This is a genomic window from Lysobacter arseniciresistens ZS79 (genome assembly GCF_000768335.1).
Taxonomy (GTDB): domain Bacteria; phylum Pseudomonadota; class Gammaproteobacteria; order Xanthomonadales; family Xanthomonadaceae; genus Novilysobacter; species Novilysobacter arseniciresistens.
In genome coordinates, this window is record NZ_AVPT01000007.1 from 56733 (window position 1) to 112161 (window position 55429).

54 protein-coding genes (1 of these 54 running past the window's edge) are annotated in these 55429 nt (G+C 69.8%); 44 read left to right on the forward strand and 10 right to left on the reverse strand.

The annotated features are described in order from the left end of the window. On the reverse strand, positions 1–137 hold the beginning of the coding sequence (locus tag N799_RS05670; RefSeq protein ID WP_036209320.1) for an SET domain-containing protein. Its footprint begins 343 nt before the window's first position; 137 of the gene's 480 nt are visible here — the first part of the coding sequence; its start codon is at positions 135–137; its stop codon lies off the left edge, out of view. A gap of 135 nt (positions 138–272) precedes the next feature. On the opposite strand from N799_RS05670, the gene N799_RS05675 reads away from it, so the two are divergent. The 11 genes from N799_RS05675 to N799_RS05725 all read left to right on the forward strand — a co-directional run bounded on the left by N799_RS05675 (position 273) and on the right by N799_RS05725 (position 14668). Beyond that, positions 273–743: an SUF system Fe-S cluster assembly regulator gene (locus tag N799_RS05675; protein WP_036209196.1), complete on the forward strand. Its 471-nt coding sequence runs from the start codon at positions 273–275 to the stop codon at positions 741–743. Between the two features lie 18 nt (positions 744–761). After that, entirely contained in the window at positions 762–2249 is a 1488-nt protein-coding gene (sufB, locus tag N799_RS05680; protein ID WP_036209198.1) for a Fe-S cluster assembly protein SufB, read from the forward strand. A 133-nt stretch (positions 2250–2382) separates the two neighbouring features. Then, positions 2383–3147, forward strand: a complete 765-nt coding sequence (gene sufC / locus N799_RS05685) for a Fe-S cluster assembly ATPase SufC (protein WP_036209200.1) — start codon at positions 2383–2385, stop codon at positions 3145–3147. Further along, positions 3147–4454 carry a Fe-S cluster assembly protein SufD gene (sufD, locus tag N799_RS05690; RefSeq protein ID WP_036209202.1) on the forward strand — a complete coding sequence of 436 codons (1308 nt, stop codon included), beginning with the start codon at positions 3147–3149 and terminating at the stop codon, positions 4452–4454. Before sufC ends, sufD begins: the two co-directional genes overlap by 1 nt. Beyond that, positions 4451–5695 carry a cysteine desulfurase gene (locus N799_RS05695; RefSeq protein WP_036209204.1) on the forward strand — a complete coding sequence of 415 codons (1245 nt, stop codon included), beginning with the start codon at positions 4451–4453 and terminating at the stop codon, positions 5693–5695. Before sufD ends, N799_RS05695 begins: the two co-directional genes overlap by 4 nt. 11 nt (positions 5696–5706) lie before the next feature. Next, the gene (locus N799_RS05700) at positions 5707–6234 is read left to right on the forward strand and encodes a GNAT family N-acetyltransferase (RefSeq protein WP_036209206.1); all 528 of its coding nucleotides are present in this window, start codon (positions 5707–5709) and stop codon (positions 6232–6234) included. After that, positions 6231–6551 (forward strand): non-heme iron oxygenase ferredoxin subunit, encoded by a 321-nt coding sequence (locus N799_RS05705; RefSeq protein ID WP_036209208.1) that lies wholly within the window; start codon positions 6231–6233, stop codon positions 6549–6551. Before N799_RS05700 ends, N799_RS05705 begins: the two co-directional genes overlap by 4 nt. 177 nt (positions 6552–6728) lie before the next feature. Beyond that, positions 6729–9065 (forward strand): catecholate siderophore receptor Fiu, encoded by a 2337-nt coding sequence (locus tag N799_RS05710; protein ID WP_036209323.1) that lies wholly within the window; start codon positions 6729–6731, stop codon positions 9063–9065. Positions 9066–9152: 87 nt separating this feature from the next. Beyond that, a complete protein-coding gene (locus tag N799_RS05715) occupies positions 9153–9845 on the forward strand; it encodes a Fe2+-dependent dioxygenase (protein ID WP_036209210.1) in 693 nt (230 codons plus the stop codon). 74 nt (positions 9846–9919) lie between these two features. Continuing rightward, a complete protein-coding gene (locus tag N799_RS05720) occupies positions 9920–12124 on the forward strand; it encodes a TonB-dependent receptor domain-containing protein (RefSeq protein ID WP_081974711.1) in 2205 nt (734 codons plus the stop codon). Between the two features lie 3 nt (positions 12125–12127). Beyond that, positions 12128–14668 (forward strand): PepSY domain-containing protein, encoded by a 2541-nt coding sequence (locus N799_RS05725; protein ID WP_036209211.1) that lies wholly within the window; start codon positions 12128–12130, stop codon positions 14666–14668. On the opposite strand, the gene N799_RS05730 is transcribed toward N799_RS05725, so the two are convergent. Then, the gene (locus N799_RS05730) at positions 14662–15294 is read right to left on the reverse strand and encodes a HutD/Ves family protein (protein ID WP_036209212.1); all 633 of its coding nucleotides are present in this window, start codon (positions 15292–15294) and stop codon (positions 14662–14664) included. The genes N799_RS05725 and N799_RS05730 overlap by 7 nt on opposite strands. Positions 15295–15463: 169 nt before the next feature. Further along, a complete protein-coding gene (locus N799_RS05735; RefSeq protein ID WP_036209216.1) occupies positions 15464–15769 on the reverse strand; it encodes a ComEA family DNA-binding protein in 306 nt (101 codons plus the stop codon). Positions 15770–15982: 213 nt separating this feature from the next. On the opposite strand from N799_RS05735, the gene N799_RS05740 reads away from it, so the two are divergent. The 4 genes from N799_RS05740 to N799_RS05755 all read left to right on the forward strand — a co-directional run bounded on the left by N799_RS05740 (position 15983) and on the right by N799_RS05755 (position 21918). Further along, a complete protein-coding gene (locus N799_RS05740) occupies positions 15983–17473 on the forward strand; it encodes a M20 family metallopeptidase (RefSeq protein ID WP_036209329.1) in 1491 nt (496 codons plus the stop codon). A 148-nt stretch (positions 17474–17621) separates the two neighbouring features. Continuing rightward, positions 17622–19448 (forward strand): assimilatory sulfite reductase (NADPH) flavoprotein subunit, encoded by a 1827-nt coding sequence (locus N799_RS05745; protein ID WP_036209218.1) that lies wholly within the window; start codon positions 17622–17624, stop codon positions 19446–19448. Further along, positions 19448–21160, forward strand: coding sequence for an assimilatory sulfite reductase (NADPH) hemoprotein subunit (gene cysI / locus N799_RS05750; protein ID WP_036209221.1), 1713 nt, complete (start codon positions 19448–19450; stop codon positions 21158–21160). The genes N799_RS05745 and cysI overlap by 1 nt, the downstream gene beginning before the upstream one ends. After that, a complete protein-coding gene (locus N799_RS05755; RefSeq protein WP_036209224.1) occupies positions 21157–21918 on the forward strand; it encodes a phosphoadenylyl-sulfate reductase in 762 nt (253 codons plus the stop codon). The genes cysI and N799_RS05755 overlap by 4 nt, the downstream gene beginning before the upstream one ends. Positions 21919–21948: 30 nt before the next feature. Here N799_RS05755 and N799_RS05760 read toward each other — a convergent pair whose 3' ends face one another. Beyond that, positions 21949–22935, reverse strand: coding sequence for a LysR family transcriptional regulator (locus N799_RS05760; RefSeq protein ID WP_036209227.1), 987 nt, complete (start codon positions 22933–22935; stop codon positions 21949–21951). Positions 22936–23185: 250 nt separating this feature from the next. On the opposite strand from N799_RS05760, the gene cysG reads away from it, so the two are divergent. The 4 genes from cysG (at position 23186) to murU (ending at position 27465) form a co-directional block, all read left to right on the forward strand. After that, positions 23186–24622 (forward strand): siroheme synthase CysG, encoded by a 1437-nt coding sequence (cysG, locus tag N799_RS05765; protein ID WP_052101271.1) that lies wholly within the window; start codon positions 23186–23188, stop codon positions 24620–24622. A gap of 32 nt (positions 24623–24654) precedes the next feature. Then, positions 24655–25632: a cysteine synthase A gene (cysK, locus tag N799_RS05770; protein WP_036209230.1), complete on the forward strand. Its 978-nt coding sequence runs from the start codon at positions 24655–24657 to the stop codon at positions 25630–25632. Between the two features lie 88 nt (positions 25633–25720). After that, positions 25721–26746, forward strand: a complete 1026-nt coding sequence (locus N799_RS05775; protein ID WP_036209233.1) for an aminoglycoside phosphotransferase family protein — start codon at positions 25721–25723, stop codon at positions 26744–26746. After that, a complete protein-coding gene (gene murU, locus N799_RS05780) occupies positions 26743–27465 on the forward strand; it encodes an N-acetylmuramate alpha-1-phosphate uridylyltransferase MurU (protein ID WP_036209236.1) in 723 nt (240 codons plus the stop codon). The genes N799_RS05775 and murU overlap by 4 nt, the downstream gene beginning before the upstream one ends. Before the next feature lie 7 nt (positions 27466–27472). Here the strand turns inward: murU and hda are convergent, their stop codons facing one another. From hda to N799_RS05795, 3 genes are read right to left on the reverse strand one after another with little or no spacing between them, the layout of a single operon-like run. Beyond that, complete coding sequence (hda, locus tag N799_RS05785; RefSeq protein ID WP_238978783.1) at positions 27473–28216, reverse strand: DnaA regulatory inactivator Hda; 744 nt, start codon at positions 28214–28216, stop codon at positions 27473–27475. Further along, complete coding sequence (locus tag N799_RS05790; protein WP_036209238.1) at positions 28213–29367, reverse strand: AI-2E family transporter; 1155 nt, start codon at positions 29365–29367, stop codon at positions 28213–28215. Before N799_RS05790 ends, hda begins: the two co-directional genes overlap by 4 nt. Then, entirely contained in the window at positions 29367–30428 is a 1062-nt protein-coding gene (locus N799_RS05795; protein WP_052101272.1) for a DUF2066 domain-containing protein, read from the reverse strand. The genes N799_RS05790 and N799_RS05795 overlap by 1 nt, the downstream gene beginning before the upstream one ends. 247 nt (positions 30429–30675) lie before the next feature. Between N799_RS05795 and purM the strand changes: the two genes are divergently transcribed. The 4 genes from purM to N799_RS05815 are packed head-to-tail and all read left to right on the forward strand — an operon-like array spanning position 30676 to position 33923. Next, positions 30676–31701, forward strand: coding sequence for a phosphoribosylformylglycinamidine cyclo-ligase (gene purM / locus N799_RS05800; protein WP_162473323.1), 1026 nt, complete (start codon positions 30676–30678; stop codon positions 31699–31701). Positions 31702–31730: 29 nt separating this feature from the next. Continuing rightward, entirely contained in the window at positions 31731–32429 is a 699-nt protein-coding gene (gene purN / locus N799_RS05805) for a phosphoribosylglycinamide formyltransferase (protein ID WP_052101273.1), read from the forward strand. Between the two features lie 3 nt (positions 32430–32432). After that, on the forward strand, positions 32433–33200 hold the full coding sequence (locus N799_RS05810) for a DUF3108 domain-containing protein (RefSeq protein ID WP_052101274.1): 768 nt from the start codon (positions 32433–32435) through the stop codon (positions 33198–33200). After that, a complete protein-coding gene (locus tag N799_RS05815) occupies positions 33201–33923 on the forward strand; it encodes a DUF3108 domain-containing protein (RefSeq protein ID WP_052101275.1) in 723 nt (240 codons plus the stop codon). 65 nt (positions 33924–33988) lie between these two features. Here N799_RS05815 and murA read toward each other — a convergent pair whose 3' ends face one another. Together murA and N799_RS05825 are read right to left on the reverse strand one after the other, a co-directional pair. Then, a complete protein-coding gene (gene murA / locus N799_RS05820; RefSeq protein WP_036209244.1) occupies positions 33989–35245 on the reverse strand; it encodes a UDP-N-acetylglucosamine 1-carboxyvinyltransferase in 1257 nt (418 codons plus the stop codon). A gap of 5 nt (positions 35246–35250) precedes the next feature. Further along, the gene (locus tag N799_RS05825) at positions 35251–35487 is read right to left on the reverse strand and encodes a BolA family protein (RefSeq protein WP_036209247.1); all 237 of its coding nucleotides are present in this window, start codon (positions 35485–35487) and stop codon (positions 35251–35253) included. Positions 35488–35572: 85 nt separating this feature from the next. Between N799_RS05825 and N799_RS05830 the strand changes: the two genes are divergently transcribed. The 14 genes from N799_RS05830 (at position 35573) to mgtE (ending at position 47352) form a co-directional block, all read left to right on the forward strand. Beyond that, complete coding sequence (locus N799_RS05830; protein WP_036209250.1) at positions 35573–36577, forward strand: KpsF/GutQ family sugar-phosphate isomerase; 1005 nt, start codon at positions 35573–35575, stop codon at positions 36575–36577. A gap of 48 nt (positions 36578–36625) precedes the next feature. After that, positions 36626–37222 carry a KdsC family phosphatase gene (locus N799_RS05835; RefSeq protein ID WP_052101276.1) on the forward strand — a complete coding sequence of 199 codons (597 nt, stop codon included), beginning with the start codon at positions 36626–36628 and terminating at the stop codon, positions 37220–37222. After that, positions 37219–37779, forward strand: coding sequence for an LPS export ABC transporter periplasmic protein LptC (gene lptC / locus N799_RS05840; RefSeq protein ID WP_036209252.1), 561 nt, complete (start codon positions 37219–37221; stop codon positions 37777–37779). Before N799_RS05835 ends, lptC begins: the two co-directional genes overlap by 4 nt. Beyond that, positions 37769–38332, forward strand: a complete 564-nt coding sequence (gene lptA / locus N799_RS05845; RefSeq protein ID WP_052101277.1) for a lipopolysaccharide transport periplasmic protein LptA — start codon at positions 37769–37771, stop codon at positions 38330–38332. The genes lptC and lptA overlap by 11 nt, the downstream gene beginning before the upstream one ends. After that, entirely contained in the window at positions 38332–39051 is a 720-nt protein-coding gene (gene lptB, locus N799_RS05850) for an LPS export ABC transporter ATP-binding protein (protein ID WP_036209255.1), read from the forward strand. The genes lptA and lptB overlap by 1 nt, the downstream gene beginning before the upstream one ends. An 82-nt stretch (positions 39052–39133) precedes the next feature. Next, on the forward strand, positions 39134–40570 hold the full coding sequence (locus N799_RS05855; protein WP_036209258.1) for an RNA polymerase factor sigma-54: 1437 nt from the start codon (positions 39134–39136) through the stop codon (positions 40568–40570). Between the two features lie 65 nt (positions 40571–40635). After that, positions 40636–40962 (forward strand): ribosome hibernation-promoting factor, HPF/YfiA family, encoded by a 327-nt coding sequence (gene hpf, locus N799_RS05860; protein WP_052101278.1) that lies wholly within the window; start codon positions 40636–40638, stop codon positions 40960–40962. 2 nt (positions 40963–40964) lie between these two features. Next, on the forward strand, positions 40965–41441 hold the full coding sequence (locus tag N799_RS05865; protein WP_036209261.1) for a PTS sugar transporter subunit IIA: 477 nt from the start codon (positions 40965–40967) through the stop codon (positions 41439–41441). 8 nt (positions 41442–41449) lie between these two features. Further along, complete coding sequence (gene hprK, locus N799_RS05870; RefSeq protein WP_036209264.1) at positions 41450–42415, forward strand: HPr(Ser) kinase/phosphatase; 966 nt, start codon at positions 41450–41452, stop codon at positions 42413–42415. Position 42416: 1 nt separating this feature from the next. After that, positions 42417–43295 (forward strand): RNase adapter RapZ, encoded by an 879-nt coding sequence (gene rapZ, locus N799_RS05875; protein WP_036209267.1) that lies wholly within the window; start codon positions 42417–42419, stop codon positions 43293–43295. 63 nt (positions 43296–43358) lie between these two features. Next, positions 43359–43751: a PTS sugar transporter subunit IIA gene (locus tag N799_RS05880; protein WP_036209270.1), complete on the forward strand. Its 393-nt coding sequence runs from the start codon at positions 43359–43361 to the stop codon at positions 43749–43751. A 121-nt stretch (positions 43752–43872) separates the two neighbouring features. After that, complete coding sequence (locus N799_RS05885) at positions 43873–44142, forward strand: HPr family phosphocarrier protein (protein WP_036209273.1); 270 nt, start codon at positions 43873–43875, stop codon at positions 44140–44142. A gap of 7 nt (positions 44143–44149) precedes the next feature. Then, a complete protein-coding gene (gene ptsP / locus N799_RS05890; protein WP_036209275.1) occupies positions 44150–45871 on the forward strand; it encodes a phosphoenolpyruvate--protein phosphotransferase in 1722 nt (573 codons plus the stop codon). 119 nt (positions 45872–45990) lie between these two features. Next, positions 45991–47352, forward strand: coding sequence for a magnesium transporter (gene mgtE / locus N799_RS05895; RefSeq protein WP_036209278.1), 1362 nt, complete (start codon positions 45991–45993; stop codon positions 47350–47352). Positions 47353–47385: 33 nt separating this feature from the next. On the opposite strand, the gene N799_RS05900 is transcribed toward mgtE, so the two are convergent. Further along, positions 47386–48423, reverse strand: coding sequence for an integron integrase (locus N799_RS05900; RefSeq protein WP_081974713.1), 1038 nt, complete (start codon positions 48421–48423; stop codon positions 47386–47388). 1630 nt (positions 48424–50053) lie between these two features. On the opposite strand from N799_RS05900, the gene N799_RS15190 reads away from it, so the two are divergent. From N799_RS15190 to N799_RS15205, 7 genes are all read left to right on the forward strand, one after another. Continuing rightward, positions 50054–50689 carry a hypothetical protein gene (locus tag N799_RS15190; RefSeq protein ID WP_152597824.1) on the forward strand — a complete coding sequence of 212 codons (636 nt, stop codon included), beginning with the start codon at positions 50054–50056 and terminating at the stop codon, positions 50687–50689. 475 nt (positions 50690–51164) lie between these two features. Further along, the gene (locus N799_RS05910) at positions 51165–51395 is read left to right on the forward strand and encodes a hypothetical protein (RefSeq protein ID WP_152597825.1); all 231 of its coding nucleotides are present in this window, start codon (positions 51165–51167) and stop codon (positions 51393–51395) included. A 470-nt stretch (positions 51396–51865) separates the two neighbouring features. Beyond that, positions 51866–52270 carry a hypothetical protein gene (locus N799_RS15195; protein WP_152597826.1) on the forward strand — a complete coding sequence of 135 codons (405 nt, stop codon included), beginning with the start codon at positions 51866–51868 and terminating at the stop codon, positions 52268–52270. 116 nt (positions 52271–52386) lie between these two features. Next, positions 52387–52989: a hypothetical protein gene (locus N799_RS05915; RefSeq protein WP_152597827.1), complete on the forward strand. Its 603-nt coding sequence runs from the start codon at positions 52387–52389 to the stop codon at positions 52987–52989. A gap of 81 nt (positions 52990–53070) precedes the next feature. Beyond that, complete coding sequence (locus N799_RS15200) at positions 53071–53466, forward strand: hypothetical protein (protein WP_152597828.1); 396 nt, start codon at positions 53071–53073, stop codon at positions 53464–53466. A 133-nt stretch (positions 53467–53599) separates the two neighbouring features. Further along, positions 53600–54091, forward strand: coding sequence for a hypothetical protein (locus tag N799_RS05920; RefSeq protein WP_152597829.1), 492 nt, complete (start codon positions 53600–53602; stop codon positions 54089–54091). An 840-nt stretch (positions 54092–54931) separates the two neighbouring features. Further along, positions 54932–55324, forward strand: a complete 393-nt coding sequence (locus N799_RS15205; RefSeq protein WP_152597830.1) for a hypothetical protein — start codon at positions 54932–54934, stop codon at positions 55322–55324. Positions 55325–55429 lie beyond the last annotated feature (105 nt).

The following is a 55429-nucleotide window of genomic DNA, read 5'->3' on the forward strand; positions in this document are numbered from 1 at the left end:
TCGCCGGCATCGACTTCCTCGTGGGTGCGTCGCCGGCCCTTGTACTCGATGATGCGCTCGCCCTTGCTGATGGGCTGCAGGGCGAACACGCCGTTGCCATGGATGGCGGAGCGGCGGGCGACGATCTTGCTCGGCATGCTGGGGTTCCGGCTGGACGGATCGGCCATTGTGCCCGAAGCCGCGCGCGGCCCTTCTTGAACGCTCCCGCGGCCGCCCTCTTGGCTGCGGCCGGATCAATCCGTACAATTCCGGTACGAATTGAGGTCCCCGCGATGCTCCGCGTCACCAAGCTCACCGATTACGCCACCGTCGTGCTGACCGTGCTCGCGGCCGATCCCGAGGCGGTGATGAGTGCGTCGGAGCTGGCCGAGCGCGCCGGCCTGGAGCCGCCGACGGTCAGCAAGCTGCTCAAGCCGCTGGCCCAGGCCGGCCTGGTCGAGGGCTTCCGGGGCGCCAACGGCGGCTACCGGCTGTCGCGTCCGCCCGCGTCGATCAGCCTGGTCGAGGTGGTCGAGGCGATGGAGGGCCCGCTGGCCATGACCGAATGCAGCATCCACGCAGGCAACTGCACGATCGAGGACCAGTGCGGCGTGCGCGCCAACTGGCGCCGGATCAACGACGTGGTGGTCGAGGCGCTGCGCAACGTCAGCCTCGCCCAGATGATCGACGGCGTGCCGCCCGCACCGCCGGACTCCCCCGCCCTTCCGTCCCGGCGCATCGACCTGCGCCTGGCGAACGCTTAACGAATGACAGGCAGCCAGATGGCCACCCAGCTCACCGAAACCCGTCCCGATACCTCCGTCGCCGAAGACGGGGCCAACCGGGAAATCCACGCCCAGCTCGGACGCAAGTACGAGGCCGGCTTCATCACGGACATCGAATCCGACAGCCTGCCACCCGGCCTGGACGAGGACACCATCCGCGCGCTCTCGGCCAAGAAGGAGGAGCCGGAGTGGATGACCGAATGGCGGCTGGCGGCGTACCGGCACTTCCTCACGATGCCGATGCCCGACTGGGCCAAGCTGAGGATCGGCCCGATCGACCTGCAGGCACTGAGCTACTACTCCGCGCCCAAGGGCCCGAAGTACAAGTCGCTCGACGAGGTGCCGCAGGAACTGATCGACACCTACGACAAGCTCGGCGTGCCGCTGCACGAGCGCGCCAAGCTGGCCGGCGTCGCCGTGGACGCGGTGTTCGACTCGGTGTCGGTCGGCACCACCTTCCGCAAGGAACTGGCCGACAAGGGCATCATCTTCTGCTCGATGTCCGAGGCCATCAAGGAGCATCCGGAGCTGGTGAAGAAGTACCTCGGCACGGTGGTTCCGGTCGGCGACAACTACTTCGCGGCGCTCAACTCGGCGGTGTTCTCCGACGGCAGCTTCGTGTTCATCCCCGAGGGCGTGCGCTGCCCGATGGAGCTCTCCACCTACTTCCGCATCAACGCCGGCCATACCGGCCAGTTCGAGCGCACCCTGATCATCTGCGAGGACCGCGCCCAGGTCTCCTACCTGGAGGGCTGCACCGCGCCGATGCGCGACGAGAACCAGTTGCACGCGGCGGTGGTCGAACTGGTCGCGCTGGAAGAGGCCGACATCAAGTACTCGACCGTGCAGAACTGGTATCCCGGCGACGAGAACGGCGTCGGCGGCATCTATAACTTCGTGACCAAGCGCGGCGAGTGCCGCGGCGCACGCAGCAGGATCCACTGGACCCAGGTCGAGACCGGTTCGGCGATCACCTGGAAGTACCCGAGCTGCGTGCTGGTCGGCGACGACTCCACCGGCGAGTTCCACTCGGTCGCGCTGACGCATCACCGCCAGCAGGCCGACACCGGCACCAAGATGATCCACATCGGCAAGCGCACCAAGAGCAAGATCATCAGCAAGGGCATCAGCGCCGGCCGCGGCCAGAACACCTACCGCGGGCTGGTCAAGGTGGCCGCCGGTGCCGAGGGCGCGCGCAACTACACCCAGTGCGACTCGCTGCTGATCGGCAAGAAGTGCGGCGCCCACACCTTCCCCTACATCGAGGTGAAGAATCCGAGCGCGACCGTCGAGCACGAGGCGACCACCTCGAAGATCAGCGACGACCAGCTGTTCTATTGCCGTTCGCGCGGCATCGGCGAGGAGGACGCGGTGTCGATGATCGTGGACGGCTTCTGCAAGCAGGTGTTCCGCGAGCTGCCGATGGAGTTCGCGGTCGAAGCCAAGAAGCTGCTGGAAGTGTCGCTGGAAGGCTCAGTCGGTTAAGGCCGGCCAGTCCATGTAGGAGCGACGTAAGTCGCGACCTGTACATCGACACCAACGTTCGGCGGGTCGCGACTCACGTCGCTCCTACAAAGAATCCAATATTCCACCCGTCCGCGGGATGCGAGAACAAAACATGCTGAAGATCGAAAACCTCCACGCCAGCGTCGCCGGCAAGGAAATCCTCAAGGGCCTGTCGCTCGAGCTGCAGCCCGGCCAAGTGCACGCGATCATGGGCCCTAACGGTGCCGGCAAGTCGACGCTGGGCAACATCATCGCCGGCCGCGAAGGCTACGAGGTCACCGAAGGCTCGGTCACCTTCAACGGCCAGGACCTGCTGGCGCTGGAGCCGGAGGAGCGCGCCGCGACCGGCGTGTTCCTCGCGTTCCAGTACCCGGTCGAGATCCCGGGCGTGAACAACACCTACTTCCTGCGCACCGCGCTCAACGCCCAGCGCAAGGCGCGCGGCGAGGCGGAGCTCGACTCGATGCAGTTCCTCAAGCTGGTGCGCGAGAAGCTCGCGGTGCTGCACCTGAAGGACGAACTGCTCCACCGCGGCGTCAACGAGGGCTTCAGCGGCGGCGAGAAGAAGCGCAACGAAATCTTCCAGCTGGCGTTGCTGGAACCGAAGCTGGCGATCCTCGACGAGACCGACTCGGGCCTCGACATCGACGCCCTGCGGACCGTCGCCGAAGGCGTCAACACGCTGCGCTCGGACGGCCGCGCCTTCCTCGTGATCACCCACTACCAGCGCCTGCTCGACTACATCAGGCCCGACGTGGTGCACGTGCTGGCCGACGGCCGCATCGTCGAGACCGGCGGTCCGGAGCTGGCGCTGCAGTTGGAAGAGCACGGCTACGCGTGGATCAAGGACCGCGTCGCGCCGGAGGCCGCCGCCTGATGAGCGCCCTGCTCGACTCGCTGGCTTCCACCCTGGACACGATCGAGGTCCGCGACGCCGCCGGGCTCGGCGACGCGCGCCGCGAGGCACTCGACGCCGCCCTGCGCGACGGCCTGCCGCACACCCGCGTGGAGGCGTGGAAGTACACCCCGCTGCGTTCGCTTGAACGCCGCAGCTTTGCCCGTCCCGAAACCGTCCCCGCGTTCGATAACGCCGCGCTGGCCGGCATCCCGGCACCGCGGATCGTGTTCGCCAACGGCCGTTTCGACGCCGCCCGTTCCGACCTCGCCGGCCTGCCCGACGGCGTCACCCTGCGGCCGCTGTCGCAGGTGTTGCGCGAGGGCGACGAGCGCGGCGCGAACTTCCTCGCCCGCCGCTTCGAGCGCGCCGACGAGGTGTTCGCCCGGATCAACGCCGCGCTCGCCGACGAAGGCGTGGTACTGCGCGTCGAGGCCGACGTCCGCACCACCACCGCCGTCCACCTGGTGTTCATCGGCGTGCCGGCGGACGGCGACCAGGCCTGGCACCTGCGCCACCGGCTCGAACTCAAGGGCGGCGCCGAGCTGCGCGTGGTCGAGCACCAGCTGTCGACCGGCGAACACCGCCACCTCGGCAACTCGCTGATGCACGTGCATCTGGGCCGCGGTGCGCGCCTGCTGCACGCGCGCGTGCAGGACGAGTCGGCCGGGGCCACCCTGCTCCACCGCACCGACGCCGTGCTCGCGCGCGACGCCGAGTACCGCCGGCTCGACCTCGAACTCGGCGCCGCCCTGTCGCGGCACGAGCTCAACGTCACCCTGCAGGGCGACAACGCCCGCCTGCATGCCAACGGCGTGCTGCTGGCCGACGGCAAGCGCCACCTCGACACCCGCCTGGGCATCGACCACGCCGCGCGCGACACCGCGTGCGAGCTCACCTGGCGCGGCATCGGCGCCGACCGCGCCAAGGCGGTGTTCCACGGCGGCATCCTGATCCGAGAGGGCGCCGACGGCACCAACGCCAACCTGTCCAACAAGAACCTGCTGCTGGGCGCGGGCGCCGAGATCGACACCCAGCCGGTGCTGGTGATCCACGCCGACGAGGTGCAGGCCGCGCACGGCGCGACGGTCGGCCAGCTCGACCCGACCGCGATGTTCTACCTGCGCTCGCGCGGCATCCCGGCCGAGCAGGCGCGCGCGCTGCTGACCGCCGCGTTCTGCCGCGAGACGCTGTCGGTGATCGAGGATGCCGCCGTGCGCGACGCGGTCGGCACCCGGCTCGACGCCTCGCTCGCTCGCTCGGTCGCGACCGGCATGGTGGACGCATGAACCGCGAGGCCGCGATCGCCGGCGGCGCCGTCGACTGGGCCCGCGTCCGCGAGGACTTCCCGGTCCTGAAGCGGCAGGTGCACGGCAAGCCGCTGGTGTACCTGGACTCGGCCAACACCGGGCAGAAGCCGGCGCGGGTGATCGACACCGTCGACGACTTCTTCCGCAACCACAACGCCAACGTCAGCCGCGCGGTGCACGCGCTCGGCAGCGAGGCGACCGAGGCCTACGAAGCGGCCCGCGGCAAGCTGGCGAAGTTCCTCAACGTCCGCGCCGACGAGCTGGTGCTGTGCAGCGGCACCACCTTCGCGATCAACCTGGTCGCCTACAGCTGGGCGCTGCCACGGTTGCAGCCCGGCGACGCGATCGTGGTCACGCGGATGGAGCACCACGCCAACATCGTGCCGTGGCAACTGGTCGCGCAGCGCACTGGCGCGACGATCAAGGTGGCCGAGATCGACGAGAACGGCGACCTCGACCTCGAACAGCTCTACGCGCTGTTGACCGCCGAGGTGAAGCTGCTCGCGGTGACGCACGTCTCCAACGTGCTCGGCACGGTCAACCCGGTGCGTGACATCTGCCGGCAAGCGCGCAAGCGCGGCATCGTCACCGTGGTCGACGGCTCGCAGGCGGCGCCGCACCGGCCGCTGGACGTGGCCGCGATCGGCTGCGACTTCTACGCGATCACCGGCCACAAGATGGCCGGACCGACCGGCACCGGTGCGTTGTGGGCGCGGCGCGAGCACCTCGACGCGATGCCGCCGTTCCTCGGCGGCGGCGAGATGATCAAGCAGGTGCGCTTCGACGGCACCGTGTTCAACGACGCCCCGCACAAGTTCGAGGCCGGCACGCCCAACATCGCCGGCTTCATCGGCCTCGGGGCCGCGGTCGACTACCTGTCGGCGATCGGCATGGCCAACATCGAGGCGCGCGAGCAGGAGTTGCTGGCCTATGCGACGGACCGGCTCGACCGGACCGAAGGCGTGCGCATCTTCGGCCGGGCGCGCGAAAAGGCCGCGGTGATCAGCTTCCTGATCGAAGGCGCACACGCGCACGATCTCGCCACCCTGCTCGACCTCGAAGGCGTCGCCGTGCGCTCCGGCCACCACTGCGCGCATCCGTTGATGCAGCACTTCGGCGTGCCGGCGACCTGCCGCGCCTCGTTCGCGTTCTACAACACCTTCGACGAGATCGACGCGTTCATCGCGGCGCTGGAGAAGGTGCGAAAGCTGCTGTTGTGACCCGCCCTTCCATGCCCGCACCGACCTTCCGCGCCGCCACCACCGCCGACGTCCCCGACCTCGTCACCCTGGTCACCTCCGCCTACCGCGGCGAGGCCAGCCGCGCCGGCTGGACCACCGAGGCCGACCTGCTCGACGGCAACCGCATCGTGCCGGAGGTGTTGCTGGCCGACATCGCCCGGCCGCGCAGCCGAATCCTGCTGGCCGGGGACGGCAACGCGCTGCTGGGCTGCGCACACGTCGCCGAGGAAGACGGCGCCGGCTACTTCGGCATGTTCGCGGTGCGGCCCGAGCTGCAGCGCGGCGGCCTGGGCCGGGCGATCCTCGCCGAGGCCGAGCGCATCGCGCGCGAGGACTGGCGGCTGCCGCTGATGCGGATGACCGTGATCGACCTGCGCACCGAACTGATCGCCTGGTACGAGCGCCGCGGCTACCACCGCACCGGCCAGACCCGGCCCTTCCCCGCTACCGACCCGCGCTTCGGCCTGCCGCTGCGCAACGACCTGCGCTTCGCCGTGCTGGAAAAGGAGCTGCCATGACCGACTGGGTCCGCGTCTGCACCACCGCCGAGTTGCTGCCCGGCGAGTCCACCGTCGCCTGGGACGGCGACACGGCGATCCTGGTGGTCAACTTCGAGGGCGACTACCACGCCATGGAAGACCGCTGCAGCCACGAGGACTTCGAGCTGTCGGCGGGCCGGTTCAACGGTGCCGACGCCACCATCGAGTGCGTCCTGCACGGCGCGAAGTTCGATGTCCGCGACGGCGCGGCGCTGTGCGCGCCCGCCTACGAGCCGGTGCCCAAGTTCCCGGTGAAGGTCGAGGACGGCGTGGTCTGGACCCGAGACGACCGCTAAAGCTCCTGCGTCTCGCTGTCAACGTTATTGCGAATCATTCTTACTTGCACTTAAAATGAACGGGCTCCGGACCCGTTCCGCCGCGTGCCGCCTCTCTCCCGGCACGTGGCCGCCGGCGGATGCACTCCCCCGCCACGGACCCGCCCCGCCGGTCCACCAATGACAAGGCACATGGAAATGGCCCATATCAAGAGCCGCAAGCACGCCGTCGCCCGTCCGGCGACCTCGCCCTCCTCCCGTTCGGTCACCGCCGCCTCGTTGCTGGCCGGCCTCGCCCTCGGCGCCCCGCCGGCGCTGGCGATGGATGCCGGGCTGGATGCCGCGCCCGCCGGCGCGGTGCAGGCGACCACGCTGGACGGCGTCCACGTCGAAGGCCAGCGGATCAAGCGCTACACCGGCCAGTCGGCATCGCCGAAATTCCAGCAGCCGCTGGTCGACACCACCCGCACCCTGAGCGTGATCGGCAGCGACCTGTTCAACGAGCAGGGCGCCACCACCCTCACCGAGGCGCTGCGCAACAGCCCCGGCGTGAGCACCTTCTACGTCGGCGAGAACGGCAACACCACCACCGGCGACGCCGTCTACCTGCGCGGCTTCGACACCTCCGGCAGCATCTTCGTCGACGGCGTGCGCGACCTCGGTTCGGTCTCGCGCGACGTGTTCAACATCGAACAGGTCGAGGTCGCCAAGGGCCCGGCCGGCACCGACTACGGCCGCACCGCGCCGACGGGCGCGATCAACCTGGTCACCAAGCGCCCGCACCTGCGCGACAGCACCGCGGCCTCGGCGTCGTACGGCAGCGAGGACCACAAGCGCCTGACCGCCGACTGGAACCGCGCGTTCGGTCCCGGCGCCGCGCTGCGCGTCAACCTGATGGCGCAGGACAGCGAGGTCGCCGGGCGCGACGTGGCCGAGAACAAGCGCTGGGGCGTGGCGCCTTCGCTCGCGTTCGGCCTCGACGGCGCCACCCGCGTCTACGTCGACATGCTGCACGTGCAGCACGAGAACATCCCCGACGGCGGCGTGCCGACCATCGGCCTGCCCGGCTACACCTCGCCGGATCCGGAGCGTCCCGAGCTCGGCAGCGCGCCGCCGGTCGACCCCGGGAACTTCTACGGCACCCTCGGCGACTACGACGACGTCACCGCCGACATGGCCACCGTGCGCGTGGAGCACGACTTCGGCGCCGACGCGCGGCTGGTCAACACCACCCGCTGGGGCCGCACGCAGCAGGACTACATGCTGACCGCCTTCATGGGTTCGGCCGGCCGCCTGCTGACGCCGGACATCACCGACCGCTCGACCTGGACCATCACTCGCAACCTGCCGACGTTCAAGGACCAGCGCAACGAGATCCTGACCAACCAGACCCTGCTCAACCTGGCCGTCGACGCCGGCGGCGTCCGCCACGACATCACCACCGGGCTGGAACTGATCCGCGAGGACCTGCAGACCCTCGGCGTGGCACCGGTGGCCGGCACCGGCTGGCCCGACGCCAACCTGTACAACCCCGACCCCGCCGTCACCGGCCTGCTGCGCGAGCACACCGGTGCCCGCGGCGACGGCCGCACCGACACCGCCGCGGTCTACGCGTTCGACACCATCACCCTCAACGAGCGCTGGCAGCTCAACGGCGGCCTGCGCATCGACCGCTACGACACCGAATACAGCAGCCTGGTGCCGTGCGGCGGCCGTCGCGGGCCCGACTGCGGCGGCCTGGCCGAGGGCAGCATCGTCCCCGGCGTCGACGCCGACGTGTCCGACACGCTGTTCAACTGGAAGCTCGGCGCGCTCTACAAGCCGGCCGACAACGGCAGCATCTACGCCAGCTACGCGATCTCGCAGCAGCCGCCCGGCGGCGCCAGCCTCGAGCTGAGCGACCGCGACAACAACCCCAACAACCCGGCGTTCGACCCGCAGAAGGCGCGCACCGCCGAGGTCGGCAGCAAGTGGCAGGTGGCCGGCAACGCCCTGCTGCTGACCGCCGCCGTCTACCGCACCGAGCTGACCAACGAGATCGTGCAGGACCCGATCGACCAGCGGTACTACCAGAACGGCAGCAAGCGCGTGCAGGGCATCGAGCTGGGCGCGGCCGGCCGCATCACCGACGCCTGGCTGGTCTCGGCCGGCTTCACCACGATGGACACCGAGGTGACCGAAGGCCCGACGGTTTCGGTCGACGGCTCCACCGACCTGGCCTACACCCCCGAGCACGCCTTCACCGCGTGGACCACCTACCGCTTCGACAACGGCCTGACCCTCGGCGGCGGCGCGCGCTACTCGGGCGAGCTCAAGCGTGGCAACGACGGCGCGGTCGGCACCCCGGCCTACACCGAGGATTACTGGGTGGTGGACGCGGTCGCCAGCTACGCGTTCAACGAGAACCTCGACCTGCGCCTGAACCTCTACAACCTGTTCGACGAGGACTACGTCGCGGCGATCAACAAGAGCGGCTACCGCTACACGCCGGGCGCCCCGCGCACGGCGATGCTGACCGCGAACTTCCACTTCTGACCGCACGCGGCCACCACGCCACGCGCAACGCACGTGCACGGACGCCTTCCCGCGCGGGGAGGCGTCCGTCGCCACAGGGGACCGACCATGCTGCTCCACATCCCGGGCATCCTCGACGACGCGCAGCTGGCGCGGTTCCGGCAATCGCTCGACGCCGCGGCGTGGACCGACGGCCGGCAGACCGTGGGCCCGCAGGGCGCGCAGGTGAAACGCAACCTGCAACTGCCGGAGGACTCCCCGCTGCGCCAGCAACTGGGCCGCGAGGTGCTGGCGGCGCTGGCCGCCAACCCGCTGTACTTCGCCGCGGCGCTGCCGGCGCGGACCCTGCCGCCGCGCTTCAACCGTTACGAGGGCGGCGGCCGGTACGGCTTCCACGTCGACGGCGCGGTCATGGCGATGGCGGTGCCTGACGGCCTGCCGCCGGTCAACCTGCGCTCCGACGTGTCCTGCACGTTGTTCCTGTGCGATCCCGACGAGTACGACGGCGGCGAGCTGGTCATCCACGACACCTACGGCGAGCACGAGGTGAAGCTGCCCGCGGGCGACCTCGTGGTCTATCCGTCCAGCAGCCTGCACCGCGTCGCCCCGGTGACGCGCGGCGCGCGCGTGGCGGCGTTCTTCTGGGTGCAGAGCCTGGTCCGCGACGACGGCGAGCGCCGGATGCTGTTCGAACTCGACCAGGCGATCCAGGCGCTCACCGCCAGCGGCGCCGACGGCGAAGCCGTGCTGCGCCTGACCGGCGTGTACCACAACCTGCTGCGGCGCTGGGCCGAAACCTGAGCGCCGCCCTCCACCACTCCCGCCGCCGGTGATCCGCCGGCGCGTTCCCGCACACCCCTCCCCCCGAACCAAGCATGCGCACCATCGACAACGGCCGCGGTACCCCCATCCGACAGATCACCACCGGGTCCAACTCCGCCCGCTCCAACCCCGGCCTGTCCCCGCCCCGTCGCGCGGTGCTCGCTGTCGCACTGTCGATCGCCCTGCCCGCCGCCCACGCCGCGACCCCCGCAGCCCCGACCGACCTCGATGCCGTCGTGGTGACCGCTGCCGGCTTCGAGCAGGTTGTCCGCGAGGCGCCGGCCAGCATCACCGTGATCACCCGCGAGGAGCTGGAAACCCGCCCGGTGCACGGGCTGGCGGACGCCCTCGCCGACATCGAGGGCGTGGACGTCGGCGTCGGCGTCGACAAGACCGGCGCGCCGCAGGTGAGCCTGCGCGGCATGCCGTCGGAGTACACGCTGGTATTGATCGACGGCCGCCGCCAGAACACCTCGGGCAACGTCGCACCGAACAACTTCGGCAACACCGCCAACAACTTCATCCCGCCGATGTCGGCGATCGAGCGCATCGAGGTGATCCGCGGGCCGATGTCGACGCTGTACGGCTCGGACGCGATGGGCGGCGTGATCAACATCATCACCCGCAAGGTCGGCACGCGTTGGGGCGGCGCGGTCGGCGTCGAGACCACCGTGCAGGAGCACGACGAGTTCGGCGACCTGTACGGCGCCACGTTCTACCTCGACGGCCCGCTGGTGGCCGACCGCCTCGGCCTGGCCGTGCGCGGCGCGTGGTTCAAGCGTGGCGACGCGCGCATCGCCTACGACGAGGTGGACGGCGGCACCGCCGCGCCCCGCATGGGCGCCAACCCGGCCGCCTACGACGGCCACAAGCTCGGCACGCGCCTGTCGCTGGCGCTCGGCGACGACCACGACCTGTGGCTGGACGTCGCCGCCAACCGCCAGGACTACGACAACAGCGACGGCCGCATGGGCACGCTCGGCAGCGGCGGCTACGCGCCGGAACTGCGCTTCAACCGCGACCAGGCCACGCTCGCCTGGGACGCGCGCCTGGGCTACTCGCTGCTGCAGTCCAGCCTGCAGCGCACCGCCACCGAGACCGTCGGCCGCCTGCTGCCGGCCGGCACCGTCAACGCCGGCAGCCCGCGCCGGCTCGAGAACGAAAATCGCGTGCTCGACACCAAACTGGTCACCGACATCGGCGCCCACAAGCTCAGCGTCGGCGGCCAGTACCTCGACGCGGAGCTGGTCGACGGCGCCACGCCGGCACCGTTCCGCTTCGAGCAATGGGCGCTGTTCGCCGAGAACGAGTGGCGCATCAACGACGCCCTCAACCTCACCGTCGGCGCGCGCCACGACGACCACAGCCGGTTCGGCAGCCACCTCAGCCCACGCGCCTACCTGGTCTGGAACGCCAGCCCCAACTGGGTGGTCAAGGGCGGCTACAGCCAGGGCTACCGCTCGCCCAACGTCGAGGAGCTGACCCCCGGCATCCGCGGTTTCGGCGGCCAGGGCACGATCCCGCTGATCGGCACCCCGGGCCTGCAGCCGGAGACCAGCGCGACCACCGAGCTGGGCGTCTACTACGCCGCCGACAACGGTTTCAGTGCCAACCTCACCGTCTTCAACAACGACTTCGACGACAAGATCGCCAGCGGCACGCCGGTGGCCAACTGCGCCTACGCGCTGACGCGGGACGAGTACGAGGCCGCCGATTTCAGCGGGGTCGACTGCTTCGACGCCGGCTGGTTCCCGCGCGCACCGACCTTCGGCCAGAGCGTCAATGTCGACCGGGCGGTCACCCGCGGCGCCGAGTTCGCGCTGCAGGTGCCGCTGGCCGATGCCTGGGACCTGGCGGTCAACTACACCCTCACCGACAGCGAGATCAAGAGCGGCGACGACGCCGGCGAGCCCCTGGCCAACACCCCGCGCCACCTGCTCAACGCCAGCCTCGACTGGCGGGCGAGCGACGCACTCGCGCTCTACCTGCGCGGCGAGTACCGCAGCGCGCGCTACCGTGGCCCCGGCGCCGCGCAGGACCAGCTGGGCGACTACAAGCCGTACTCGCAGTACCACCTCGGCGCGCGCTACCGCTTCAACGACGCCGTCAGCCTCAACGCCGCGGTCCACAACCTGTTCGACAAGGACTTCGTCGACTACCTGCCGTACGACAACAGCGGCACCCTCGCCTATGCCAACAGCCGCAGCACCAGCGAAGCCGGCCGCCGGCTGTGGCTGTCGCTCGACGTGGAGTTCTGACCGGTGACCACGACGTTCCGCAACGTGATCTTCCAGGTCCACTGGTTCCTCGGCATCACCGCAGGCGTGGTGCTTGCGCTGGTCGGCGTGACCGGCGGCATCCTCAGCTTCGAGGACGAACTACTGGAGGCGCTCAACCCCGGGGTGATGACGGTCGAGCCCGCGGGGCGCACGCCGCTGTCGCCGGCGACGCTGGTCGAGCGCGTCGGCGCCGCCCGGCCGGGCGAGGCGATCGCATCGCTGGAGCTGTCGTCCGGGCCGCGCGACGCCGCGGTGGTCGGTTTCGCGCCAAAGGACGGCGAGCGCCGCGGCGCGCGCCGCCACGTCGACCCGTACAGCGGCGAGGTGTTGCCCGAGCCGCGCTACCGGGGCTTCTTCCGCACCACGATGCAGCTGCACCGCTGGCTGGCGGCGGACGATGTCGGCAAGCAGATCGTCGGTGCGTCGACCGTCATCCTGGTCTTCTTCTGCGTGTCCGGCCTGTACCTGCGCTGGCCGCGCCGCTGGGGCAGCCTGCGCAGCTGGCTGGCACTGGACTGGAAGCAGAAGGGCCGCAACTTCCTGTGGCACCTGCATTCCATCGTCGGCACCTGGGTGCTGGTTGCCTACCTGGTGATGTCGCTGACCGGGCTGTGGTGGTCGTATGGCTGGTACCGCGACGCGGTCAACGCGTGGGCCGCATCGGGTACGCCGGAGCGGGTCGAGGCGGCCGCGCCGGCCGACCGCGGCGCGCCGCCGGCGCTCGACATCGACGCGGCGTGGCAGGCCTTCGTCGCCAGCGCGCCGGCGTGGAGCAGCGCCACCCTCAGCCTGCCCAGGGACGACGGTCCGCTGTCGTTCCGCTACCTCGACGCCGACCCCGCGCACGAGCGCGCGCGCAACTCGCTGGACCTCGACCGCTGGACCCTGCAGCCGGTCGGGCACGAACGCTACGACGACCGCAGCCTGCGGCAGAAGATCGGCGGCAGCATGTTCCCGCTGCACCGCGGCAGTTTCTTCGGCACCACCGGGGTGGTGGTGTTCATGCTGGCCAGCCTGCTGATGCCGCTGTTCGCCGTCACCGGCTGGATGCTCTATCTCGACCGCCGCCGTCGCAAGCGCGCAACCATGACGGCGGCCGCGGCGCTGGCCGCGCAGCCACCGGCGCCGGCCCAGGGGCCGTCATCCGACCCGATCCTGGTCCTGCACGCCAGCCAGACCGGCACCGCCGAGCAGATCGCCCTGCGCACCGCCGCGACCCTGCGCGACGGCGGCTGCGCGGTGGAGGTGCAGCCGCTGGGCGCGGTGACGCCGGCGGCCCTCGCCGGCCGGCAGGTGCTGTTCGTCGCCGCGACCTTCGGCGAGGGCGAGCCGCCCGACGGTGCCCGCGCCTTCACCCGCAAGCTGCGCGACGGCGCCGTGTCGCTGGCCGGCCTGCGTTACGGCGTGCTCGCGCTGGGCGACCGCGGCTACCGCGACAGCTACTGCGCGTTCGGCCGCGAACTCGACCAGCACCTGCACCATGCCGGCGCGCAGCCGCTGTTCGACCGGGTCGAGGTCGACGACGGCGACCCGGCCGCGCTGCGCCACTGGCAGCACCACCTCGGCCAGATCAGCGGCAACACCGATGCGCCCGACTGGCGCGCCCCGGACTACCGCCGCTGGGAGCTGGTCGAACGCCGCCTGCTCAACCCCGGCAGCGCCGGCGGCCCGGCGTTCCATCTCGCGCTGCAGCCCGGGGACGCCGCCGACCTGCAGTGGCAGGCCGGCGACATCGCCGAGATCGGCCCGCGCCACCCGGCCGCACGTATCGACGCGTGGCTGGCCGCGGCCGGATTGCGCGGCGACACACCGGTCGGCATCGCCGGCAACGAAGAACCGCTCTCCGCGGCGCTCGCCCGCTCGCAGTTGCCGATGCCGCAGCCCGGCACCACGGCGCAGGCGGTCGCCGACGCCCTGCAGCCGCTGCCGCACCGCGAGTACTCGATCGCCTCGCTGCCGGCCGACGGCAGCCTGCAGCTGCTGGTGCGGCGGATGGACCGCCCCGACGGCCAGGCGGGCCTCGGCAGCGGCTGGCTCACCGGCGACGCCGCCATCGGCCAGGCAATCGACCTGCGGATCCGCAGCAACCCCGGCTTCCATCCGCCGGCCGACGACCGGCCGCTGCTGCTGGTCGGCAACGGCACCGGCCTGGCCGGCCTGCGCGCCCTGCTCAAGGCCCGAATCGCTGCCGGGCATTCGCGCAACTGGCTGGTGTTCGGCGAACGCAACGCCGCCCACGACGCTTTCCACAACGACGAACTCGAGGCCTGGCAGCGCGACGGCCAGGTGCGGCTGGACCGGGTGTACTCGCGCGACCAGCCCGAACGCCATTACGTCCAGCACCGGCTGGCCGAGTCGGCCGACGAGATCCGCGAATGGGTCGAGGCGGGTGCGTCGATCCACGTCTGCGGCAGCCTCGAAGGGATGGCACCCGGCGTCGACGCGGCGCTGGCGGCGATCCTCGGCACCGACCGGCTGGAGGCGATGGCCGCCGAAGGGCGCTACCGGCGCGACGTCTACTGAGCGTCCACTGGGCCCGGCGGACCTGCGCCGGGCCCGGTCAGGCGCACCAGCAGCACCTCGCCACCGCCGTCGAGCACGTGGCGAAGGCGCTCCCCGCCGGCGGAAAACACCGCGGTGTCGCCGCCCTCCAGCGGCGGCAACCCGGAGTCGTCGGCAAACCGGGCCTGTCCGGCCAGCAGGTGCACCGCCCAGGTCGAATGTGGCTCGGCGAAGATCACCATCGGCCCCACCAGCGGCCGGTGCCACAACGCGGCCTCGACCCGTCCGCGCCGCCACATCAGGTTGAAGTCGTGGGTGGTGCCGTCGATCAGCTCGCCGGTCAGCGCGCGTTCGCCGGCGAACCGGTGGCGGTCATGCGGCGGGTGCAGCTCGATGCACTCGCCGTCGTCGAAGCGCAGCCGCACGCCGTTGCCCGCCAGCAGCACGAGTTCCCGGTCGATCCCGGGGAAACACGAGAACGCCGCGTCCTGCTCGATTTCGGCGATCGACAGCCGCCAGTCCCAGTCGTTGGCCCCGCCGCCGTCGCCATCGCCGCCGCGGCAGATTTCGCGGGTCCAGCCGAGCTGGTTGCGCCAGCGCTCGCGGCGGTACTCGTTGGCGGGGATGACGCGGGAAACGGCTGGCATCGGCGTGGCACGGAGCGGACGGAACGGCCAGTCTATCGACCCGCCCGGCGTGGCGGCGTTCGCGCGCAACGATGCCACCCGCCCCGGTTCCGTCCGGTGCGGGTGGCGTACGTCCATGTCCGGAGTCTCCCCCGTGTTCCTGTGCGGGCATCCTGCCCGTCTGAGGGTTTCAGCGCGCGCCGCCGGCCTTCGCGGCGCGGGCCGCGCTGCCGACCACGATGCGGTCGCGGTTCTTCTCGACCGTCGCCAGGCCGATCCCCTTGACCAGTGCAAGCTGCTCGGCGCTGCGGAACGCACCATTGGCCTTGCGGTACTCGACGATCGCCCGCGCCTTGGCCGGGCCGACGTTGACCAGCACCTCGTCGAGGGTCGCGGCGTCCGCGGAGTTGATGTCGACCTTGTCGGCCGCCAGCGCGGAGCCGGCGAACAGCAGCGACAGCAGCAGCGCGCGGGCGACGGTGCGGATGGATTTCATGGCGTGCTCCTTGCAACGGTGGGTTTCTGGCGGACGCATCCGGTGGTGTCCGCCGGTGGAGACAGTCTCCGCCGCGTGCCGGTGCCGGCCCATCGCCCCCAGGCCCACCGGCATCCCGGCCAATGCCGCAACGTCGTGTAGGAAAAGCCCTACCCCGCCAGCGCTACAATCGAAGTCCTTGCATCACGGGACCCGCACATGGCCGCCAACCTCATCGACCACGCCCGCATCGAGCGCTTCGTCGGCGCCAAGTGGGACGACGAGATCGTCCCCCGACTCGTCGAATACATCCGCATCCCGAACAAGTCGCCGATGTTCGACGCCAACTGGGTCGAGCACGGCTACATGGACCAGGCCGTCGCGCTGATGGAAGGCTGGGCGAAGGCGCAGCGGATCGACGGCATGCAGGTCGAGGTGGTCCGGCTGGAAGGCCGTACCCCGCTGATCCTGCTGGAGATCCCGGCGGCCAACGGTGGCAGCGACGACGACTGCGTGCTGCTCTACGGCCACCTCGACAAGCAGCCCGAGATGACCGGCTGGGACGACGACCTCGGCCCGTGGAAGCCGGTGATCAAGGGCGACCGCCTGTACGGACGCGGCGGCGCCGACGACGGCTACGCGATCTTCGGTTCGCTGACCGCGGTGATGGCGCTGCGCGAACAGGGCCTGCCGCACGCGCGCTGCGTGGTGCTGATCGAGGCCTGCGAGGAGTCCGGCAGCTACGACCTGCCCGCCTACGTCGACCACCTCGCCGACCGCATCGGCAAGCCGTCGCTGGTGGTGTGCCTGGACTCGGGCTGCGGCAACTACGACCAGCTCTGGTGCACGACTTCGCTGCGCGGCCTTGCCGGCGGCAACTTCACGGTGAAGGTGCTCGACGAGGGCGTGCACTCCGGCGACGCATCCGGCGTGGTGCCGTCGAGTTTCCGCCTGCTGCGCCAGTTGCTGTCGCGGCTGGAGGACGAGACCACCGGCCGGATCCTGGTCGAAGGGCTGCACGTGGAGGTCCCGGCCGAACGGCTGGAGCAGGCCCGCCGCGCCGCCGGCGTGCTGGGCAACGCGGTGTTCGACAAGTTCCCGCTGCTCGACGGCATGGCCCCGATGAACGACGACCTCGCCGAGCTGGTGCTCAACCGCACCTGGCGACCGGCGCTGTCGGTGACCGGCATCGACGGCATGCCGCCGCTGGACTCGGCCGGCAACGTGCTGCGCCCGCACACCGCGGTGAAGCTGTCGCTGCGGCTGCCGCCGACGCTGGACGGCCGCAAAGCCGGCGAGCTGCTCAAGGACGTGCTGCTGCGCGAACCGCCCAACGGCGCGCACGTCGAACTGGAGCTTGAGAAGTCCTCCAGCGGCTGGAACGCCCCGGCGCAGTCGCCGTGGCTCAGCCAGGCGATCGACGACGCCAGCCAGGCGTTCTACGGCCAACCGGCGATGTACATGGGCGAAGGCGGCTCGATCCCGTTCATGGGCATGCTCGGCGAGAAGTTCCCCGGCGCGCAGTTCATGATCACCGGCGTGCTAGGCCCGCATTCCAACGCGCACGGCCCCAACGAGTTCCTGCACATCCCGATGGGCAAGCGCGTCACCGCCTGCGTGGCCCACGTCATCGCCGACCACCACCGCGCCTCCGCGCGCGGCGAGACCACCGGCGTCGCGGCCGCGGCGAGCACCCAGGAGCGCGGCGAACACGGCTGCTGCTGAGCCGTCCCGCCATGTCCCCCGACACACCCCGGTCCGCCGGGGTGTTTTTTTGGCGCACCGCAACGGCATGACCGCATAACCGGCGCTCCTTTCCGCCCCGGCGCGGCGGTTCCTAGGCTGGCCGCATTGCCTGCTGCGAGCCCTGCCGATGTCCGCACCTGCCACGGCCGTCCCCACCACCATTGCCCCCCACCCGCTGTCGCCGGACCAGGCGCAGGTGCTCGACCGGCTTACCGGCGGCTTGGACGCCAACGGCCTGTGGTGGCTGTCGGGCTACATGGCCGGGCTGGCGCGCAGCCACGCGGCACCGTCGCTGGCGGTCGCGGCGGACGTGGCTCCCGTCCCCGCCACGGCACCGCTGACGGTGGTCTACGGCAGCCAGACCGGAAACGCCAAACGGCTGGCCGAGAAACTGGCCCGGCAGCTCGAAGCCGGTGCCGTCCCGGTCCGCCTGCTGCGCGCGGACAGTTACCCGGTCCGCGAACTTAAGGACGAGCGCCGGCTGTACCTGGTGATCAGCACCCAGGGCGACGGCGAGCCGCCCGACGACGCGCGCGGCCTGGTCGAGTTCATCGCCGGCCGGCGCGCACCCGGGCTTGAGCAGCTGCAGTTCGGCGTGCTGGCGCTGGGCGATTCGAGTTACCCGCAGTTCTGCGCAATCGGCCGCCGGCTCGACGCGCGCCTGGCCGAACTCGGCGCCCGCCGGCTGTTCGAGCTGGGCGAGGCCGATCTGGACATCGACAGCGTGGCGACGCCGTGGCTGGAGCGCGCGGTGCGGACCGCCGTCGAAGCCACCGACGTCGCCCCGGCGCGCCAGCCGGGCGCCACCGTCACCCCGCTGCGGCCGGCCACGCCGGCGTTCGACCGCGAGCGGCCGTTCGCCGCCACCGTGCTCGGCAACCAGCCGCTGACCGCCAGCGCCGGGCGCCGCCACCGCAGCGACCGCGACATCCGCCACCTCGAACTGTCGCTGGAAGGCGCGAACCTGCCGTACGAACCCGGTGACGCCCTCGGCGTGTGGCCGCGCAACCCGCCGGCGCTGGTCGACGCGGTGCTGGCCTCGCTGGGCCTGCCCGCCGACGCGCCGGTGAAACACGGCGACGAGGAACACCCCCTGCACCACTGGCTGGAGCACAAGCGCGAGCTGACCCGGCTGACCCGACCGTTCCTTGCACGCCACGCCGAGCGCGCGCGCGACGCGACGCTGTCGGATGCGGACACCGCCGCGGTCACCGCCCTGCTCGAGCGCGACCAGCTGATCGACCTGCTGCGTGCGCACCCCGCGGGCTGGGAGCCCGGGGCGCTGGTGGCGGCGTTGCGCCCGCTGACGCCGCGGCTGTATTCGATCGCGTCCAGTCGCAAGCACGTCGGCGACGAGGCCCACCTCACCGTGGCCCATGTGCAGTGCACCCGCGACGGCGAGAGCCGCTGGGGCGCCGCCTCGCACCTGCTGGCCGGCAGCGGCCCCGACGCCAGCGTGCCGGTCTTCATCGAGCACAACGAGCGCTTCCGGCTGCCGGCCGACGCCTCGCGCGACATCGTCATGATCGGTCCCGGCACCGGCGTCGCGCCGTTCCGCGGCTTCGCCCAGGAACGCGCGGCAATCGGTGCGGGCGGACGCAACTGGCTGCTGTTCGGCAACCCGCACCTGCGCACCGACTTCCTCTACCAGACCGAGTGGCAACAGGCGCTTCGCGACGGCCGGCTGCACCGGCTCGACCTGGCTTTCTCGCGCGACCAGGCCGAAAAGGTCTACGTGCAACACCGCCTGCGCGAACACGGCCGCGAGCTCTACGCCTGGCTCGAAGGCGGCGCCCACCTGTACGTCTGCGGCGACGCCAGCCGCATGGCTCGGGACGTGCACGCCGCGCTCGTCGAGGTCATCGCCACCCACGGCGCGATGGCGCCCGAGGACGCCGAGGCGCATCTCCACTTACTGCAGCAACAGGGCCGCTACGCCCGGGACGTGTACTGATGGGCAGCCACTCCGTCGAAGACATCAAGCGCGCCAGCCGCGGGCTGCGCGGCAGCATGGTCGAGTCACTCGCCGACGCCCACACCGGCGAACTGCGCGAGGCCGACCAGCGGCTGGTCAAGTTCCACGGCAGCTACCAGCAGGACGACCGCGACCTGCGCGAGGCGCGGCGCCTGGCCCGGCTGGAGCCGGCCCACGCCTTCATGATCCGCATCCGCACGCCCGGCGGCGTGGTCACGCCGTCACAGTGGCTACAGCTGGACGACATCGCCACGCGGTATGCGGAGCGCGGCCTGCGCATCACCACCCGCCAGACGATCCAGTTCCACGGCGTGGTCAAGCACGAGCTGAAAGCGACGATGCAGGCGATCAACGCCGCGCTCATCGACACCATCGCGGCCTGCGGCGACGTCAACCGCAACGTCATGGTCGCCGCCAACCCGCTGCAGTCGCAGACGCATGCGCAGGTCTACGCGCAGGCGGCTGCGCTGTCCGAGCACCTGCTGCCGCGTACCCGCGCCTATTACGAGATCTGGCTGGACGAGCAGCCCGTGGCCGGCACGCCCCGGGTCGAAGAACCGCTCTACGGCGAGGCCTACCTGCCGCGCAAGTTCAAGATCGGCTTTGCGATCCCGCCGAGCAACGACGTGGACGTGCTCGCCAACGACCTGGGCTTCATCGCCATCCTCGACGCCGACGGCGGACTGGCCGGCTACAACGTCAGCGCCGGTGGCGGCATGGGCGCCAGCCACGGCGACCCGGCGACCTACCCGCGCCTGGCCGACGTGATCGGCTTCGTCACGCCGGAGCAGGTCACCGCGCTGGCCGAGGCGGTGATCGGCACCCAGCGCGACCACGGCGACCGCGAGGTGCGCAAGCACGCGCGGCTGAAGTACACCATCGACGACCGCGGGCTGGCGTGGTTCGTGGCCGAGGTCGAGCGCCGCGCCGGCTTTGCGCTGGCGCCGCCGCGGCCGTTCGGGTTCAGCCACAACGGCGACCGCTTCGGCTGGGTCGAAGGGGACGACGGTCGCGCGCACCTGACCCTGCGGATCACCGCCGGCCGCATCGAGGACGCGGCCGGGTCGCGCCACCAGACCGGCCTGCGCGAGCTGGCAGGCCTGCTGGCCGCGGTGGACGGCACGCAATTGCGCATGACCCCGAACCAGAACCTGGTGGTCGCCGGCGTGCCGGCCGCGTTGCGCGCGCGCGTCGACGAGCTGCTCACCGGCTTCGGGCTGGACGGCTACCGCCACGCCAGCCCGCTGCGGCGCAACGCGCTCGCCTGCGTCGCCCTGCCGACCTGCGGCCTGGCGATGGCCGAGGCCGAGCGCTACCTGCCGACCCTGCTCGACCGGGTCGAGACGCTGCTGTCCAGCCACGGCCTGCTGGACGCGCCGATCCACCTGCGCATCAGCGGCTGCCCCAACGGCTGCTCGCGACCGTACCTGGGCGAGATCGCGCTGGTCGGCAAGGCGCCCGGTCGCTACAACCTGATGCTCGGCGCCGACCATCGCGGACAGCGGCTCAACACCCTGTACCGCGAGAACATCACCGAACCGGACATCCTCGGCGCCCTCGATCCGCTGCTGGCGCGCTATGCCGCCGAACGCGATGCCGGCGAAGGTTTCGGCGACTTCCTCGTGCGCGTCGCGGTCGTCGTCCCGCCGAAGCGCATCCCGCTGCAGCTGGCCGCGGAGGAGCAGTCATGAGCGCCGCCGCGCCAGCCGCCATCCCGGCCGTCGCGCCAACGGCCGCCCCGTCCGCGCGTGCACTCCGCGAGATCAACCACTGGCTCGCCGGCCGCACCGCCGAGCAACGCGTGGCGTGGTCGCTGGAGAGCACCGCCGGCGCCCATGTGCTGTCGTCGAGTTTCGGCGCCCAGGCGGCGGTATCGCTGCACATGGTCACCCGGCAGGCACCCGGCACGCCGGTGATCCTGGTCGACACCGGCTACCTGTTCCCCGAGACCTACCGCTTCATCGACGAGCTGCGCGAGCGCCTCGCGCTCGACCTGCGGGTCTACCGCCCGGACCCGGCGCAGGCGTGGAGCCGTGCCGAAGTGGCGGAGCTGCAGGCGGCCGGGGTCGACGCGATCCACCGCTACAACCAGGTGCACAAGGTCGAGCCGATGCAGCGGGCGCTGGCCGAGCTCGGTGTCGGCACCTGGATCGCCGGCCTGCGCCGCAGCCAGTCACGCACGCGCGCGGGGATCGACCTGCTCGCGCGCCGCGACGGCCGCTGGAAGCTGCACCCGCTGGCGGACTGGAGCGACCGCGACATCTGGCATTACCTGCAACGCCATGGCCTGCCGTACCACCCGCTGTGGCACGAGGGCTACGTCTCGATCGGCGACGTGCACTCCACCCGCCCGCTGGAGCCGGGGATGCACGAGCAGGACACCCGCTTCTTCGGCCTCACGCGCGAATGCGGGCTGCATTTCGACAGCGACGGCGAGCAGGCGGCGTAAGCCCCACGCCGGACGGGGGCTGCGGCCCCCTCAAGTCGTGATCGTCTGCCCCAGCTCGACCCAGCTCGGCGCGGCCGGCCAGTCGGGCTCCTGGTTGCCCTCCACCACCCGCCGCAGGTCGCGGCGGTCGATCTGCGGGGCCAGCGCATGGACCAGGTCCAGGGCGTACTCGCGCAACACCCGCGCCCGCGGGATCACCGCCCAGGTCACGCATTCGGGCAGGCTCGGCGGCGCCGGCAGCACGCGCAGGTCTTCGTCGCCACCGCCGCCCAGCGCCATCTCGGCCAGCACGCCGACGCCGAGGCCGGCGCGGACGTAGGTCTTGATCAGGTCGGCGTCACGGGCGGTCATCGCCACCTGCGGCTCCACCCCGGCCGCGGCGAACGCGCGACGCAGCGACGAGTCCGCGTGGTTGGAGGATTCGTAGCTGACCAGCGGCGAGCGACCCAGCTCGGCCAGGGTCGGCGTGCGCTGCAGGGCCGCCAGCGGATGCGCACGCGGCACCAGTACCACCCGGCTCCAGCGGAACAGCGGCACGGCCAGGCCGCCTTCCGGCACGCTGCCGGCGGTGCTGATCACGGCCAGGTCGGCCTGTCCGCGCGCCAGCTGGCCGAGCACCTCGCCATCGGCGGCGGCCTGCAGGTGCACGCTGACCCGCGGGAACGCGTGCTTGACCCGCGCGATCGCCGCCGGAAGCACGAACCGCGCCTGGGTGTGGGTGGTGGTCAGGACCAGTTCGCCGGCTTCCTCGCCGCGCTGGTTGGCGGCCAGACTGCGGATGTTGCCGGCCTGCTCCAGGATCAGCCGGGCGTGGGCCAGCACGCGTTCGCCGGCCTCGGTCACCGCAGCGAGGCTGCGGCCCTTGCGCCGGAACAGCTGGAAACCCAGCTCGTCCTCCAGTTGCTTGAGCTGCTTGGACAGGCCGGGCTGGGTGGCGTGCACGCGTTCGGCCGCCAGGGTGATGTTGAGGCCGGAATCGGCGATCGCGACGAGGTAGCGCAGCTGGGTCAGGGTCATGTCGGCAGGGGTCCGGATGAAGGTGGGCGGGCACGGGAGCGCGGGAGGGCTCGGCCACGACAGGTGCACATCCGGGTAAACGATTTCATTTTCTTGATCTCTTCATTGCGATGAAGCGATTTATACATGATCGCGCGCGCCTGTTTACGCCTGGCTTATGCCCTGACGGCATAAGGGCAGAGGGGGCAATCATTTCAAGGCCGGGGGCGTTGTGGCTAGCGTCGCAGCACCCCTCCCACGCCCCGCCGCCATGTCCTCCGTGCCTTCGCTGTTCCCCGTGTTTGTCGACCTGCGCGACCGCCCGGTGCTGGTGGTCGGCGGCGGCGCGGTCGCGCGGCGCAAGTCGGCCGCGTTGCTGGAAGCCGGCGCGCGGGTCACGGTCGGTGCGCCCGCCCTCGACCCCACCCTCGCCGGCTGGGTCCGGCAGGGCCGCGTCGTCCACGTTTCCGGCGTGTTCGAAGCGGGCTGGCTCGACGGCGCCTGGCTGGTGGTCGCGGCGACCGATGACGACGGCACCAACCGCGCCGTGGCCGCCGCGGCCGGGGCGCGCCGGGTGTGGGCCAACGTGGTCGACGAGGCGGAGCTGTCGGCCTTCCACGTGCCCTCCCGGATCCGGCGCGGCCCGCTGCAGGTGGCGATCTCCAGCGGAGGCGGTGCACCGATGCTGGCGCGGGCGGTGCGGGAGCGGCTGGAAACCCGGCTCGACGACTCCCTCGGCCCGCTCGCCGAGCTGCTCACGCGCCGGCGGCACCGCATCCGTGCGCGCCTGACCGACATCGCCGCGCGCCGGCGCTTCTTCGACCGCCTGTTCGACGGCCCGCTGCCGGCGCTGCTGCGACGCGGTGCGCGCGACGCGGCCGAGCGGGCGTTCGAGCAGGCACTGGCCGAAGCCCCTGCGCAATCGACCGGTTCGGTCGCCCTGGTCGGCGCCGGGCCCGGCGACCCCGGCCTGCTGACCCTGCGCGGCCTGCGGCTGCTCAACGAGGCCGACGTGATCCTGCACGACCGCCTGGTCAGCCCCGAAGTGCTCGACCTCGCCCGCCGCGACGCCGAGCGCATCGAAGTCGGCAAGCAGGCCGGCAACCACCGCACCACGCAGGCCCAGATCCACGCCCTGATGCTCGAACACGCCGGCGCCGGCCGACGCGTGGTCCGACTGAAGGGCGGCGACCCGTTCGTGTTCGGCCGCGGCGGCGAAGAGCTGCAGGTGCTGCGCGCCCACGGCATCGACTACGAAGTGGTGCCCGGCATCACCGCCGCGCTGGCCTGCGGCGCGTACGCCGGCATCCCGCTCACCCACCGCGACCACGCGCAGTCGGTGCGGCTGCTCACCGCGCACTGCCGGGACCCGTCCGACGAACTCGACTGGGCGTCGCTCGCGGCCGGGTCGCAGACGCTGGCGGTCTACATGGGCGTCGGCGGGCTGGAGCGGTTCGGCGAGCGTCTGGTGGCCCACGGCCGCGCCCCGTCCACGCCATTCGCACTGGTCGAGAACGGCTCGCGTGCCGACCAGCGCGTGGTCACCGGCCGCCTGGCCGAACTCGCCGAGCGCGCCCGCGAGCACCACATCGCATCGCCGGCGCTGCTGGTGGTGGGCGAGGTCGCCGCGCTGGCCGACACGCTGCACTGGTTTGGCGCGCCGCCGCTCGGCGGTTGTCGACCCGAAGCCCTGCCGCACGCCGCCTGACCCGCATCCCACCGACTCGAAAGGAACCCCACATGGCCCTGCACGACAGCATCCTCGACACCATCGGCTCCACCCCGATCGTCCGCCTCAACCGCATCGCGCCCGCGCATGTGTCGCTCTACGCCAAGGTGGAGTCGTTCAACCCCGGCGGCTCGGTCAAGGACCGCCTGGCGCTGGCGATCATCCTCGACGCCGAGCGCAGCGGCGCGCTCAGGCCCGGCCAGACCGTGGTGGAGGCGACTTCGGGCAATACCGGGGTGGCGCTGGCGATGGTCTGCGCGGCACGCGGCTACCCGTTCGTCGCGGTGATGACCGAGACCTTCTCGGTCGAGCGCCGCAAGCTCATGCGCGCGTACGGGGCGAAGGTGATCCTGACCTCCGCGGCCGAGCGCGGCACCGGCATGGTGCGCCGGGCGGCCGAACTGGCCGAACGCCACGGCTGGTTCCTCGCGCGCCAGTTCGACAACCCGGCCAACCCCGCATGGCACCGCCAGACCACCGCGCCGGAAATCCTGCGTGACTTCGCCGGGCGGCGACTGGACTGGTTCGTCAGCGGCTGGGGCACCGGTGGCACGCTCACCGGCACCGGGCAGGTGCTCAAGGCGGCGCGGCCCGACCTGCGCGTCGCGGCCGCCGAACCCGCCGCCGCGTCGATGCTGGCCGGCCAGCCGTGGCAACCGCACAGGATCCAGGGCTGGACGCCGGATTTCGTGCCGTCGGTGCTCGAACCCGCGGTGGCCGACCAGGTGTTGGCGATCGACGACGTGGTCGCCCGCGACACCGCGCGGCTGCTGGCCACCCGCGAAGGCCTGTTCGTCGGCCTCTCGGCCGGTGCCACCGTCGCCGCCGCGCTGCAGGTGGCCCGCCAGGCCCCGGCCGGCAGCACCCTGCTGGCGATGCTGCCCGACACCGGCGAGCGCTACCTGTCGACGTTCCTGTTCGAGGGCGTGGCCGAGGGTTCCGACGACGAGTGGCTGGCCAACCTCGAACGCGAGGCGGTCGCCGCCTGAGCAGGCCGGGCGATCGGCGGCCGGCGTTTCCCCGGGTGCACCGGGTCAGTACCCTGTGCACCTGCGGCCGACGCCGCCCGGAGCCTGCATGACCCTGCCTGCCGAAGACCGTCCCGATCGCGCCGCCGCGCGCCTGGCCTGGGCGCGCGCCGCCACCGGCGACGCGACGCTCGAACTCGTACGTGCGTCCACCGACGCCGGCTTCCGCAGCTACTGGCGGGCGGCCACACCCGGCGGCGACGCCGCCAGCGTGATCGTGATGGATTCGCCGCCCGACAAGGAGGACGTGCGGCCGTGGCTGCGCATCGGCGAGCTGCTCGGGCGCGGCGGCGTGCGCGTGCCGCGCGTGCTCGCGCGCGACCTCGACGCCGGCTTCCTACTGCTGGAGGACCTCGGCGCCGACACCTACCTGCACGTGATCCACGCCGAAAACGCCGACGCGCTGTTCGACGCCGCGATCGGCCAGCTGCTCAAACTGCAGGCGATCGACTGCCCTGCCGACCTGCCGGCCTACGACGAGCCGATGCTCGCGCGCGAACTCGGCCTGTTCGACGAGTGGTACCTCGGCCGCCACCTCGGCGTGACCCTCGATTGCGGCGATCTTGAGCGCCTCGAAGCGGTGTACCGGTTCCTGGTCGACGCCGCGCTGGCACAGCCGCAGGTGCTGGTGCACCGCGACTTCATGCCGCGCAACCTGATGCCGGTGCCCACCGGCGAAGACGGCCCGGCGGTGCTGGACTTCCAGGACGCCGTGCGCGGGCCCATCGCCTACGACGCGCTGAGCCTGTTCAAGGACGCCTTCCTGAGCTGGCCGGAGGCGAGCGTGTCGGACTGGCTCGACCGCTACCACGCACGCGCCACCGCCGCCGGCCTGCCGGTGCCGCCGCTGGTGCGCTTCCGCCGCGACGCCGACCTGATCGGCGTTCAGCGCCACCTCAAGGTGATCGGCATCTTCGCCCGCCTGCACCACCGCGACGGCAAGTCGAAGTACCTGGCCGACGTGCCGCGCTTCTTCGGCTACCTCGACGAAGTGCTGCCGCGCTACCCCGAACTCGCCCCGCTGGTGGCGGTCATCGAGCGCCACGTGCGACCGGCGCTGGCCGCCGACCGATGAGCACGAGGCGGGCGCTGATCCTCGCGGCCGGGCTGGGCGAGCGGATGCGCCCGCTGACCCTGCACACCCCCAAGCCGCTGCTGGAGGCCGGCGGCCGGCCGCTGATCGGCTGGCACCTGGAAAAACTGGCCGCCGCCGGCGTCCGCGAGGTGGTGGTCAACACCAGCTGGCTGGCCGGGCGCTTCCCCGAAATGCTCGGCGACGGCAGCCGCTGGGGCCTGACGATCCGCTACTCGTTCGAAGGCCCCGAGCCGCTGGAGACCGGCGGCGGCATGTGGCACGCGCTGCGCCTGCTCGGCCGCGACGAGCCGTTCATCGCGGTCAACGGCGACATCTGGAGCGACGTCGACTACGCGGGCCTGCCGCGCGAACCGGCCGGCGACGCCCACCTCGTGCTGGTCGACAACCCCGCGCACCACCCGGCTGGCGATTTCGCGCTCGACGGCGACTTGGTGCGGGCCGACGGCGACGCGCGCCTGACCTTTGCCGGTATCGGTGTGTACCGGGCCTCGTTGCTGGATGGCTGGCGCGAGGTGATCGGCCCGGCCGACGGCGCCGACCGTGAGCCGCCGCGCTTCCGCCTCGCCCCGCTGCTGCGCGCCGCGATGGCGCGAGGGCGCGTCAGCGGCGAGCACCATCGTGGCCAGTGGACCGACGTCGGCACCCCACAGCGGCTGGAAGAACTCGACGCCCGCCTGCGCGGCACGCCGCATCCGTAGGAGCGCTTCAGCCGCCCAGCACCTGCCGCAGGAACGGCACCGTGATCCGCCGCTGCGCCGCCAGCGAGGCGCGGTCCAGCCGGTCCAGCAGCGCGGTCAGGCCGCCGAGGTCGCGGCCGACCCGCCGCAGCAGCCAGTCCAGCGCCGGTGCCTCCAGCTCCCAGCCGCGGCGGCGTGCGCGCTGGCGCAGGACTTCGCCGCGGCCGTCGTCGTCGAGCGGCTGCAGCGCCACGCGTGCGCACTGCGACAGCCGCGACCGCAGGTCGGGCAACTGCAGTCCGAGTGTTTCGGGGTTCACCCGCGACGCGTAGATGATCCGCGTGCCCGCCGCGCGCGCCCGGTTGTGTGCATGGAACAGCGCCACCTCGTCGTCGCGCCGGCCGGCGATCGCATCGAGTCCGTCCAGCACGACCAGCTCATGCCCTTCAAGCGCGTCGAGCGCCTCGGCCAGGCGACCCGCGGCGGCGGCGAGCGGCAGGTAGGCGGCACGCCGCCCGGCCTCGCCCGCCTCCGCGCACGACGCCAGCAGCAGATGCGTCTTGCCGGTCCCCGCCGGCCCGCAGACCAGCAGCCAGTCGTCGCTGTCGCCGCGGGCCAGCCCGCGCAGTTGCGCGAGCACCGCCGGCGGTGCGCCGACGAAGGTTTCCAGGCGCTGGTCGGGCGGTGCCTTCAGGGCAAGCGGCAGTTGCGGCACCTGTGCGGCCGCGGACGCCGGCGACGACGACCCCGCGCCGGATTGCGGCGGTTTCACTCGGCCTCCGGCTCCCGCGGGTAGAGCTGCGCCGCGTGCGGCTGGTCGACCACGATCGCCGGGTGGTCGCCGGCATACAGGCGGCTGTGGGTGTAGCGCTCCTGCGCGTAACGCAGCAACACGTTGGCCACCGCCGCCACCGGCAGCGCCAGCAGCATGCCGAGGAACCCGAACAGCTGCCCGCCCGCCAGCACCGCGAAGATCACCGCCACCGGATGCAGGCCGATGCGGTCGCCCACGAGCTTCGGCGTCAGCCAGTAGCTCTCGATCACCTGGCCGATGCCGAACACCGCCAGCACCCCGGCCACGTGCTGCCACGTGCCGTACTGCACCAGCGCCGCGATGCAGCCCAGCACGATGCCACTGGCCGGCCCGAGATACGGCACGAAGGTCAACAGCCCCGCGATGATGCCGATCAGGATCCCCAGGTCGAGGCCGACCGCCCACAGCCCGACGCCGTACATCACGCCGAGGATCAGCATCACCATGAACTGCCCGCGCAGGAAGCCGCCGAGCACCTCGCTGGACTCGCGCGCCAGGCGGCTCACGGTGACGATGTGGTCACGGGGCACGAGCGCGGCGATCCGCGCGACCAGCAGGTCCCAGTCGCGCAGGAAGAAGAACGTGATCACCGGCAGCAGCACGATGTTGGCAACCCACGCCAGCAGCGCGAAGCCCGAGCGCGACATGTAGCCCAGCAGCGTGGTGGCGAAGCCGCCGGCACGCTCCCAGTTGCTGCGCACCAGCTCGATCAGCCGGTTGAGGTCGAACCAGCCGGTGATGTCGAAGCCGGTGCGGGCCTCCACCCACGGCAGCGCGGTGCCGACGAACCACGCCCGGTAGGCCGGCAGCGACGTGATCAGGGTCGCCACCTGGTCCTCGATGGTCGGCACCAGCAGCACCAGCCCCAGCAGCACCACCAGCGCCATCGCGGTGAACACCAGCGCCACCGAGACGTTGCGGCTGCGGCCGGCGCGCTCCAGCCGGTCGACCAGCGGGTCGCCCAGCCAGGCCAGCATCGCCGCCAGCACGAACGGGGTCAGGATCGGCGCCAGCAGCCACAGCAGCCAGCACACGAACAGGCCGAGCGCGGCCCATTGCAGCCGCCGCAGGAACCGGGCGATGTCGTCCAGCGCAGGGGAATGGTCCATCAGAGCATCCGGTAGACCGGCTCACCGCCTTCGACGGTGGCATCGGCCAGCACGTCGCCGCCCGCCACCAGCCGGTTGAAGCCGGATACGCCGGAGATCAGTTCGACATCGAACGCGACCGAGCCGGGCGTGGCCTGCAGCGGGGTCAGCCCGCGCACCACCGCCAGCCGCTGCAGGTAGCCGGACAGGCGCACGTAGTCGTCGGCGCTGTCGAGGCCGGTGAAGGCGATCCGGTAGGTGCCGGCCGGCCCGGTTTCGGGCGCCTTGGCGTAACGCTCCATCAGTGCATCGGCGGCGCCGTCGGCACCGGTGGCCATCACCCGCAGTGCGTTGCCACCGGTTTCCGACCAGCGCGACAGCACGCGGCCGTCATCGACGAAGATCCAGTCGGCCTTCCAGCCGCCGTCGTGCCGGTAGAGCTTGCCGATCAACTGCATCGGCGGGCTGTAGCGGCGCGAGGCGCGTGCCACGGCGGCGGTATCGCCGCGCCAGATCGCGCCGACCAGTGCGTTCTCTGCGGCACTGCCATTGGGCAGGCCGAGCCGGAACCCGCGCTGCTCGGCGCGCTGCAGCGTGGTGCGCGCGGCGGCGGCCTTCGGCAGGCCGACCAGCTTCGGTCCGGTGCCGTCGTCGATCGCCAGCCACAGCACCGGCTTCGGGCGCGGCTGCGGCCACACCGGCAGGCCCAGCGCGGCGGCGAGCGAATCGACCTGCTCGCGGTCGAAGCGCACCACCAGGGTGGTCTTGAAGCTCGGCGCGCCGCTGGCCGACACACCCTCGTCCTGGCGGTAGTCGTAACCCTCGACATAGCGACCGGCCTGGCGCAACTCCTGGCCGACCCCCGGGCGCGAGGCGGCGGTGCGGTCGCCCGACAGCTTGCCCAGCACCTGCGCCAGCGCACGGGCGAACGCCGCGTCGCGCTCGCCGGCGCCCTGCCCGTTGACCTCGACTTCGGCCGAGTACACGCCCCGCGCCGCCGCGCGGTCGCCTTCGACCCGCTGCGCCTGCGCCGCGAACGTCGCCAGCAGCAGCGCGAACGCCAGCGCGAATGCCCCGGCCATGCGGGGGAGCCCGCGCCGAGCCCGCTCGCGGCCCGGCCGCCGGCCTGCCGCGTCGATTGCCATACCTGTGGACGCCATCGCTGTCCTGCCGCTGGGGGAGTCCGGAAATGGTGCCGCACGGGCGCCGGGACGTCCATTGAAGCGCCATGACAGCCGTCGCGCGACGGAGGCCGCTGGTAGAATCGCCGGTCTCCCCGCGCCAATCGAGTCCGCCGTGACCGCTCCCAACCCGCCCCGCCCGACGCCCATGACCTACCGCGACGCGGGGGTCGACATCGACGCCGGCAACGAGCTGGTCGAGCGCATCAAGCCGCTGGTCAAGCGCAGCTTCCGGCCCGAGGTGATGGGCGGGCTGGGCGGCTTCGGCGCGCTGTTCGACCTGTCCGGCAAGTACCGCGAGCCGGTGCTGGTGTCGGGTACCGACGGGGTCGGCACCAAGCTGAAACTGGCCCAGCAGCTGGGCCGCCACGACACCATCGGCATCGACCTGGTCGGCATGTGCGTCAACGACGTGCTGGTGCAGGGCGCAGAGCCGCTGTTCTTCCTCGACTACTTCGCCACCGGCAAGCTCGACATCGACACCGCCGCGGCGGTCGTCGGCGGCATCGCGAAGGGCTGCGAGGAGGCCGGCTGCGCGCTGATCGGCGGCGAGACGGCCGAGATGCCCGACATGTACGGCCCCGGCGAGTACGACCTGGCCGGCTTCACCGTCGGCGCGGTCGAAAAGTCGCAACTGCGCGACGGCGCCCGGGTCGAGGCCGGCGACGTGCTGATCGGCATCGCCTCGTCCGGTCCGCACTCCAACGGCTACTCGCTGATCCGGCGGATCCTCGAACGCGCCGGCAACGTTGACGACGTCGAGGTCGGCGGGGTCAAGCTGCTCGACGCGCTGATGGCGCCGACCCGCCTGTACGTGAAGCCCGTGCTGGAGCTGCTGCGCGGCGCGCATGGCGGGTCGGTGCACGCGATGGCGCACATCACCGGCGGCGGACTGTCGGAGAACATCATCCGCGTCGTCCCCGACGGGCTGGGCCTGCGGGTCGACGCGTCGGCCATCGAACTGCCGCCGGTGTTCCAGTGGCTGCAGCGCGAGGGCGCGGTCGAGGACGCCGAGATGTGGCGCACCTTCAACTGCGGCATCGGCTTCGTGCTGGTGGTGCCACCGGGCGACGCGGCCGCGATCGGCGCCGAGCTGGACCGCATGTCGCTGCCGCACCGGCGCATCGGCGAGGTGGTCGCCGCGGACGGCGGCGAGCGCGTGCGGATCGCCTGACCCACCCCGCGGGCTTCGCCACGGACGCCATGGATCGCGCGCCATTCCGCATCGCCGTGCTCGCCTCGGGCACCGGCAGCAACCTGCAGGCCATCATCGACGCGATCGCCGGCGGCCACCTGCCCGCACAACTCGCCGGGGTGTTCTCCGATCGCCCGGCCGCGCCGGCGCTGGAGCGCGCGCGCGTGGCCGGCGTCCCGGCCGTGGCCGTGCGCCCACGGGATTTCGCCAACCGGCTGGAGTTCGATGAACACCTGTTCAGCCGGGTCGATTCCGTTCATCCCGACCTCATCGTCTGTGCGGGATACATGCGCCTGGTCAGCGAGCTCGCGGTGACCGCACGGCCGGGCCGGATGATCAACATCCATCCGTCCCTGCTACCGGCATTCAAGGGCCTGCACACCCACCGGCAGGCGCTGGACGCCGGGGTGGCCGAGCACGGCGCCAGTGTCCACTTCGTGTCGCCCGAACTCGACGGCGGCCCGGTGATCGCGCAGGCGCGGGTGCTGGTGCTGCCCGGCGACGACGAGGCCACGCTGGCGGCGCGGGTGCTGCGACGCGAGCATCCGCTGCTGCTGGCCACCCTGCAGTTGCTGGCGCACCGCCGGCTGCTGCTGGACGGCAACCGCGTGCTCCTGGACGGCCAACCGCTCGCGCATCCGCTGCAACTGACCGACGACAACGCAACGCTCCAGCCACCTGACCCGATCAATCCACCGGCCTACTGACTTATGCGCATCCGCCTGCTCGCCTTCGCCCTCGCCCTGTTGCCGTTCGCGGCCGTCGCCCAGGAGGCGCAGCCGGTCGCGGCGCCCGCCGCCGGCGACATCGTCGAGGCGCCGGCACCGGAACTGGAACCATTCGTCGCCAGCTACCTGGTCTACAAGGGCGGCAAGCAGCTCGGCGAAGCGACCATGCAACTGGTCCGCCAGCAGCCGCCGCGCTGGCGGGTCGACCTGGTGATGCGCGGTACCCGCGGCCTGATCGGGCTGGCCGGGATCAACGCCGAGCAGAGCACCGTGTTCTACGAAGCCGGCGAAACTTACCGCCCGCTGAGCCAGGCGACGGTCAACAAGACCGTGTTCACCCGCAAGCAAACCATCGGTGTCTACGATTGGTCGTCCCGCAGTGCGCGCTGGAGCGGCGAGGTCAAGGAGCACCGCCGCGGCCCGATCGCGCTGCAGGACGGCGACATGACCGGCCTGCTGATCAACCTCGCGGTGATCCGCGATGCACAGCCCGGCGCGACGCTGCAGTACCGCTTCGTCGACGACGGCCGTACCCGCAACCACGTGTACACCGTTGCCGAACAGCTCGACAGCATCAACGTCGGCGGCCTGGGCTACAAGGCGATGAAGGCCACCCGGGCCAAGGACGAAAACGAGGAGACGGTGATCTGGGTGGCGAAGAACGTGCCGACCCCGATCCGCATCCTCCAGCGTGAAAACGGCGAGGACACCTATGACCTCCGCCTGGTCGAATACAAGGGAGTCGAATAGATGCCTGTAAACGAGTCCAACCAGAACCGGCCGACCCCGCTGCGCGCGCGCCGCTGGCTCGCCGCCGCCGGCACTGCCGTAGTGCTGGTCGCGGCCAGTGCCCCCGCGCTGGCGATCGAGCCGTTCACGGCCAACTACCAGGCCACCTACATGGGCATGAAGGCCGACGGCCGGATGGTCCTCGCCGAGGCCGGCGACAACCGCTGGCGCTACAGCCTCGACATCAGCAACTCGCTGGCCTCGCTGAGCCAGAAGACCACCTTCGAGGAGCACAACGGCAAGTGGCGCCCGCTGAGCAGCAGCGACACATCGAAGGTGCTGGTCAAGAAGTCCGACAAGCAGGCCGAGTACGACTGGGGCGCCGGCGTGGCGCGCTGGAGCGGCGACGTGAAGGAGGACCGCTCGGCGCCGATCAAGCTGCAGCCGGGTGACATGGACGCGCTGATGATCAACCTCGCGCTGGTGCGCGACGTCGAGGCCGGCAAGCCGCTGAAGTACCGCATGGTCGACAACGGCCGGGTCAAGCAGATGAGCTACAAGGTCGCCGGCACCGAGCAGATCAGCGTCGGCGGTGAGAAGAAGCAGGCGACCAAGGTCGTCAACACCGACGGCGACAAGCAGACCATCGCCTGGGTGGTCGACGGCATGCCGGTGCCGGCGCGGATCCTGCAGCGCAAGGATGGCGAGGACGCGATCGACCTGCGGGTGACTTCGGTCGACTGAGGCTCCGCCACCCGGTGAAACGAAAAAGCCCCGCGATCGCGGGGCTTTTTCATGCCTGGCCAGCGTCAGTCGATGCGGCGGATCCGGGCACCGAGGCCCGACAGCTTCTCCTCGATGTTCTCGTAGCCGCGGTCGAGGTGGTAGATGCGGTCGATCGTGGTGCTGCCGTCGGCCACCAGCCCGGCCAGGATCAGCGAGGCCGAGGCGCGCAGGTCGGTCGCCATCACCGGCGCGCCGCTGAGCCGCTCCACCCCGCGCACCACCGCGGTGTGGCCGTCGACGCGGATGTCGGCACCCAGGCGCAGCAGCTCGTTGACGTGCATGAAGCGGTTTTCGAAGATCGTCTCGTTGATCACGCCGACGCCGTCGGCAACGCAGTTCAGCGCCATGAACTGCGCCTGCATGTCGGTCGGGAACGCCGGGTGCGGCGCGGTGGTGATGTTGACCGCCTTCGGCCGCCGGCCCTGCATGTCGAGGGTGATGCGGTCGCCGTCGCAATCCAACTGCGCGCCGGCCTCGGCCAGCTTGGCCAGCACCGCCTTCATCGTGTCGGGACGCGCGCGGCGTGCGGTGATGCGGCCGCCGGTCATCGCCGCGGCGACCAGGAAGGTGCCCGCCTCGATCCGGTCCGGCACCACCGAGTGCCTGCCGCCGTGCAGGCGATCGACCCCCTCGACCACGATCCGGCCGGTACCGGCACCCTCGATCCGCGCACCCATTGCCGTCAGGCAGTCGGCCAGGTCGACGATCTCCGGCTCCATCGCCGCGTTTTCCAGCACCGTCGTGCCTTCGGCCAGGGTCGCGGCCATCAGCACGTTCTCGGTCGCGCCGACGCTGACCATCTCGAACACGTGGCGGCCGCCGCGCAGCCGGTCGGCGCGCGCCTTGATGAAACCGTTCTCGACCGTGACCGTCGCGCCCAGCGTCTGCAGGCCCTTGATGTGCAGGTCGACCGGCCGCGAGCCGATCGCGCAGCCGCCCGGCAGCGACACCTCGGCGTGGCCGTAGCGCGCCAGCAGCGGGCCGAGCACCAGCACCGAGGCGCGCATCGTGCGCACCAGCTCGTACGGCGCGACCTGGCTGTGCACCGTGGTCGGGTCGACCGTGATGCCGTAGCGTTCGTCGATGCTGATGCCGGCGCCGATCTCCGCCAGCAGCTTGGCGGTGGTGACCACGTCGTGCAGGTGCGGCACGTTGCTGATCTCGACCGGTGCGTCGGCCAACAAGGTCGCGCACAGGATCGGCAGCACCGCGTTCTTCGCGCCGGAGATCTGGACTTCACCGTCCAGCGCGACCCCGCCTTCGACCACGATCTTCTGCATGGCGGTCAGCCGCGCCCGGCTTCGGCCGGGGTCAGGGTCTTCAGCGCCAGCGCGTGGATCTCGCCGCCCATCCGCTCGCCCAGCGTGGCGTAGACCATCCGGTGGCGCGCCAGCGGCAGCTTGCCGGCGAACGCCTCGCACACCACGGTCGCCTCGAAATGCACGCCATCGTCACCCTGCACCTCCACGGTGGCGCCCGGAAGGCCTTGTTCGATCAGGGTCTGGATGGTCTGGGGATTCACGGCAGGTTTCGCTCTCGGCAACGGGCAGACGCGGGATTGCGCTTACACTAGCCAGTCAGCCTAGCGGAAAGCCCCAGCGCGGAAAATGGCACACCCCGAAACGGCCACCCCCACCCCGCCCGCCGCCGGTTTCGCCGACAGCGGCAAGCGCGTGTTCCGGATCGAAGCCGAGGCCCTGGCCGCCGTCGGCGACCGCCTCGATGGCGACTTCAGCGCCGCCTGCGGGCTGATGCTCGAAGCCCGCGGCCGCGTGGTCTGCACCGGCATGGGCAAGTCCGGCCACGTCGCCCGCAAGATCGCCGCGACCATGGCGTCGACCGGCACCCCGGCGTTCTACGTCCACCCCGGCGAGGCCGGCCACGGCGACCTCGGCATGATCACCGACGCCGACGTGGTGCTCGCGCTGTCGTACTCGGGCGAGAGCGACGAGGTGCTGATGCTGCTGCCGGTGCTCAAGCGCCAGGGCAACCGGCTGATCACGATGACCGGCCGGGCGCAGTCCAGCCTCGCCCGCGCGGCTGACGTCCACCTCGACGTCAGCGTTCCGGCCGAAGCCTGCCCGATCGACCTCGCCCCGACCTCCAGCACCACCGCCTCGCTGGCGATGGGCGACGCGCTGGCGGTGGCGCTGATGGAGGCGCGCGGCTTCACCGCCGACGACTTCGCCCGCTCGCACCCGGCCGGCGCGCTTGGCCGCAAGCTGCTGCTGCACATCGCCGACGTCATGCACGGCGGCGACGAAGTGCCCCGGGTCGGCGCCGACGCCACCGTCAGCGAGGCGCTGGTGGAGATGAGCCACAAGCGCCTGGGCATGACCGCCATAGTCGACGGCGACGGCCGCCTGCTCGGCCTCTACACCGACGGCGACCTGCGCCGCAGCCTCGACGATGCGAAGGTCGACCTGCGCAATACGCGCATCGACCAGGTGATGACGCGCGCGCCGCGGACCATCGGCCCGGACGCGCTGGCGGTCGAGGCGGCGCAGCTGATGGAGCAGCACAAGATCAGCGGCCTGCTGGTGGTCGATGCCGACCGCCGCGTGGTCGGTGCGCTCAATATTCACGACCTGTTGCGCGCGCGGGTGGTTTAACGGCCCGCGTGCCGGCCCGCCGCGCCCCTCGACCGACACAGGACCCCCGTGCCCCACGACTCCGCTCCCCACGACAGCCGCAACGACTGCCCCGCCCCGGTCCGCGAACGTGCCGCCCGCGTCCGGCTGGCCTGCTTCGACGTCGACGGCACGCTGACCGACGGCCGCCTGCTGTTCGACACCGACGGCCGCGAGCTCAAGGCCTTCCACGTCCACGACGGACTCGGCCTGGTGCTGCTGCGCAAGGCGGGGATCGAGGTCGCCTTCATCACCGCGCGCGCCAGCACGATCGTCGAGCAGCGCGCGGCCGAGCTCGGCATCACCGAGGTGCACACCGCGGTCAAGGACAAGCTGGCACGGGTCGGCGAGATCGCCGGGCGGCTCGGCATCGGCATGGACGAGGTGGCCTTCATGGGCGACGACCTGCCGGACCTGCGGGTGATGCTGCAGGTCGGGCTGGCGGCCGCCCCCGCGGGCGCGCACCCGTGGGTCGGCGAGCGCGTGCGCTGGCGCAGCGCGGTACCGGCCGGGCTGGGCGCGGTGCGCGAGTTCTGCGACATGCTGCTGTCGGCGCAGGGCCGGGTCGACGCGCTGCTGGAGGAGGTCACCCGGGTCGAGGGCATGCGCGTGGAGGGCAACGCATGAGCTGGCGCGCGATCGTCTCCGCGGTGCTGCTGGTGGTCGCGCTGGCCAGCGGCTGGGCGCTGTGGTCGGACCGCGACGCTGCGGTCGAGCGCGTGGCCGCACCCGGCGGGCGTCCCGACTACGTGCTGCACGATTTCGAGCTGGTCGCGCTGGACGCGCAGGGCCACGAGTCGTTCACCCTGCGGGCACCGCGCCTTGCGCGCGACCCGGGCGACAAGACCATGGAGATCTCGACCCCGCTGTTCCTGATCCCGCCCAGGGACGGCTCCGGCGACGCGTGGCAGGTCACCGCGCAGCACGGCTGGGTCAGTGCCGGCGGCGACGAGCTGCGCCTGCGGGACTCGGTCAAGGCCGAGAGCGACGGCAGCACCGGCGCCCCGGTCGTGATGACCACCGAGCAGCTGAACGTATTCCCCGAGGCCGACCGCGTGGCGTCGCCCGTGGCGGTCTCCATTAACAGGCCCGGTTCTATACTCCGCGGCGTTGGCCTCGAGGTGAACCTGGCCAGCAAGCAGTACACGCTCCAATCCGAGGTCAATTCCCGCTATGTCCGATAACGCCGCCCGGCACACCCTGTTGTGCCTCTGCGCCGCCCTCGCCGTGCTGGCCAGCCCGCTGGCCGACGCGCGCCGCTCCGACCGCGCCAAGGCGATGGAAGTCACCGCCGGCATGCAGCAGGGCACGCTCGACGACAGCACCCCGACCGTGCTGTCCGGCGGCGTCACCATCGACCAGGGCACGCTGCACACCGAGGCCGCGCGCGCCGAAATCAGCACCCGGGGCGGCGAGATCACCCGCGTGGTGCTGACCGGCAGCCCGGCGCGCCTGCGGCAGGAGCTCGACGACGGCACGCCGATGAACGCGGTCGCCAACCGGATCGACTACAACGTCAGCAACGAGACCGTGGTGTTCACCGGCAACGTCGACATCAAGCAGCCGCGCGGCTCGCTGGCCGGCGAGCGGGTGGTCTACAACATGTCGACCGGGCAGGTCACCAGCGGCGGCGAAGGCAACGGCCGGGTCCGCATGCGGATCCTGCCGAAGACCGGTGCCGGCACGGCGGAGCCGGCGAAGAACGACGACGCCGACAGCCCGGCGGAGGGCGGCTGATGCTGGTCGCGCAGGGGCTGCGCAAGAGTTACCGCTCGCGCGAGGTCGTCCGCGACTTCGGGCTGACGCTCGATGCCGGCGAAGTCGTCGGCCTGCTGGGTCCCAACGGCGCCGGCAAGACCACCTGCTTCTACATGATCGTCGGCCTCGTGCCGGCCGATGCCGGGCAGATCAAGCTGGACGGCAAGGACATCACCAGCGACCCGATGTACGTGCGCTCCAAGTACGGCGTCGGCTACCTGCCGCAGGAACCGTCGGTGTTCCGCAAGCTCAGCGTCGCCGACAACATCATGACCGTGCTCGAGCTGCGCGACGACCTCGACAAGGCCGGCCGCGAACGCGAGCTGGCGGCGCTGATGGACGAGCTGCAGGTGACCCACGTCGCCGACCAGCTCGGCGCCAGCCTGTCGGGCGGCGAGCGGCGCCGGGTCGAGATCGCCCGCGCGCTCGCCGGCAAGCCGCGGCTGATGCTGCTGGACGAGCCGTTCGCCGGCGTCGACCCGATTTCGGTCGGCGAGATCCAGCGGATCGTGAGCCACCTCAAGAATCGCGGCATCGGCGTGCTCATCACCGACCACAACGTCCGTGAAACCTTGGGAATCTGCGACCGCGCGTATATCCTCAACGAAGGCAGCGTGCTTGCGCAGGGGGCTCCGGAGGCACTGCTGGCCGATCCCGACGTCCGTCGCGTCTATCTGGGCGAAACCTTCCGCCTGTAGCCCCAGGGCTCGACCGGTGCATGCACCGGCATGATGCAGCGCAGCGGCCGTCGCCTGTTTCCGGCCGCGTTGTTCCCACATCATGAAGCCCCGCCTCCAAGCCTCCCTCGGACAACACCTGGTCATGACGCCGCAGTTGCAGCAGGCAATCCGCCTGTTGCAGCTCTCGGCGGCCGAGCTGGAAGCCGAGCTGGCCACCGCGGTGGAGTCCAACCCGCTGCTTGACTGGACCGAGTCGGCCATTGGCACCGCCACCTCGCCGGCCGGCGACGGCGACGCCCCGGCCGGCCCCGACGTCACCGTCACCGTCACCGACACCGCGCCGCCGGCCGAGGCCGACTGGACCGGCAGCGACGGCGACACCTGGTACCAGCGCACCGGCCCGGCCGACCCCGACGACGACGGCCTGCTGGCCGAGCAGGTCGCCGAGCCGGAGACCCTGCACGACCACCTGCTGTGGCAGCTGCACCTCAGCCCGCTGTCGCCGCGCGACCGCCGGATCGCCGCGGCGCTGATCGAGTCGATCGACGACGACGGTTACCTGCGCGAGCCGCTGGAATCGATCGCCGCGACCCTCGATCGCGAGCTGAACGCGGGTTGCGACGAGATCCGCACCGCGCTGTGCCAGATCCAGCGGTTCGACCCGGCCGGCGTCGGCGCGCGCGACCTCGGCGAATGCCTGCGCCTGCAACTGCAGACGCTCGACGAGGACACCCCGGGCCGCACACTGGCTTATGAGCTGGCCGACGGCCCGCTGGAACGGTTGCCGAAGATCGGCGCGGCCGGCCTCGCCGCGGAAATGAAGCTGCCGCTGGCGGAGGTCGAGACCGCGGTGCAGCTGTTGCGCTCGCTCGACCCGCGCCCGGGTGCGCAGATTGGCGCGATCGCCACCGACACCTACGTCACCCCCGACGTCGTGATCTGGCGCCAGCACGGGGTCTGGCGGGTCGCACTGTCGGAGAGCATGCGCCCGCGCATCAGCATCCACCGCGGCTACGAAAGCATGATCCAGCACGCCAGCGCGGCCGATGCCAGCTACCTCAAGGGCCACCTGCAGGAGGCGCGCTGGCTGCTCAAGAGCCTCGAAGCGCGCGGCGACACCCTGCTCAAGGTCAGCCGCTGCCTGCTCAAGCAGCAGGCCGCCTTCCTCGAGTTCGGCGATGGCGCGCTGCGGCCGCTGACCCTGCGCGAGGTCGCCGCCGACATCGGCCTGCACGAATCCACCGTCTCGCGCGCGATCGCCCGCAAGTACGCGCGCACGCCCCGCGGCACCATCCCGCTGCGCGCGTTCTTCGCCTCCGGCATCGGCACCGGCAACGGCGGCGAGGCGTCCAGCACCGCGATCCAGTCGATGATCCGGCAGTTGATCGAGGCCGAGAACCCGCGCAAACCGCTGTCCGACGCACGCCTGGCCGAGACCCTCAAGGCCACCGGTGTACCGGTCGCGCGCCGCACCGTGGCCAAGTACCGGGAGGCGATGAGCATCCCCTCCTCGCAGGACCGCGTACGCATGGGTTGAGGGCGGGAAACGCGGCCGGTTGGGCTATGCTGGAACCCCAGTCGCCACGTAGGAGGAGCATCCCGATGCGTATCGAAACCCACGGCCAGGACATCGAGGTCACCGCCGCCCTCCGCGACTACGTTGAAACACGGCTGGAGCGCCTGCAGCGCCATTTCGACCAGCCATTCGAAGTGCGCACCCTGCTCCGCCTCGACAAGCCCGACCACCGCGCCGAGGCGACCATCAACCTGGCCGGCAGGACCCTGCACGCCGACGCCGCCGCGATCGACATGTACGCCGCGATCGACCTGCTGGCCGACAAGCTCGACCGCCTGCTGATGAAGCACAAGGAGCGCCAGGTCGACCACCACCGCGGCGCCGGCCTGGCCCGCGGCGGCGAGTTCGGCTGACCATGCCGTTGCACGACTGGCTCAGCCCCGGGCGCGTCGCGATCATCGACGCGCCGGTGGACCGGGCCGGCGCCATCGATGCCGCGGCACGCCTGCTGGGCGACGACGGCCAGGCCGCGGCGATCGGCGAGAGCCTGCACGCGCGTGAACGCCTGGCCAGCACCGGGATCGGCCACGGCGTGGCCTTCCCGCACGGCCGCGTCCCGGAACTCGAGCGCAGCCGCGGGGCCTTCCTGCGGCTGGCCCCGCCGGTCGATTTCAACGCCGCCGACGGCGAGCCGGTCGACCTGCTGCTGGCGATGGCGGTGCCCGAACACGCCCTGCAGGAGCACCTGCAGCAACTGGCCGAGCTGGCCGAACGCTTCGGCGACCCGCGGTTCCGCGAGCGCCTGCGCGAGGCCGCCAACGTCGACGAACTGCGTGAGTGCCTGCTCGCGCCGGCCGACCCGCCGCGCCGCGCGGCCGAAGCGGGGCGCTGACGATGCCGATGTCGAATGCCCGCATCACCGCCGGCGAGCTCTTCGAGCGCCAGCGCGAGCGCCTGGACCTGCGCTGGATCGCCGGCCAGGATGGCGCCGAGCGCTTCCTCGAGGCGGTCGAGACGGTCGCCCGCCGGCCCTCGCTGGCCGGCTACCTCAATGCCATCTACCCCAACAAGGTGCAGATCCTCGGCACCGAGGAACTGGCCTGGCTGGACTCGCTCGATTCCCGCCACCGCTGGGAAACGATCGAGAAGATCATCCAGTTCCGACCGCTCGCGCTGGTCATCAGCAAGGGCCAGGACGCCCCGGCCGACCTCGTCGAGGCCGCCGAGGAGTCGCGCACGCCGCTGTGGGGCTCGACCCGGCGCGGCCACGAGCTGCTGAATTACCTGCAGTACCACCTCGCCCGCACGCTGGCGCCGCGGGTCACCCTGCACGGCGTGTTCATGGAGATCTACTCGATCGGCGTGCTGATCACCGGCGACTCCGGTGCCGGCAAGAGCGAGCTGGCGCTGGAGCTGATCAGCCGCGGCCACCGGCTGGTCGCCGACGACGCGCCGGAGTTCACCCAGATCGCCCCCGACGTGCTCGACGGCACCTGCCCGGAGATGATCCAGGACCTGCTGGAAGTGCGCGGCCTGGGCGTGCTCAACATCCGCGAGATGTTCGGCGACACCGCGGTGAAGGCCAACAAGTACCTGCGCCTGATCATCCACCTGACCCGCCCCGGCCACGAGCGCAGCGACAACGCCGAGCCGACCGGGCTGGAGCGCCTGACCGGCGAGAACAGCGCGCGCCGCGTGCTCGACCTCGACGTGCCGACCACCACCCTGCCGGTGATGCCCGGCCGCAACCTCGCGGTGCTGGCCGAGGCCGCCACCCGCCTGCACAGCCTGCGGATGAAGGGCATGGACCCGGCGGCGGCGTTCATCGCGCGGCACAGCAACTTCCTCGAACGCGGCGACTTCTGACATGGCCATCGCCCCCCACGCCACCCTGGTGATCGTCAGCGGCATGTCCGGCTCGGGCAAGTCGGTCGCGCTGCGGACCTTCGAGGACCTGGGCTACTACTGCGTCGACAACCTGCCGGCCGAGCTGCTGCCGCAGTTCGTGCGCAGCGCCACCGGCGACGGCGCGGTCGCCGCCAAGCTCGCGGTCGGGATCGACGTGCGCAACAGCCACAGCGACCTGAGCAACCTGCCGGCCTGGCTGTCGGCGGTCGGCGAGCTGGGCCTGGACCCGCGCCTGATCTATTTCGAAAGCCGCGACGACGTGCTGCTCAAGCGCTACGCCGACACCCGCCGGCGCCACCCGCTGAGCAACCTCGGACTGTCGCTGGCGGACGCCATCGCGCTCGAGCGCCAGGTGCTGAAGCCGCTGCGGCAGCTGGCCGACATCGTGCTCGACACCAGCGACCTCAACGTCCACCAGATGCGCCGCCGGGTGATCACCGAGTTCGGCCTCGGCGACGACAGCTCCGTCTCGCTGCTGTTCGAATCCTTCGCCTACCGCCGCGGGGTGCCGGCCGACGCCGACTTCGTGTTCGACGCCCGCTGCCTGCCCAACCCGCATTGGGACCCGGTGCTGCGCCCGCTGTCGGGCCGCGATGCCGCCGTCGCCGAGCACCTCGACGCCCAGCCCGAGGCCGACGCCTACGCGAGCGAGGTCACCCGCTTCCTCGACACCTGGCTGCCGCGGATGAAGTCCGACTCCACCCGCAGCTACATCACGGTGGCGTTCGGCTGCACCGGCGGCCGCCACCGCTCGGTCTACCTGGCCGAGCGACTGGCCGCCCACGCCCGCGCGACGGGCTGGGACGAGGTCGCCGTGCACCACCGCGAACTGGACTGAAAAACCGCCATCGCGCGGGCCACCGGCTTCCCGCCTCCGATGCCGGTCTGCTAACTTGGCGCAATGGCCGTCGGCGTCCTCCTCATCACCCATCCGGGCATTGGCAGCGCGACGGTCGCGGTGGCGACGCGGTTGCTGCGGTCGCTGCCGCTGCGCTGCGAGGCGCTGGAAGTCCCGTTCGACGGCGACCCCGACGCGCTGTTGCCGCAGGCCAGCGCGGCGCTGCGGCGGGTCGACGGCGGCGACGGCGTGCTGGTGCTGACCGACCTGTACGGCGCGACGCCCAGCAACCTGGCGGCGAAGGTCGCGCGGCTCGGCACACCGGTGCGGCGCGTCTCGGCGCTGAGCCTGCCGATGCTGCTGCGGGTGATGAACTACGCCGAGCTCACGCTCGACGAACTGCCGGCGGTCGCGGCCGCCGGCGCGCGCAACGGCGTGCTGATGGACGACGCCTGACCCCGGGCGCCACCAGCGGCGTTGATGGAGACCCTGCCGGCCGCCGTCCAGCGGAAGGCACCGGCCGGCAGCACCAGCGGCAGGAACCACCGGCCATCCCCCGGGCCACAGGAACAACGCCATGATCGAACGAGAACTGACCGTATCCAACCGCCTCGGGCTGCACGCCCGGGCCACCGCGAAGCTGGTGCAACTGCTGTCGCCGTACCGCTGCAACGTCACGCTGATCGCCAAGGGCCGCGAGGTCAACGCCAAGAGCATCATGGGCGTGATGCTGCTGGCCGCCGGCCAGGGCACGCCGGTCAGGCTGCGGGTCGACGGCGAGGACGAGGCGGTCGCGGCCGACGCCGTCGCCGCGCTGTTCGAGCGCCGCTTCGACGAAGACCAGTAACCGCGGCGTGCGGCAGGAATTCACCGGGCTGGGAGCATCGCGCGGCAGCGCGCTGGGGCGTGCGCGCGTGCGCCTGCCGCACGTGCTGGACGTCATCGAGGAGCGCATCGAGGCCGACGCGGTCGCGCCCGAGCTGGCCCGCCTGCACGGCGCCATCGCCAAGGTCCGGGCGGAAATGCACGCCCTGCGCGAGCGCCTGCACGGCGCGCTGATGCACGAGGTCGGCGAGTTCCTCGACCTGCATGCGCTGCTGCTGGACGACCCCGAGCTGCTGCAGGGCCTGGACGGCCTGATCCGCGACGACCGCTACAGCGCCGACTACGCCCTGCGGCTGCAGCGCGACCGCATCGCCGCGGTGTTCGAGGCGATGGACGACCCCTACTTCCAGAGCCGCGTCGACGACGTCGACCAGGTGATCGGACGCATCCACGCCGCCCTGCACCGGCGCGACGAGGTGATGGCCGGCGTCGCCGGCGAGATCCTGGTCACCGACAACGTCGCCCCGGCCGAACTGGCGCAACTGCAGGCGCAGGGCGTGGTGGCGATCGTCACCAGCGCCGGCAGCGCGCTGTCGCACAGCGCGATCCTGGCGCGCAGCCTGCACCTGCCGCTGGTGGTCGGCGCCGTCGGCATCCTGCAGCGGGTCAACGACGGCGACGCGCTGGTGGTCGACGGCGGCACCGGCTGGGTGGTGCTGGAACCCGCGCCGGACGACCTGCGCCGCCACCGCGAGCGCGAGCGCGTCTACGCCCGCGAGCTGCGTGAACTCAACCGCATGCGCCGCGAGCCGAACCGCACGCGCGACGGCACCGAGATCGACCTGTACGCCAACGCCGAGTCGCGCGAGGACGTGGCCGAAGCCCACGCACTGGGCGCGACCGGGATCGGCCTGTACCGCACCGAGTTCCTGTTCCTGCAGCGCATGGAGCTGCCCGACGAGGACGAGCAGTTCCACGCCTACCGCGACGTGATCCTGGGCATGAGCGGCCGCCCGGTGACGATCCGGATGCTCGACCTGGGCGCCGACAAGGCAGACCGCACCGGCCTGGCGCTGCGCGACGAGCCCAACCCGGCGCTCGGCCTGCGCGGCGTGCGCCTGTCGCTGGCCCGCCCGGCCCTGCTGGAAACCCAGCTGCGCGCCCTGCTGCGTGCGTCCGGCTACGGGCCGCTGCGGATCCTGCTGCCGATGATCAGCAGCCGCGAGGAGGTGCGCACGATGCGCGCGCACATGATGCGGATCGCGCGCGACCTGCGCAGCGAGGGCCACGAGATCGCCGACTACGTCGCGCTGGGCGCGATGATCGAGATCCCGGCCGCCGCGCTGGCCCTGCCGACCTTCATCGGCGGGGTCGACTTCCTGTCGATCGGCACCAACGACCTGATCCAGTACCTGCTCGCCGCCGACCGCAACAACGACGCCCTCGGCGAGCTGTACACGCCGCTGCACCCGGCGGTGGTGCGGATGCTGCGCGACCTGATCCGGCTGGCCCGCGCGCGCAACCGGCCGATCGCGGTGTGCGGCGAGATCGCCGGCGACGCCCGCTTCGCGCCGATGCTGCTGGCGCTCGGGCTGGAGCAGTTCAGCCTGCACCCCAGCACCCTGCTGGAAGTGCGGCGGACGATCCGCAACTGCGACATCGACCGCCTGCGTGCCAACGCCCCGGCCCTGCTGCGCGCCCGCGAACGGTCCGACATCGAGCGCTGGATCGAGGCCCAGCGCGGCCATTGATGCGCCGCCCGTCTGGGCATGGCCGGCGCCAATGGCGATAATGCCGCGATGAACACCTGACGCCGGTCGCATCCGTCACCACGGCTGCGGCCTTCCGCCCGACCCGACCCGGAGTCCGCATGGCCGAGGCCGTCCGCCACGACAAGACCGCGCGCCAGCTGCGACTGCTCTCCGACGCGCTCGACAGCGGGCGCCTCGGGCCGGTCAAGCGGCTGGTCAACACCCTCTCCCCGGCCGAGATCGGCAACCTGCTGGAGTCGCTGCCGCACGGCAAGCGCGTGGTGGTGTGGGGCCTGGTCGACCCCGAGGACGACGGCGAGGTGCTGGTCCACGTCGGCGACGAGGTGCGCGAGAGCCTGCTGGCCGACATGGACCCGGACGAGATCGTCGCCGCGGTCGAGGACCTCGACATCGACGACCTCGCCGACCTGGTCGAGGACCTGCCGGGCACCGTCATCGACGAAGTGCTCAAGTCGATGGACCGCGACAACCGCGAGCGGCTGGAGCAGGTGCTGTCCTACCCCGAGGACACCGCCGGCCGCCTGATGAACCCCGACGTGGTGACGGTGCGCGCCGACACCACCGTCGACGTGGTGCTGCGGTACCTGCGCCTGCGCGGCGAGTTGCCCGAGCACACCGACTACCTGTACGTGGTCAGCCGCCGCCACCAGTACCTGGGCCGGATCGGCCTGGCGCAGCTGCTGACCCACGAGGCCGGCACCCCGATCAACCAGCTGATCGACAGCGAGCAGCCCGCGTTCGACGTCGACGAGTCCGCCGCCGAGGTCGCCCGCCAGTTCTCCGACCACGACTGGCTGAGCGCGCCGGTGGTGGACGACAACCACGTGCTGCTGGGCCGCATCACCGTCGACGACGTGGTCGACATCATCCGCGAGCAGGCCGAGCACCAGGCCCTGAGCGCGGCCGGCCTGGACGAGGACGAGGACCTGTTCAGCCCGGCCCGTCGCGCGTTCCGGCGGCGGCTGGTGTGGCTGGGCATCAACCTGGCGACGGCGTTCATCGCCGCCGGCGTGATCGGCCGGTTCGAGGCCGCCATCGAGGAGATCGTCGCGCTGGCGATCCTGATGCCGATCGTTGCCGGCATGGGCGGCAACGCCGGCACCCAGGTGCTGGCGCTGATGATCCGCGGCCTCGCGCTCGGCCAGATCGGCGGCTCCAACGTCAGGATCCTGCTGCGCAAGGAGCTCGGCGTGGCGCTGATCAACGGGCTGGCGCTCGGCATCGGGCTCGGCCTGATCGTGCTGCTGTGGTTCCGCGACCCGATGCTGTCGCTGGTGATCGGCACCGCGCTGACCATCAACCTGCTGACGGCCGCGGCCGGCGGCGTGCTGGTGCCGCTGACCCTCAAGCGGCTCGGCTTCGACCCGGCGCTTGCCGGCGGCGTGGTGCTGACCACCCTGACCGACGTGATGGGTTTCCTCGGGTTCCTCGGGCTGGCGACGCTGATCCTGCTGCGCTGACCGGCGGTTGCCCGACACCCTGCCGCCGGCCGGTCAATCGCGGTCCAGCGGGCTCAGCACCCCGCCCGCACCGCGCCCGAGGACGTGGGTGTAGATCTGCGTGGTCGCCACGTCCTTGTGGCCGAGCAGCTCCTGCACCGTGCGGATGTCGTGGCCCGACTCCAGCAGGTGGGTCGCGAACGAATGGCGCAGGGTGTGGCAGGTCGCGGGCTTGTCGATGCCCGCCCGCATCCGCGCGGTCTTGACCGCCCGCTGCAGCACCGCCTCGTCGACGTGATGGCGCCGTTTGTTGCCCGAACGCGGGTCCAGCGAGTGCCGCGGCGAGGGAAACACGTACTGCCAGCCGAACTCGCGCCCCGCATTGACGTACTTGCGGGCGAGCGCGTGCGGCAGATGCACCTCGCCCAGCCCGAGCAGCAGGTCCTGCCCGTGGATCACCCGGACCCGCTCAACCTGCTCGTGCAGGCGCCCGTGCAGTTTGCGCGGCAGCGGCACGCGCCGGTCCTTGCCACCCTTGCCGTTGCGCACGCAGATCTCGTTGCGGCCGAAGTCGACGTCCTTGACCCGCAGCCGCACACACTCCATCAACCGCATCCCCGTCCCGTAGAGCAACGCACCCATCAGCGAGACCTGCCCATCCAGCAGCGCGAGCAGGCGTGTCACCTCGTCGCGCGACAGCACCACCGGGATCTTCTGCGGCCGCTTGGCCCGCACCACCGACTCCATCCACGGCAGGTCGATCCCCAGCACCTGCCGGTACAGGAACAGCAGCGCGGACAGCGCCTGGTTCTGCGTGCTCGCCGCCACGTCGTCCTGTGTCGCCAGCGCCGAGAGGAATGCCTCGACCTCGACGATGCCCATGTCGCGCGGGTGCCGCCTGCCGTTGGCGACGATGAAACGGCGGATCCAGTACAGATAGACCCGTTCGGTACGCAGGCTGTAATGCTTGAGCCGGCAGCGCTCGCGGACCTGGTCGAGCAGGCGTGGGGGGCGGGCGCGAGGTTTCGGGGTCGTCGGTGGCCGCGGATCGCGGCGACCGGATAACACCTCATCTTCGGGGTGATAAGACATGACACCTCACTATTGCTGCGTTTCTCCGGAGTGTCCGGACCCAAGACGTTCGCAGGAAGCGGGCAAGTGGTTGATGTCGTGTAGGATTTGACTGATTGACGACGCCGGTGGGCCGGCGGACCATCTGATAACACCCCGGTTTGGGGATCTACTAAGTGTTAGAGGCCATGGAAAAGTTGTCGCGGCTCTTGATTCTAGTAGCGCTACTAGTCGGTCCTAGTTTGGCGCTTGCCGGGGAGCTTCTTGTAATTGGCCATGTCGATCTGGTGACAGTCCTGCCAAAGGGACACATTCGCTGCGAGATCCCATGTCCGCCCGACACGATTTGTGTCTCCAATAGCTGCGGATGCGCTGAAGCAACTATCCAGGCCCAGCAAACCTTGATCGGCACAGCGCCAGACCCCCTTATCGTCTCGGAGCATTTGGATGAGTGGTGCCGCATCCCAATGCCACCTAATGAGGACTCAATCCTCGTCCATGGCATGCCAGACGGTACCATCCAATGGAGCTACCTGAGCTCTTCCGGCAACGACAGCCCCCGATTTGAGGTGGATCGCTTCAATTCAATCGGTGGAGTTCAGCTAAACGAGCTACCGGCGGTCGATGGAGAGGTTGAGCTTGACGCGTTAAAGCGCCGGCTTGGCCTCTAACAATTCATTCAAGCCGACGCCTTCGGCGCGGCTTAACTTAGGCGTTAGGCCCTCAAATGGCTAGGTCGGTATCCCCAGAGAAGCTGCGTGAGTACGACGATCTGAAACGGTTCTTCATTCACTGGCAGACGCATCTCAGCTCTTATCGGCCGTACGCTATAGATCACCCGCACAACCCGATCAACGTGTTGGCCGGCCTCGAGCGTCAGCTTGGCGTCTCACGCGCCTTGGTCGGCCTAAAGCAAGCGGTCAATGACATCCTGGAAGGCTGTGAGGATTTCTCCCCGCAGCAAATTGCTAGGGCTGATGTGTCCCTAGCCGAGGCTGGCGCACAAACTCTCACCCAGCTCTGGCACAGGCGTTCTCGCCAATACAAGGCCATCTTGCGCCGTGGCCGCCTCCGCGATGAAACGGAGTTCTATCTAGTGTCCTCCATCCTGTCGGACACGGCTTCTCAAGTGCCATCCAGCGAGAGGGAGAGACTAAGCAGTATGGTGGCCAGCTATGAGTCGCAGCAGGCCTAACTACTCATTCAAGCCGACGTCGCTCCGCGACGCGGCTTTGCTCAGGCGTTAGGCCTCTTGGAAGCTTCCTTTCGAATTCGGAGACAGGGCTGCAGGCCGTTGTGCGACGCATCGGTAAAGCTGACCGCTGTTGCCGCGTCCACCTTTTCAGTCACGGCATCTAGTCTCGTTCAAGAGTCTGTTCCGGCCGAGAGACTGAAGTCCGTGCTTGTGGGGGTCTCGGGGGCGTACTCATCTGTCGATCCAACCCAGGCGCTCGCTATCCTCGTAGTCGAAGTTGCCGACCTTTCTGGCACCACGGACGACATGTTCTTCAGTGCCGCTGCGGCTGGCGCGACTTATCATCTGCTAGGCTTTCCCGAGCGGGCCCCACCACCTGGCGTTTGGGGTGAGGCCTAACTAATCATTCAAGCCGACGTGCCTTCGGCACGCGGCTTAACTCAGGCGTTAGCGCTCATGAAAGATGACAAGTACTTGGCGATGACGTCGTCTTTCGTTGCGCGAGCGGAGGAGTTGTTGGCGACGGGCAAGAAGGCAAACCTATTTTATGCGGCACTTGAAGTGCGCATGGGCATCGAAGCTCGTCTACAGACCTATGTCCACGCTCATGAGGAGATCTCACGGCAGGTTCGGAACGGCTGGAAAATTTCGGAGTTGTCCAAAACACTCGAGAAGAGCGGTAAATGGGCCACTCTCGTGAGTGAGGTAGAGGTCATCTCACAGGGCACTGGAGGAAGCCTTTCCAAGCTGCACTATGTCCCGGTCTCTGCAGAGCTCAGGCAGATAGGAGCGAGGCTCGGTGATTTTCTACACTATCGGGAAGGCCCGGTTACAAGAGACGAATCTTGGTGGGCGCGAATCTTAGAGACGGTAGAGCGCGGCGTTCGCGATCTGCGCGTATGCGCACAAGCCACCCTCCTAGGCCCGCCTTTGGTAAATAAGGCTGATGCGAGCAAAGTGGACCTAAAAATGGAGTTCCATCCAGATGATCCTCGATTTGCCGCATTGTCCGCGCTAGCTGAGGGCAATGCGCGCATCACCCTAAAGGTCAGCTATTTTACGGTTTCCGAGTTCTATGAGCTGAATCGCTAACTATTCGTTCAAGCCGATGCCGCTTCGCGGCACGGCTTAACTCAGGTGTTAGGCCGCTATGGAAGAACATCGCGTAACTTTGAGAGACGGAGCGGAGGCGATCTTGTATCGCTCGGACTCTGGCTCTTGGGCATGCCCTATTTGTGGGAGCGTCGAACTCCCTCGGCAGCCGTACTACAGCGATGGTAGCGCTTCGTTTGATATGTGCAGTTGCGGGTTCGAGTTCGGATACGACGATGATCCTGGCGCTTCGCCGGAGGCCGATCCATCGGTTACAGCCAATTGGTCTAAGTGGCGCTCCCGGTTCATGCGTAAGCTTCAAGATCATCCGGGCGCTCTGGCGCAAGTCGTGAAGCGCTTGCGGTCTATCGGGGTGGTCGCGTGATTGCCGGCGCGCGGCCTAACAAGTCATTCAAGCCGACGCCGCTTCGCGGCGCGGCTTAATTCTGGTGTTAGGCCTCAACAGGTGAGCCCGATGAAGTTTCTGAAACCTGTAGCAATGACTGTCGGCACCGCCATCGCGCTGTACGGAGTGTCACTTCTAATTGGCCTGTCGGAAGTTTCGATTGGCAAGTTCTCCGCGGGTGCCCGAGACACAAGCAGCGCGTTGCTCATCGCTCTGCTAGGCGTGGCTTTGGCGCTGTATGGTTGGTTCCACCTGGGCTCAGAGCAAAGCACTGAAAGGTCGCCGACTGATGAGGCCTAACAATTCATTCAAGCCGAACCCGCTTCGCGGGTCGGCTTAATTCTGGTGTTAGGCCGCTGCTGCTGGTGAGCTCTGCATCGGCTCGTTTCTTCGGACACTCGCGTCGCGGCTGGCAGCGTGACTCGTGCTCATCCGACGCTGGCTTCGGCGGGTCTCCTTCGGCAACCACGTCGCGCCGGGCGGTCCGTCGCTCCGGCAGGTCGGCTCAATGATTTCGGAGCCATTTTCGGCTGCATTTCACCTTGTGGGTTCCGGGTGAGGCGCCGGTCTGCCTGGGCTGGTACTGTTTCGGCGGGTGGCGGAGCTGTGGGGTGTGGTGTTGGCAGGTCTGCCAGCACCCAAGGCAGCATCGCCTAACAGGTCATTCAAGCCGAACCCACTTCGTCCCATTTGCAGGCATAGTCGCTGCTGGGGCTTTGGTTCAATCCCCGGCTCACGCGTTGTGGGTCGGCTTAATTCCGGTGTTAGGTGTGGCCCAAGAGCATTGGACATGGCTATTTGGAAAGCTCTCGTCGGCAGTCGGCGTACTTGTCGCCGGCGAGTCCGACGCACGCAATCGCGTGTTCGTCGCTTCCAAATACCTGCTGCAGATCCCACCGGATGCAGTTCCGCCCGAGTGCCAAGAGGATCTGCGCTGGATCCGCCACATGCTCACTCGGCATGAGCCAGGGCCATACGACGATTCGGCTGTAGCGGCAACATTTCGCCGTACCCGCAACACAACAGCCAGCAAAATTGCCAGCCGTGTGTGGCACGTTTACGCGGTCTACGGCTCGGTCCTTGAGGAACGCAAGGTTCAACGTGCACTGGCTCAACATGGTAAAAAGCCAAAGCTCGGTGTGGTCGTTGTTCCGCCAAAGGCAAGCCACACCTAACGATTCGTTCAAGCCGAACTTGCTTCGCTACACCAACAACATGGCAGGAAAAGCTTGCCATGTTGTTGGCTCCGCTACGCAAGTCGGCTTAACTCAGGTGTTAGGGCTCACTAAGCATGCGACTCAGCATCGAGAACATTCTTGCAGTCACCATACTCATGCTCGCGGAAGCATGGTTCTTGCAGGGCGTATTTGCTGGCAAACCTAGCTGGGACGCTTCACTTGCCTTCGTCGGGGCAATCGCCGCTTTCTTCGCGAAAGACTATGTCAAGGATCGACTGAACGTAGGCCAGCCGGCTCGGGCTCACGATCGTGCACTCTTTGAAGCCTTCTTGACTGAGTTTCCGGTGGAACCGACGTTCAACATGTTGAAAGACTACGATTTCGGTAACTCGTTCTGGTCTTCTCAAATGAGGCCGCTCTTTAACTTCGCGGACGCTTGGGGCGATGTCGATAAAGAGTTCTTAGACAGTGGGCTGGAGAAGAAGCGCAAGGTTCTGCTGAAAGCAGCACAGGACCTAAGCATGGAATTTGCAGGACGCACGGTGCCAGTAGGCAACGGGGAGAAGTCCTCGGTCTTTTCCGACAGGCTTCGGGCGGAGGGGCCACGCCCCCCCTTCGTCCTTGAGGACGCTAAGGTTCTCAACCAAAAGTCTCGCGCGCTTGTGCCGCTCTACGAAGACTTCGTTAGGAGCGGCAAGCGGAAGTTGCTGGGGTGAGCCCTAACAATTCATTCAAGCCGACGCCGCTTCGCGGCGCGGCTTAATTCCGGCGTTAGGTGTCAACAGGGGAGATTTATCGTGAATTTTGCATTTAAAGCATCCATGCTTGCTGTCGTTGTTGCCCTCTCGGGCTGCGCTACTTACAGCTCCAACATGCGCGTTGGCAATGACATGTCCTACGCTAGCCTTGCGGACCAGCGGGCAGCATCACAAACCATCCAAGTCCTGGACGTAGCACCCAGCGACGCAACAGTCCTCGGATCGGTAGATGCGGGTCGTTGCCACCGGAGCTTCGTTGAAACAGCTCCGGCTGAGCAGATGGTGCTCCTTGATCTCAAGCTCGCTGCATACGCGCTTGGAGCCGATGCCATCACGGACATCAACGTTGAAAAGCAATCGGCACTGACTAAAAATTGCTGGTACATGCTCGACGGTAAAGCCAAAGCGTTGCGCTTGGCTGCCCCGCAGGGCTGACACCTAACAATTCGTTCAAGCCGAAACCGCTTCGTTACACCAAAGGCATGGCAGGAAGAGCTTGCCATGCCTTTGGCTCCACTACGCGGTTCGGCTTAACTCAGGCGTTAGAGCGCACAGGGGGTGTGCCTCAATGGGGAAAGTCAGTAAAACCACTAGGTTCTTTGCAGCCATGCTTATGCTTGGTGGCGCGCTCGGCATTGCCATTGGAATTTGGCTAGCTGCCCAAGCTTTGTCGCAGAGTTGGCTCTACATCTTCATGGTTGTGCCATTCATCGGGCTATTCGTGTGGTCGCTGTACACGGGCATTCGCTTGTGGCGCGGTGACAGCTACGGCCGCAAGTGGGCCCCAATTCTGTTCGCTTCACAAATCCCCATCATCGCCACGCCTGGGGCGACAGTACATTGGTTCACTGGGGCGCAATTCGGACCCGCGTTGAAGTTAGCGGGCCAGGCCGTTGAAGCAACTCTGTCCGCAAATGTCGGTGCCAATGGGCAGTTCTTCTTGGCATCGGGCGGCGACCAGACAATCCTCGGCATCAATCTGTTCGCCGCCATTGCGCTGTTCTGCTTGGTGCGCTCTAACAAGTCATTCAAGCCGAAGCCGCTTCGCGGCTCGGCTTAATTCTGGTGTTAGGCGTTGTGTGGCTGGAGAGTTTTGCATCGGCTTGTCTTCTTCGGCCACGACCTCACACGTGGTTCCAGACGCGGGCGGATCGCGCGCCGGCTCCGGCCGGCGGCCGGGGACAATCTGGCCAGGGCCACGCGCTTTCGCTCCGGCCGCATGCTCCACACGCGGTTCGCTGCGCAATCGTTCGGGAGCTATCTTCGGGTACTTCGGCGCCGCAAGCTGCTACTGTCGCGCTCTGGGGAGTGGTTCAGGCCCTCGTCTCGCGGGGTTTGCCAGCGACCGGGGCCACACCGCCTAACCAGTCATTCAAGCCGAGCCCGCTTCGTGGCTTCGTTCAAATGTTTCGTTGGCGGTGTTGTATCGGCACCCGGTCTGCGCGTTGCGGGTCGGCTTAATTCCGGTGTTAGGCCCCAAGTGCTTCTAAAGCTTTGGCTTTTCGTCTTCGGCAACACATCGCGGCCCTTCGACCCCAGTTCACTCGGCTTCGGCCGGCCTCGCTTCGGCCACTGCAACGGGCGCGCTCGCAAGTCCGGCGGCATGTGGACTTCGGAAGGTTCCAACACTCCATTGGCTCGGCGCTTGCAGCAACAGCTGGCTTCGGCCGGCACCACGCGGCATCATCGGGCGCGCTTGCAGTGCGCGGCTTCGGTTCAAGCGGGGGCTCTTCCGCCGGCGGGGGTTCTCGCGCTAGTGTTGGGGCCTAACAAGTCATTCAAGCCGAACCCGCTTCGCGGCTTCGGCCCATTTTTCGCCGCAGCTTGCATCGTGTCTGGTCTTCACCGTTCACGTTGCGGGTCGGCTTAATTCCGGCGTTAGGCCCCATAGGAAGCAGCAATGGCAGCCACAGTATTTGCAGCGGTAGCAAACTCGATACAGATCGTTTCTCGCTTGCGCGAGATCAACAAGAACATCGAGAACTCGGAGTTCAGCAATGCGCTTGCCGATCTAGGCTTGGAGCTTGCGCAGCTTAAGTCAGAGCTGGCGACCGTCTTAGACGAGAACACTCGGCTCAAAGCAAAGTTCGCTGCAATCGAGGCGCCTAAGCCGGATCTCCAGTTTAAGGCTGGTGCCTACTTCAAAGATGGGTCCGATGGACCCTTTTGCTCGGGGTGCTACGACGCGAGAGGCAAGCTAGTGCGCTTGTCTCCGGTTCCTAACGAGCTGAGCCATATTGCGTCGCACCTTTGTCCTGTGTGCAAGGCTCCGTATGCGGGCGCTGGGGCCTAACAATTCGTTCAAGCCGAACTTGCTTCGCTACACCAACAACGTGGCAGGTAAAGCTTGCCACGTTGTCGGCTACGCTACGCAAGTCGGCTTAACTCAGCAACTGTC

Coding starts and splice junctions, on each gene's coding strand:
- N799_RS05675 (WP_036209196.1), top strand. CDS start 273: ATGCTCCGCGTCACCAAGCTCACCGATTACGCCACCGTCGTGCTGACC.
- sufB (WP_036209198.1), top strand. CDS start 762: ATGGCCACCCAGCTCACCGAAACCCGTCCCGATACCTCCGTCGCCGAA.
- sufC (WP_036209200.1), top strand. CDS start 2,383: ATGCTGAAGATCGAAAACCTCCACGCCAGCGTCGCCGGCAAGGAAATC.
- sufD (WP_036209202.1), top strand. CDS start 3,147: ATGAGCGCCCTGCTCGACTCGCTGGCTTCCACCCTGGACACGATCGAG.
- N799_RS05695 (WP_036209204.1), top strand. CDS start 4,451: ATGAACCGCGAGGCCGCGATCGCCGGCGGCGCCGTCGACTGGGCCCGC.
- N799_RS05700 (WP_036209206.1), top strand. CDS start 5,707: ATGCCCGCACCGACCTTCCGCGCCGCCACCACCGCCGACGTCCCCGAC.
- N799_RS05705 (WP_036209208.1), top strand. CDS start 6,231: ATGACCGACTGGGTCCGCGTCTGCACCACCGCCGAGTTGCTGCCCGGC.
- N799_RS05710 (WP_036209323.1), top strand. CDS start 6,729: ATGGCCCATATCAAGAGCCGCAAGCACGCCGTCGCCCGTCCGGCGACC.
- N799_RS05715 (WP_036209210.1), top strand. CDS start 9,153: ATGCTGCTCCACATCCCGGGCATCCTCGACGACGCGCAGCTGGCGCGG.
- N799_RS05720 (WP_081974711.1), top strand. CDS start 9,920: ATGCGCACCATCGACAACGGCCGCGGTACCCCCATCCGACAGATCACC.
- N799_RS05730 (WP_036209212.1), bottom strand. CDS start 15,294: ATGCCAGCCGTTTCCCGCGTCATCCCCGCCAACGAGTACCGCCGCGAG.
- N799_RS05735 (WP_036209216.1), bottom strand. CDS start 15,769: ATGAAATCCATCCGCACCGTCGCCCGCGCGCTGCTGCTGTCGCTGCTG.
- N799_RS05745 (WP_036209218.1), top strand. CDS start 17,622: ATGTCCGCACCTGCCACGGCCGTCCCCACCACCATTGCCCCCCACCCG.
- cysI (WP_036209221.1), top strand. CDS start 19,448: ATGGGCAGCCACTCCGTCGAAGACATCAAGCGCGCCAGCCGCGGGCTG.
- N799_RS05755 (WP_036209224.1), top strand. CDS start 21,157: ATGAGCGCCGCCGCGCCAGCCGCCATCCCGGCCGTCGCGCCAACGGCC.
- N799_RS05760 (WP_036209227.1), bottom strand. CDS start 22,935: ATGACCCTGACCCAGCTGCGCTACCTCGTCGCGATCGCCGATTCCGGC.
- cysG (WP_052101271.1), top strand. CDS start 23,186: ATGTCCTCCGTGCCTTCGCTGTTCCCCGTGTTTGTCGACCTGCGCGAC.
- cysK (WP_036209230.1), top strand. CDS start 24,655: ATGGCCCTGCACGACAGCATCCTCGACACCATCGGCTCCACCCCGATC.
- N799_RS05775 (WP_036209233.1), top strand. CDS start 25,721: ATGACCCTGCCTGCCGAAGACCGTCCCGATCGCGCCGCCGCGCGCCTG.
- murU (WP_036209236.1), top strand. CDS start 26,743: ATGAGCACGAGGCGGGCGCTGATCCTCGCGGCCGGGCTGGGCGAGCGG.
- N799_RS05790 (WP_036209238.1), bottom strand. CDS start 29,367: ATGGACCATTCCCCTGCGCTGGACGACATCGCCCGGTTCCTGCGGCGG.
- N799_RS05795 (WP_052101272.1), bottom strand. CDS start 30,428: ATGGCCGGGGCATTCGCGCTGGCGTTCGCGCTGCTGCTGGCGACGTTC.
- purM (WP_162473323.1), top strand. CDS start 30,676: ATGACCTACCGCGACGCGGGGGTCGACATCGACGCCGGCAACGAGCTG.
- purN (WP_052101273.1), top strand. CDS start 31,731: ATGGATCGCGCGCCATTCCGCATCGCCGTGCTCGCCTCGGGCACCGGC.
- N799_RS05810 (WP_052101274.1), top strand. CDS start 32,433: ATGCGCATCCGCCTGCTCGCCTTCGCCCTCGCCCTGTTGCCGTTCGCG.
- N799_RS05815 (WP_052101275.1), top strand. CDS start 33,201: ATGCCTGTAAACGAGTCCAACCAGAACCGGCCGACCCCGCTGCGCGCG.
- murA (WP_036209244.1), bottom strand. CDS start 35,245: ATGCAGAAGATCGTGGTCGAAGGCGGGGTCGCGCTGGACGGTGAAGTC.
- N799_RS05830 (WP_036209250.1), top strand. CDS start 35,573: ATGGCACACCCCGAAACGGCCACCCCCACCCCGCCCGCCGCCGGTTTC.
- lptC (WP_036209252.1), top strand. CDS start 37,219: ATGAGCTGGCGCGCGATCGTCTCCGCGGTGCTGCTGGTGGTCGCGCTG.
- lptA (WP_052101277.1), top strand. CDS start 37,769: ATGTCCGATAACGCCGCCCGGCACACCCTGTTGTGCCTCTGCGCCGCC.
- lptB (WP_036209255.1), top strand. CDS start 38,332: ATGCTGGTCGCGCAGGGGCTGCGCAAGAGTTACCGCTCGCGCGAGGTC.
- N799_RS05855 (WP_036209258.1), top strand. CDS start 39,134: ATGAAGCCCCGCCTCCAAGCCTCCCTCGGACAACACCTGGTCATGACG.
- hpf (WP_052101278.1), top strand. CDS start 40,636: ATGCGTATCGAAACCCACGGCCAGGACATCGAGGTCACCGCCGCCCTC.
- N799_RS05865 (WP_036209261.1), top strand. CDS start 40,965: ATGCCGTTGCACGACTGGCTCAGCCCCGGGCGCGTCGCGATCATCGAC.
- hprK (WP_036209264.1), top strand. CDS start 41,450: ATGTCGAATGCCCGCATCACCGCCGGCGAGCTCTTCGAGCGCCAGCGC.
- rapZ (WP_036209267.1), top strand. CDS start 42,417: ATGGCCATCGCCCCCCACGCCACCCTGGTGATCGTCAGCGGCATGTCC.
- N799_RS05880 (WP_036209270.1), top strand. CDS start 43,359: ATGGCCGTCGGCGTCCTCCTCATCACCCATCCGGGCATTGGCAGCGCG.
- N799_RS05885 (WP_036209273.1), top strand. CDS start 43,873: ATGATCGAACGAGAACTGACCGTATCCAACCGCCTCGGGCTGCACGCC.
- mgtE (WP_036209278.1), top strand. CDS start 45,991: ATGGCCGAGGCCGTCCGCCACGACAAGACCGCGCGCCAGCTGCGACTG.
- N799_RS05900 (WP_081974713.1), bottom strand. CDS start 48,423: ATGTCTTATCACCCCGAAGATGAGGTGTTATCCGGTCGCCGCGATCCG.
- N799_RS15190 (WP_152597824.1), top strand. CDS start 50,054: ATGAAAGATGACAAGTACTTGGCGATGACGTCGTCTTTCGTTGCGCGA.
- N799_RS05910 (WP_152597825.1), top strand. CDS start 51,165: ATGAAGTTTCTGAAACCTGTAGCAATGACTGTCGGCACCGCCATCGCG.
- N799_RS05915 (WP_152597827.1), top strand. CDS start 52,387: ATGCGACTCAGCATCGAGAACATTCTTGCAGTCACCATACTCATGCTC.
- N799_RS05920 (WP_152597829.1), top strand. CDS start 53,600: ATGGGGAAAGTCAGTAAAACCACTAGGTTCTTTGCAGCCATGCTTATG.
- N799_RS15205 (WP_152597830.1), top strand. CDS start 54,932: ATGGCAGCCACAGTATTTGCAGCGGTAGCAAACTCGATACAGATCGTT.